A 56418-nucleotide genomic window follows, 5' to 3' on the forward strand; every position below is an offset into this window, starting at 1 on the left:
CCAGCTGGCCCACCCGCCCGCGCGCCCCCCGCGGCCGCCCCCCTCGTTCTTCCCCCCGGGGGGGGGGGGGGGGGGCCCGCCCCCCCCCCCCACGGATCACTTCTTGGCGACCAGTCCGTCGACGATCTTGTTGAAATCGTCTGTCCCGAACGACACGTACTCGCTGAGATTGGCGTAGTCCAACGACGCCATCACCGAGCGCTCGAGTTGCATGTTCATCAGGCGCTTGGTGCTCTCCACGGCCTGCTGCGGCAGTTCCAGGATCTTCTTGGCACATGCGACGGCCTCACTCACCGGATCGGCCACCACATGATTGGCCAGCCCCAGTTCCAGCGCGCGCTGCGCGGTGATCTTGGTGCCCGTCAGCGCGAACTCCTTGGCCTGCAGGAAGCTGATCTGCATCGGCCACACCAGCGGGCCGCCGTCGGCGGCGACCAGACCGATGCGCACATGCGGGTCGGCGAAGTGCGCGGTCTCGGCCATGTAGACGACGTCCGACATCGCGGCCAGGCTGCAGCCCAATCCCACGGCCGGACCGTTGACCGCCGCCACGATCGGGATGCGGCAGCGGATCATGCCCAGCACGATGTCGCGGCCGTGTTTGATGGTCTTGGTCCGCAGCGCCTCATCCCGGCGCAGTTCGTCGAGATAGTTGAAGTCACCGCCCGCCGAGAACGCACGACCAGCACCGGTGAGCACCGCGACGCGCGCCTGCGGATCCTCACTCAGTTCGTTCCACAGGTTGGCGAGGCCGACATGCAGGTTGTCGTTGACGGCGTTGAGCGCATCGGGCCGGTTGAGCGTGATGATGCGCAGAGGGCCCTCGGCCTTGACGTCGATCTCCTCTGGCATGCCGTACATGTCAAACTCCCAATCCGAGAATGCGCGAAGCGATGATGTTCTTCTGAATCTGCGACGTACCGCCCATGACGCTCTGGGCCCGGCTGTACATGTACGCGCCGAGCATCTCGTCATCCCCGGTCCCGGCGATGTCGAGGGCCGCGTGCCCGACCGACTGCTCGACCCAGGTCATCAGCAGTTTGTCGATCGAACCGTTGGGACCGTGCGAGAGGCCGTCGAGTTGTTCGGAGAGCCTGCGCCGCACGTGATGGGTCAGCATCTCAACCTCCACCGCCGCCCACACCAGTTCCTCCGACGGCGTCTCGGCGCGCTTGGCCAGCGACCGCACGATCTTGTCGTAGCGGGCCGCGAAGCCGAGCGTCGACGGCTCCCGCTCATGGCTGACGACCGTCATCGCCAGCGGCCAGCCCTCACCGGGCGCACCCACCATGTTCTCCACCGGAACCTTGGCACCGTCGAAGGTCACCTGCCCGAATTCCTTTGTGACGCCGCTGATCATCTGCAGCGGACGCTGTTCGATGCCGTCCTGATGCATGGAGCAGATGAACGCCGAGATGCCACGGTGCCGCTTGGCGTCGGGATCGGTGCGGGCCAACACCAGACACCAGTCGGCCTCGTCGGAGTAGCTGGTCCAGATCTTGTGGCCGTTGATCACCCAATGGTCGCCCTCGAGGGTCGCCGTGGTGGTCAGCGACGCGAGGTCCGAACCCGCACCCGGTTCGGAGAAGCCCTGGCACCACCGTTCGCTGCCGTCGATCATGCCGGGCAGAAAGCGCTGCTGCAGTTCCTCGCTGCCGTGATGGCCGAGACCCACCACCAGGTAGCCCAGGCTGGGCCGCGCCGGGGCTCCGGCGCGCGCCAACTCCTCGTCGAGGATGACGTCGTAGACCGGGGGAAGCTCGTGCCCACCGAACTTCTTCGGCCAGGACAGACCGAAGAATCCGGCCTGATACAGCGCGCGATGCCACTCCGCCGCCTTCGCCCAGTACTCGTCACCGGACGTCGGAAAATCCTTGGCGTGCACGCTCAACCACTCGCGCAGCCGTTGCCGGAACGCCGCCTCGTCGGCGGAATCACGAAAGTCCAAGGTCGATCTCCTCCCACTTGACGGGCCACAGTTCGGTCGAGGTCAACGCTCGACGCAGATAGACGTGGGCAAGGCATTCCCAGGTGTTGCCGATGCCGCCGTGCACCTGGATGGACGTCTCGCACACCGTACGAGCCGTGCGGGCGCAGTACAGTTTGGCCACCTTGGCGGCGCGCACCGCCTCGGCGGCGGGCAGTTCGTCGACCGCCCACGCCGCGTGGCGCAGGATGCTGACCGAACCCTCGACCAAAGTCAGGCTCTCGGCGAGCAGATGGGCCACGGCCTGATACGAGCCGATCGTATTGCCGTACTGTTCCCTGATTTTGGCGTACTCGACGGCCAGGTTCAGCGCGCCGCGGGACACCCCGACCAGATCCGCGGCGGTGACCACCAGGGCCAGCGCCTGCCACCGGGCCGCGGCCTCATCCGAGAGCTCGCCGACCGGTTCGGCCGCACCGAGTGCGACCCTGGCCCGGGTCAGGTCGGCCGACGGGGCCGACTCCCCGACCGGCGCCACCGCCACCGCGGTGCCGTCGAGTTGCACGGCGCGGGAACTGCCTCGGGCGTCGACGGCCTCGCCGCCGACCGCGACCGTCACCTCGACGGCGTCGATGCCGTCGAGGTGACGCGCCGCATCGTCGGCGAGCACCGGACCGAGGAACGGTGCGTCGACGAGTCCGCGGCCGAACTCCTCGGCCACCAAGGCGACTTCGACGCCGGAGGCCTCGTCGGAGCGCAGCGACCGCCATCCTGTGACGGCGATCTGCTTGTCCAGTCTCGCGATTCGAGCCTCGTCGTCGAGTTCGGCGACCGATCCGGGACCGAGGTCGTCGGCCAGCTTCGCGGCCGCATCACGCAGCTGTTGTTGTTCAGTGGTCAGACGTACATCCATGGCGCTCCTTCAGCACGCGACGCAGCACCTTGCCCGACGGCAGGCGCGGGATCTCGGGGACGAAAACAATCTCGGCGGGTCGTTTGTAGGACGCCAGCGACTCAGCCACGAGCGCAGTCAGCTCCGCCGCGGGGACCTCGCGGTGCACGGCGACCGCAGCGACGACGGCCTCACCGTCGGCCTCATGCGACACCCCGAACACCGCACAGTCGGCCACCGCGGGGTGGCCGTGCAGGACGGCCTCGACCTCGGCGGGCGCGACCTGGAAGCCGCGGACCTTGATCATCTCCTTGGCACGGTCGGTGATCCGCAGGTGGCCGTCGTCGTCGAGGAAGCCGACGTCACCGGTGCGGTACCAACCGTCCGCGACGACGGTGGCGGTGTCCTCGGCCGGCAGATATCCGGCCATCATCGAATTCGACTGGGCCTGAATCTCTCCGGGCATTCCGGTGGGCAGGGGCTCTCCGGTCTCGAGAGAGACCACGCGCAACCGCACGCCGGGGGCGGGGCGCCCCACGGTGTCAAGCGGACCGCCGGCGAGTTCGTTGCAGGTCAGGACGGGCAGCTCACTGGCGCCGTACGCCGTCGTCCACCCCACGCCGGTGCGGCGGGTGACGGTCTCGGCCACGCTGACCGTCACCGGGGTGGCGCACCACATGATGTAGCGCAGTGAGGACAGGTCGAAGGACTCCAGCTCGGGGTGCGCGGCGATGGCCAGCGCGATCGGGGCGACGGCCATCTCGACGGTGATGCGGTCGGTCTCGATGTGCCGCAGCATGGTGTCGATGTCGAAGCGGCGGTGCAGGCGCAGCCAGCCCCCGGATTCGAGCACCGTGGCGATGTTCAGCAGCCCCAGGATGTGGGAGGGGGGCGTGACGATCTGCATGCGGTCGGACTCGGTCAACCGCAGCACGGTGCGCCAATCGGAGATCGCGGCCGCGAAGGAACCGTGTGTGTGTCGCACGGCCTTGGGCAGACCCGTGGTGCCCGAACTGAAGACCAGGACCGCCTCGGCGTCCGGGTCGGGGGTGACCGCGGGCGGTGGCGGCGCGGCGGCGCGCTCCTCGTCGAGACTCGTCATCGGCATCAAGGCGGAGAGAGCGGCCTGGTCGCCGATCGCGTGGGCGGGTGCCGTGAGCGCCAGCGCATGCGCGACTTCGGCCTGCTTCCAGGCGGGACTGATCAGGACGACGGAGGCGCCGAGCCTCCAGATCGCGTACAGCGCCGCGACGAACTCCGGGCGGTTCGAGGACATGAGTGCGACGCGCTGCCCGCGCCGCACGCCGCGCTGCGCGAGGACAGCACCGAACGACGAGATCTCGGCCTCGAGTTCCGACCGGCGGTAGTCGCGCTCCTCGAACGCGAGAACGACCGGGTCAGACATCGGTCCTCCTCGGCGAGGGTGTCGGGGCATCGCATTGACCCCGGTGGGCGGACTGCGGAGCCGCGCGGGCGCGTGGCAGACTGGAGAAGATCCTATCTCAGGATGAGAACATTATTCTCATTGGGGTAGAATACACATACCAGTTCCCGCTACCCAGAGGATGGGGTGATGGCAGTACCGATGTCCAGCGACACCGAAGTGGCCCCGTCACAGAGCAGCGACGCTCCACCGAGTGTGACGATCCTGCTCGACGGCAAGACCGCGACCACGTCCGCCCGGCCGGACGAGACCATCCTGGAGACGGCCCGCCGCGCCGGATTGACACCACCGTTCTCCTGCGAGGCCGGCAACTGCGGCACCTGCATGGCCAAGCTCACCGAAGGCACGGCGTCGATGCGCGTGAATGACGCGCTCGACGATGACGAGGTCGAAGAGGGTTACGTGCTGACCTGTCAGGCCACGCCCGATGGGCCCGTCGTCGTCGACTACGACTGCTGAGCGCGTCTCCCCTTCACCACCGAAACCGACATTTGGGTGCGAAAAACCCGGTTTTTCACGCCCAAATGTCCATTTTGGCGTGAAAGAACCCGGGCGCCACAGCGCTACGACCCGTACTCCCCCAGCACCGGCGGCGGGCGATAGTCGGGCTGATACCCCTCGACGCGGACCGAGCTGGCCACGAGCCGGTACTCCCCCGCGGACACGACCATCTCCGGCAGGTCATCGAGCGCCTCGGGAAGAGTGCGCACGGCCGCGGCGGGAATCCCCAGCGGTTTGAGCCGGGCCTCCCAGTTCCTGGCCGTGTCACCCGCCAGCGCGGCGGTGACGACGGCGAGCACCTCATCACGCCGCGCCGAGCGTTCGGCCATGGTGTCGAATCCCGTCAGACCCGCTTCCGCGCTGAATCTGCTCCAGAACCCGTCGTGCGTGATGAACAACGCCAGATATCCCTCCGCGGTGGGGAACAACTGGGCCGGCACGTAGAACGAGTGCGCGCCGTTCGGGCGGCGCTGCGGGTGCACACCCCGGTTGAGGTAGGCCGCGGCGTGATAGTTCAACTGGGACAGCAGCACATCGCGCAGCGAGACGTCGATCTGACCACCGCGCCCCGACACGATCTGTGCCAGCAGGCCCAGCGCCGCGGTCAGACCCGTGGAGTTGTCCGCCGACGAATAGCCCGGCAGTGTCGGTGGCCCGTCCGGATCCCCGGTGAGCGCGGCGATGCCGGTCGCGGCCTGCACGATGTAGTCGAATGCCGGGTCGTCACCGCCGTTGAGGCCGAATCCGGTCAACGCGACGCAGACGATCTTCGGGTTGAACTTCTGCAGCGCCTCATACGTCAGCCCCAGCTTGTGGATGGCCGACGGCTTCAGATTCACCAGCAGCGCATGGGATTCCGCGACGAGTTCGGCGAGTCTGCGCTGCCCGGCGTCGGTGCCCAACTCCAGGCAGATGCTGCGCTTGCCACGGTTGAGACTGGCGAAGTAGTCGTCGCTGACCTGACGCGAGATGTCGCCGGTCGGCGGTTCGATCTTGATCACCTCGGCGCCGAGGTCGGCCAGCATCATGGTCGCGTAGGGACCGGCGAGCATCGTGCCGACTTCCAGGACGCGGATGCCGGCGAGGGGCCCTGCGCTCATCGCACCGCTTTGGCGAGTTCGGCAATCACCTCGCGCGTGCGGTACTTCGATGCCACGAGTTCGTCACGGGTGTCCCCGATCGGGAGCAGGCGCACCGAAAGGTCGGTCACGCCGGCGTCGGCGAACGATTGGAATCGCCGCAGAATTGATTCGGCATCGCCGGCCGCGCAGAGGTCGCCGACAGTGCGCGCGTCCCCGCGATCCAGAAGCTTCTGGTAGTTCGGCGACGTCTCCGCCTCGGCGAGGATGCGGTTGGCCCGCTCCTTGGCGGCGTCGATCTCGGAGTTCGCACACAGGCAGACCGGGATGCCCGCGACGATGCGCGGCTCGGGCCGGCCGGCGTTCTCGGCGGCCTTGGTGATGCGCGGGGCGATGTGATCGCCGATCGCGCGTTCATCGGCCATCCAGAGCACGGTGCCGTCGGCGAGTTCGCCGGCGATCTGCAGCATCACAGGCCCCAACGCGGCGATCAGCACCGGTAGGCGAGGCTCGGCGCCCAAGGCGGTGGGGTTGTGCACCGTGAACGTGTCGTTCTCGACGTCGACGGGCCCCGGCCCGCTCAGCGCGGCGTTGAGCACCTCGAGATAGTCGCGGGTGTAGGCCGCGGGCTTCTCATAGGGCAGCCCGAGCATGTCCCGGATGATCCAGTGGTGCGACGGCCCGACACCGAGCGCGAGTCGACCACCGCTGCCCGCGTGCACCGAAAGCGCCTGGCGGGCAAGCGCGATTGGGTGCTGCGCCTGCAGCGGAACGACCGCGGTCCCGAGTTCGATGCGGGTGGTGCGGCCACCCATCAGCGACACCATGGTCAGGCAGTCGAAGTCGTCGGGCACCTGCGGCATCCACGCGGTGTCCAAGCCGGCCGACTCGGCCCATTCGATGTCGGACAGGAACTTGGTGACCTTGCGGGTCATGTCGCCCCGTTCGGCACCGATCATCACGCCGAGGCGCATCAGCTCGCCTCTCCTTCCGCAGCCACGGTCTGACCGGTCAGGGCGCGGACGTCACGCACCAGGACATCCAGTGGAGTCCCGGTCGGAAACACCGCTGCGGCACCCGCATCGAGCACCTTCTGCACGTCACCCTGCGGGATCGTGCCGCCGACCACGACGGCGATGTCGCCGGCGTCGGCGGCCCGCAGTGCCTCGACGGTGCGGGCCGTGAGCGCCAGGTGCGCCCCCGAGAGGATCGAAAGGCCCACCACCGCAACATCTTCCTGCAGGGCGATGGACACGATGTCCTCGATGCGCTGCCGGATTCCGGTGTAGATCACCTCGAACCCCGCGTCACGCAGCGTGCGCGCGACGATCTTGGCCCCGCGGTCATGGCCGTCCAAACCCGGCTTGGCCACCAGGATGCGGGCCGGAGAATCTGCAGAAGTCATCTAGAACACCACCGGTTGTTGGAATTCGCCCCAGACCGCCTTGAGTGCCGAAACCATCTCACCCACAGTGCAGTAGGCGTTGGCACAGTCGATCAGGGCATGCATCAGGTTGTCGGTGCCCTCGGCGGCGCGGGACAGGGCGGCGAGCTTGGCCGCCACCTCGTCTGTGTCACGCTCGGCCTTGACCCGCGCCAACCGCTTGAGCTGCAGCTCGCGGCCTTCGGCGTCGAGTTCGTAGGTGTCGATGTCCGGGGGCGGCTCGTCGGAGACGAACTTGTTGACACCGACCACGGGCCGCTCGCCCGACTCGACCTCCTGGTGGATCTTGTAGGCCTCGTCGGCGATGAGGCCCTGCAGGTAGCCGTCCTCGATCGCCCGGACCATGCCGCCGTGGTTCTCCAGGTCGGCCATGATCTCGATGATTCTCTCTTCGGTGGCGTCGGTGAGCGCCTCCACGAAGTACGACCCGCCCAGGGGATCCGCCACCCGAGTCACGCCGGTCTCGTACGCCAGGATCTGCTGAGTCCGCAGCGCGAGCGTCGCGGACTCCTCACTGGGCAGAGCGAAGGGCTCGTCCCAGGCCGCGGTGAACATCGACTGGACGCCGCCGAGCACGGAGGCCAAGGACTCGTAGGCGACCCGCACGAGGTTGTTCTGCGCCTGTGGCGCGTACAACGACGCGCCACCGGAGACACAGCCGAACCGGAACATCGAGGCCTTGTCGGTCTTGGCGCCCCAGCGCTCCCGCACGATGGTGGCCCACCTGCGCCTGCCCGCACGGTATTTGGCGATCTCCTCGAAGAAGTCACCGTGCGTGTAGAAGAAGAATGAGATCTGCGGCGCGAACTGGTCGATCGTCATGCGGCCACGCTCGACGACGGTGTCGCAGTAGGTGACGCCGTCGGCCAGTGTGAACGCCATCTCCTGCACCGCATTGGCGCCGGCGTCCCGGAAGTGCGCACCCGCCACCGAGATCGCGTTGAACTTCGGCACCTCGGCAGCACAGAACTCGATGGTGTCGGCGATCAGACGCAGCGACGGCTCGGGTGGCCAGATCCAGGTGCCGCGGGACGCGTACTCCTTGAGGATGTCGTTCTGGATTGTGCCCGTGAGCTTCTCGCGCGGCACCCCGGCCTTCTCGGCGGCAGCGACGTAGAAGGCCAGCAGGATCGCCGCGGTGCCGTTGATCGTGAAGCTGGTGCTGATCCTGTCCAGGGGGATGCCGTCGAAGAGGATCTCGGCGTCGGCCAACGTGTCGACAGCAACCCCGACGCGGCCGACCTCTTCGCCGTACTCGGCGTCATCGGAGTCGTAACCGCACTGTGTGGGGAGATCCAACGCCACCGACAGACCGGTGCCGCCCTGCCCCAGCAGGTAGCGGTAGCGCTGATTGGACTCTTCGGCCGTGCCGAAGCCGGAGTACTGCCGGAATGTCCAGAGGCGACCCCGATACCCGGAGGCGAAGTTGCCCCGGGTGAACGGAAACTCCCCCGGGGCAGGCGGCGCCACCGGCGGGTCCGTCGGCCCATAGACCGGGTCCAGCGGGATCCCGGACGAGGTCGAAGTTGTGTAATCCATCGGTCTCCAAGTCGTGGAACAGCTACCGGATAACGTACTTGCAAAAAAAGAGAATGCCAATACCGTACGGTGGAAATGACCAAGGGAGAGACATGACTGACAGCACCGCCACCGGCGCCCTGCGGGGGCGCACACTCGTCGTATCCGGCGCCAGCCGGGGGATCGGCTTGGCCATCGCGGTGTCGGCCGCGCGACAGGGCGCCAACATCGTGCTGCTGGCCAAGACGGCCGAGCCCCATCCGAAGCTGCCGGGCACCATCTACACCGCGGCCGCCGACATCGAGGCCGCGGGCGGCAACGCGGTCCCGGTGATCGGCGACGTCCGCAGGGAGGACGACGTCGCGCGCCTGGTCGACACCGCCGTCGAACAGTTCGGCGGCGTCGACATCTGCGTCAACAACGCCAGCGCCATCTCCACCGACCCCACTGACGAACTGTCGGCCAAGAAGTTCGACCTGATGATGGACATCAACGTCCGGGGCACGTTCCTGTTGACCAAGGCCTGCCTCCCGCACCTGCGGAAGTCCCCGAACGCGCACGTGCTGACGATCGCCCCGCCGATGAACATGAGCCCGTACTGGCTGGGCGTGCACCCCTCCTACACGCTGTCCAAGTACGGCATGACGCTGTTGTCGCTGGGCTGGGCCGAGGAGTACCGCGAGGCGAAGATCGCCTCCAACTGCCTGTGGCCCGAGACCTACATCGCCACGGCAGCCGTCACGTCGCTGGCCGCGGGCACCGCGTTGGTCGAGTCCTCACGCAGCCCCGAGATCATGGGCGATGCCGCGGTGGCCATCGTGGCGCGCCCGTCCGACGAGGTCACCGGCCAGTGCTTCATCGACGCCGACGTCCTTCGCGACGCGGGCGTGACGGATCTGTCCCAGTACGGTGGCGGCGACAACCCGATCCCCGACCTGTTCCTGGACGCGGCCGAACCGAAGCGCTGACGGGACGGCCGAGCCCAGGAGGACGCCGCTCACTATGGACAAGCAGACCTATGACCGAGGCCGCGAAGTCCGCACCGCAGTACTCGGCCAGGAGTACGTGGACGCCGCGATGCAGAACGCCGACGAGTTCTCGGCGCCACTGCAGGACCTGCTCACCGAGTACTGCTGGGGTGCGGTGTGGGGCCGCGAAGGGTTGCCGCTCAAAGTCCGCAGCATGCTCAACCTCGCCATGATCGCGACGCTCAACCGCCCCCACGAACTGCGCACGCACCTGCGCGGGGCGCTCAACAACGGTGTGACCCGTGACGAGATCCGCGAGGTGTTCCTTCAGGTCGGGGTCTACGCGGGAGCTCCCGCAGCCGTCGACAGCTTCCGGATCGCACGCGAACTGTTCGCCGAACTGGACGCGACGTGAGCCTCACCCTCGGGTTCATCGGCCTCGGCCACATGGGCTCGCCCATGCTGCGCCGTCTGGTGGCCGCCGGACATCGATTGGTGGCGTTCGACGCGCGCGCCGAGGCCCTCGACGGGGCCGTGCGGGCTGGCGCCGATGCGGCCGCCGACGTCCGCGACGTCGCCGACCGTGCCGACGTGGTGCTCGCGAGCCTGCCGACCCCCCAGGCGTCCCTCGAGGTGTGCGACGGCATCCGGCACGGGACCCGCATCGGCCGCTTCGTCGACCTGTCCACGGTGGGCGCCACCACGGCCCAACAGGTCCACGAGCGCCTTCGGGGGCACGGCATCAGCACGCTGGACTGTCCGGTCAGCGGCGGTGTGCACGGTGCCGAGCAGGGCACTCTGGCGTTGATGGTGTCGGGACCGCGTGACGAATTCGACTCTCTGCGAACAGTTTTAGAGGTGTTGGGCAGACCCATCTTCGTCAGCGAGTCACCAGGTGCGGCCCAGACCATGAAACTGGTCAACAACATGCTCGCGGCGACGGCACTGGCGGCCACCGCGGAGGCGATGGTGATGGGAGTGCGCGCGGGTCTGGACGCAGGCGTGATGATCGACGTTCTCAACGCCGGGTCCGGCGGAACTCACGCCAGCCGCGACAAGTTCCCGCGTGCGGTGCTCCCCCGCACCTTCGACTACGGATTCGCGACCGGACTGATGGCCAAGGACGTCGGCCTCTACCTCGACGAGGCGAGGTCGTTGCGGACACCGACCGACATCGCGGCGGCGATCGGGAAATGTTGGCAGGACACGGTGGCCGCCGAGGGACCCGACTCGGATTTCACCGCCGTGATCAAACCGATGGAGACCGCCGCCGGCGTACTCGTCGACGGCCGACCGGTCGACTCAGACGCCGGTCACCCAGCACGCACCCCACCCATCTGACGGAAATGCCGATCGCGCTAGCCGAGAAGGATATTCTCAGACGGACTCATCGGGCGGGAGGCATGGAGACGACGGAGCAGATCCCCGCAGTCCCCGAGCAGACCCGCCAGACGCACCGCGGGTACGGCCCGGAGGTCACCCGAATCCTCGACGCCGCCGTGCGGGTGATGTCCCGTTCCACACCCCAGACGCTGCGCGTCTGCGACATCATCGCTGAGGCCGGCACCTGCAACAAGACGTTCTACCGTCATTTCAGTGGCAAGGACGATCTGGTCATGACCGCCATGGAGCGCGGCATCGGTGTGGTCACCGCCGCGATCGCCGACGAGATGTCTCGGCGCGGCGACCCCGTCGACCAGGTGGCCTGCTGGGTCGAGGGCCTGCTCGAGGAGATGACCGACCCGCATCGCTTCAGGATGTGCCGGGCCACCGTGGCGCAGCTGTCCGCCATCGCCGGCCGCAGGGCATCGGATGAGGAACTCATGGCGCCGCTGCGGGCGCTGCTCACGGAGCCACTGGCCGCCATGGGCCGCCGGGACCCCGGGCGCGACGGGGACGCGGTGTTCCACTGCACGATGGGCACGCTGCGGCGGCACCTGGGTTCGGGGCAGCGTCCACCGCAGGCGGACGTCGCCCACCTGGTGCAGTTCTGCCTGAGCGGCGTCGGGGTCGAGGCCAGTGGCGCTCAAAGCCGCTGACGCGACCGGGTTGGCGCTGCGCTACGCCGCGGGCGTCACGATCGCGCATGTGCTCGCCGTCATCGAGGTGCTGCTGGTGATGACCGCGTTGCGCCGCGAGACGCTCGGTGATGCCCACCCGCCGTTCAACCCCGACAACGACCCACTGATCGTCGCACTCGTCGTGGGTGCGGTCGTCGTCGTCGCGGTGGGCAGTGTCGCCATCGTGCTGCCGTCGCTGCGGTGGTACGTCACCGGCACCGAACCCACTCCACGACAACGCCGTTCGGCGCTGAGTGTCGCGCGCCGAGCCAGCCTGCTGCTGACCTTGACATGGGTGGGCAGCGGGCTGATCGTCGTGCTGGCCAACCTGGAATCGGGGTTCGCCGTTGCCGTGCTGGTGGGACCGGCGGTGTTCTTCGGCGCCACGGCGGCGGTGTGCACCGCACTGCTGCTGACGGTGCGCACCCTGCATCCCCTCAGCGCGGCCGCGGGGCCGTACGCGGTGCCGCGCGACACCGCACCCGGCGTGCTGGCCCGACTGCTGATGATGTGGGTGCTGTGCTGCGCACTGCCCAGCATCGGCATCGCGCTGCTGATCCTGATCCGCAGCCGGGGCTGGATCATCGACACGACGTCATCGGTGGAGATCCCGGTCCTGGTGCTCAGCGGAGTCGCGGTGCTGTGGGGACTGCGCGGCATGATTCTGGTCTCCCGCTCAATCTCGGATCCCCTGCGGGAGGTCATCGACGCCATGGCCGACGTCGAGCAGGGCAACATCAACCGGCGCGTCAACATCTACGAGCGCTCCGAGATCGGGCTGCTGCAGAGTCGTTTCAACCGCATGGTGGCGGGCCTGCGCGAACGCGACCGGATTCGCGACCTCTTCGGCAGGCACGTCGGCGACGATGTGGTCCGGGTGCTCGTCGATCGCGAGGTGTCGCTGTACCGCGACGTGCGGGAGGTGGCCGTGCTGTTCGTCGACCTCGCGGGCTCGACGCAGTTCGCCGCCAGGCAACCCCCAGAGGTGGTGGCCGACACCCTCAACGACTTCTTCCGCGCGATCGTGGACGCGGTGGACGCCAGCACCGGATTCATCAACAAGTTCCAGGGTGATGCCGCCCTGGTGGTGTTCGGGGCGCCCGTACACACCCCCACCCCGTGCGACGATGCCCTGGCCACCGCGCGCGAGCTGGCCGCGCAGCTCCCACACAGAGTCCACCTGGACTACGGGATCGGAGTGTCAGCCGGACGGGTGTTCGCCGGATTCGTCGGCGCGGAGAACCGCTTCGAGTACACCGTGATCGGCGACGCGGTCAACGAGGCGGCCCGCCTCGCCGACCGAGCCAAGAGCGACGCCACCCGGGTGCTGTGTTCGGGCACAATCCGAGACCACGCCGACAGCGATGAAGCCGCACGGTGGGCACCAATCGGCGCCGAGGTGCTGCGCGGACGCGGCGTCCCGACCGAGCTCTACCGCCCGCTCAAGCCCTGATCGCCCGGCGCGACAAAACCGTTCTTCCAGCTCGCCAACGCCGCGTTCACACCCGCCTGCACGGCCGTGCCGTTGCCCCAGCCGGCGTAGTAATGCAGTTGCAGCACAATCTCTTCCAACTCGTCTTCGGTGATCTCACCGTTGATGAGCGCGCCACGCACCTGCACCTCGATCAGGTCGGCGCGGCCCAGCATCGCCGTCGCACCCAACACCACCAGGCGGCGGTCTCGCAGCGACAGTCCCGGGCGGCTCCAGACCTCACCGAAGAGGTGGTCGATCGTCATTTCGAGCGCGGGCGACCGGTCCTCGGGCATCTGAGCGGCCAGGCCGGCGCCGTACACCTTGTCCATGGTCTGCAGTCCGACCTCGGTGCGGTCGGCCGGCGACGCGGCCTCCCGGACGCCGAGCGTCTCGGCGGCGTGCTCACGGGCCACATCGACCAACGGAACGTCAATCCCGTTGTCGGCGGCCAACTCCTGGGCCGCGCCGAGGTCCTTGGTCATCAGCCGCAGCACCTGCGGGCCAGCCTGCTCGACGATCTCGGGGTCGGTGCTGCGGTTGCGCAGCCACGTGAAGAGGGTCGCACCCTGCGGGTCGGCCTCCTCGACGACCTCGATGAGCGTCTCCGGATCCACCCCGGCGGCACGCGCCAGTTCGGCGGCCTCGTGCGCGACGCGCCAGGTGCCGTAGGTGAGGACGTTGCGCGCGATCTTGGTGGCCATGCCGGCACCCGACGGGCCGCAGTGCACGACCTTCTTGGCGAAATCAGCCAGCACCGGCATCGCCCGGCGCACGGTGTCGTCGTCACCCCCCACCATGGCCACCATCCCGTTGCTGGCCGCCTGGTCCCCGGGCGTGACGCCGCAGTCGAGCACCGCAACCCCGAACGGCCGGCACTCCTCGACGATGTCGAGCACCTCAGGTACCGCAAGAGTCGACAGCAGTGCGACGATCAGGCCCGGTCGGGCACCGGCGAGCACACCCTCGGTCCCGCGGAGCACCTCGCGCACCTGGGCGGCGTCGACCACCGCGATCAGGACGACATCGCTGACGGCCGCCACCTCGGCGGGTGTCGGCGCCACCAGGGCCAACCCCAGATCGTCGGCGGCCTCACCGCGGATGTCGTAGACCACCGGGATCCGTCCGCGTGCCTCGAGGCTGACCGCGACGCCGCCGCCGATCATCCCGAGGCCGATGACGCCGGCCCGCGGGCCGATCCCGGTACCGGACGACCCCTGGGCGGTCTCAGGGTCCGCACCGACTGCCGGTGCCACCAATTCGTCGGGACACGCCGTCATAGCGACCTCCATCACATAAACTAACAACGTTCAGTTATCTGAAGCTTAGCCCTGCTATCAACTCCGATGCAGGGCGCGGACCTGGTGATTCTCGGCACATCGGGAGGTGCAGTGTGCAACACACCGCAACCGGACGGTCAAAACCGAACCGGCCGCGCAGCCGTCGCGGAAAGGGGGAACAGCTGCGCGCCGAAATCCTGGCGGCTGTCAACGGCCTGCTGGACGAATGGGGCAGCGACGAGAAGCTGACCATGCGTGCCGTCGCCGAACAGGTCGGGGTCGCGGCCCCCAGCATCTACCTGCATTTCGCCGACAAGTCCGAGCTGGTGTGGGCCGCGCTGGCCGACAAGTACGCCCAACTCGCCGAGCTCATGCGGGCCGCCGCCGAGGCGGCCGACGGCGGTCCGCGTGATCGCCTGCGCGCCCAGGTCCACGCGTACTGCCGCTTCGCGCTCGATCATCCCGGCCACTATCGGCTGATGTATCAGGTCCATCAACCCGCACCGGCCACCGGGAAACCGGGCCACCACCCCGCGCGTCAGGTCTCGAGGCGCCTGCGGCGGGCGCTGACCGAGTGCGCCGAAGCGGGTCACCGACTGACCCTGCCCCTGCACCAGTGCGCGCACACGCTGTGGACCGGGCTCCACGGGATGGTCTCCATCCAGCAGACCATGGCGACCGTCGGAGGCACCCCCGACGGCATCTACGCGCTCGCCGACGGCCTGGTGGACGCGCTGGTGTCTGCCGCTCGCGGCGCCGGCGAGACCATCCCGGCCTCGACTGAGATCGACCGGATCATCGCCGCTTCCGTGGTGGACGACGAATAGCCGGTGTCGCAACCCCAGGAGATCGAAAGACCCGGCCCCTTGTCCAGGGACCGGGCCTTTCATGAATCAAGTCCGCGGGCCGGCCGGGTGGTTTCCCACCGGCGCGAGTGACTGAGCCTCACCGCCCCGCACGCTTTGTTCCCACCACCCCGCGACTTCAAACCATCGCTGCGGACTTCTGCACAGCCGTGCGGTTATGTTGTCCCCGGACAAGGCAACGGACGGCGGGCGGAAGATCCAACGACATGCGAGTTGACGGACGGGACATCACCGTCACGGGCAGCCTGCTGCAACCGCTGACGAAACGCACCAACGACATCATTCGGTTGGGGCTGGCCTCCGTGTTCCTGGCGGCGGTGATCACCAGTTCGCTGATCACCCGTTATGAGTGGGTCACGCTCGAGAAATCCATCTCGGAGATCGTCGGGGTACTCACGCCGACCCAGTCCAACCTGGTCTACCTCGCGTACGGCATCGCGATCCTGGCGCTGCCGTTCGCGATCCTGATCGGACTGCTGGCGGCCAGGCAGTGGAAACTGCTCGGGGCCTACGTCGCGGCGGGCCTGACGGCCGTGTTGGCGCTGTCGATCACCGGCAACGGCATCGCGGCCCCGAGTTGGCACTTCGACCTGTCCGACCGACTCGACACCGTGCTGTCGCAGTTTCTCGACGACCCGCGCTGGATCGCGATGCTGGCGGCCATGCTGACGGTGTCGGGAGCGGGACTGCCGGCGCGGTGGCGCCGGTGGTGGTGGACGCTGCTTCTGGCCTTCGTACCGATCCACCTGGTGGTCAGCGCGGTGGTGCCGGCGCGGTCGCTGCTCGGTCTTGCCGTGGGGTGGTTCGTCGGCGCCCTGGTGGTGCTCGTCGTCGGGACGCCGGCACTGGAGGTTCCGCTGGACGGAGCGGTGCGCGCGATGCGCCGGCGGGGATTCGCGCCCGATGCCCTGGCCGTCATGCGCCCCGCCGGAGCCGGCCCGCTGCTGCTGTCGGCGACCTGCACCGACACCGACTCGACCGCGGTCGTCGAACTGTACGGGCCCAACCAACGCAGCGGGGGCGCACTCAGGCAGTTCTGGCGCAAGCTGCGCCTGCGCGCCAGCGAGACGCCACCGCTGCAGACCTCGATGCGTCGCGCCGTCGAACATCGCGGCCTCGTGGCGATGGCCATCGGCGATCTGGGCCTGGCCAACACCAACATGCTGTCGCTGACGGCCCTGGAGCGTGGGTGGACCATGTACGCCCACACCCCGGCCCGCGGCGAGGCTCTGCACGACGTCGCCGAGGACACCCCCGTCGAGCAGATCTGGCAGGCACTCTCGGTCCTGCACCACCACCAGTTCTCCCACGGGGACCTGCGCAGCCGGGAGATCACGGTCGCCGACGGATCGGTGCTGTTCGGTGGCTTCGGCTACGCGGAGTTCGGCGCCACCGACGAACTTCTGCAGACCGACATCGCGCAGCTGCTGCTGACCACCACCGACCTCTATGGCGCTGGGCCCGCGGTGACGGCCGCGATCGAGACCTTCGGCAAGGACATCGTCCTGACCGCGTCGCGGCGGTTGACCAAGTCCGCCATGCCGGCCCGGATCCGTGACTGCGTCGACGACGCCGGGGTCGTGCTGGCGGCCGCGCGGGACGAGGTCAAGAAACAGACCGGCGCCGACCAGATACAGGCCGAGACCATCACCCGGTTCACCCGGACCCAGCTCATCCAGCTCGTGCTGCTCGTCGCGCTGGTCTACGTCGCCTATCCGTTCCTGAGCACCGCCCCCACGTTCCTCTCCGAACTGCGCAGCGCGAACTGGTGGTGGGCCCTGCTGGGCCTGACGGTCTCGGCGCTCACCTACGTCGGGGCCGCCGCCGCGCTGTGGGCGTGCGCCGACGGCCTCGTCAGCTTCCGCAACCTGACGATCATGCAGGTGGCCAACACCTTTGCGGCGACCACCACACCTGCCGGCGTCGGCGGCTTGGCGCTGTCGACACGATTCCTGCAGAAGGGGGGACTCGGCACGGTGCGCGCCACGACGGCCGTCGCGCTCCAGCAGTCCGTCCAGGTGATCGTGCACGTGCTGCTGCTCATCGTGTTCAGCGCGGCAGCGGGCGCATCCGCCAACCTGTCCCACTTCGTGCCGTCTGCGACCGTGCTGTACCTCATCGGCGGGGTGGCGCTCGGACTTCTGGGGGCATTCCTGTTCGTCCCGAAGCTGCGTCGCTGGCTGGGCACCGCGGTCCGGCCGAAGCTCAAGGAGGTCGCCACCGACCTCGTCGAGGTCGCCCGCGAACCCCGCCGGCTCGCCCTCATCGTGTTGGGTGCTGCGGGAACGACACTGGGTGCCGCGCTGGCGCTGTGGGCGAGCGTCGAGGCGTTCGGCGGCGATGTCTCCTTCGTCACCGTCACCGTCGTGACGATGATCGGCGGCACACTGGCTTCGGCGGCACCCACCCCCGGCGGAGTCGGCGCCGTGGAGGCCGCGCTCATCGGCGGTCTGGCGGCTTTCGGAGTGCCAGCGGCGATCGCGTTCCCGGCGGTGCTGCTCTACCGCGTGCTGACCTGCTGGCTGCCGGTGTTCGTCGGCTGGCCCATCATGCGGTGGTTGACCAACAACGACATGATCTGAGGGTCAGCTCGACGGCGGCTGGGCCGGGACCTCAGGATGCTCGGCGAGCCAATCACGTTCGGCGGCACGAACTCTACGGTGACTGAGGAACAACCACACACCGGCCCCCACCCCGAGGATGGCGGCGATCGCCACACAGACACTGCCCACCGTCGCGTGTCCGGCGGCGAAGGCGAAAAGACCCGCCACCAACGCCACGACCGCAATCGCACCGGAGATCAACCCGGGCGCGTTCGCGCCATTCTTGAATGTCTCACCCGCGTGCGGGCGGGTGGTGCGCACATGGTCGACGGGATCTGGATAACTTTCACCCATGATTCCTCCTCAGCGGTAGGGCGGATACGGCGCCGATTTCAGCTGGCGGGCCAGATGCGCGGCATTACGGGCCGCGGCGGCGGTGGCGGAGGCGACCGACTCGGGGACCTGCTCGAGTTCCCTGTAGTCCGTTGACTCCATCGCAGGCCCGTTCCAGTAGGTGCACCCCTGTGCGGGGATGCTGTACCCCACGTCGTTGAGCGCCTGGAACACATCGGCGACAACCTTGTGCGCACCGTCCTCGTTGCCCACGACACTGACAATCGCAACCTTTCCCGCCAACGCCGGGCGCCCCTCGTCGTCGGCGTTGGACAGTTCTGCGTCGAGACGTTCCAGCACCCGCTGGGCCACGCTGGACGGGTGCCCCAACCAGACCGGAGTACTGAGCACGAGGATGTCCGATTCCAGCACCTGGGAACGGATTTGGGGCCACTGATCGTCACCGCCCATATCGGTCTCCACCCCTGGTGAGATGGTGTAGTCCACGCATCGGATCGTCTGGCAGGCGACGTTGCGGGTCTCGAGCGTCTCAAAGACGTGCTCGGCAATGAGTTGACTGCTCGAGGCGTCTGGCCCGGGTTTCAACGTGCAGACCAGCGCGACGGCCCGCAGGGGTGGGGAATTGACCGGCATCGGAGTTGCCTACCCGTGGGGTCAGGCCACCAAACCGACCCCGCCCGCACGTCATGCACTCGTGTCATGATGGGCGTCGGCGACAGGCTTGGACTCCGCGGATCCGCGTTGGCGCAGGAAGATCGAGAATCCGACGATGGCGGCCACGGCGATGAACTCACTCTGCCAGTTCTGCATCGATTCGAACCAGAACTGCGACGTTGTCAGATACCGCCACACCGAGATCGCGGCCTGCCCATGGTCGAGCCGCTCCGCGTTGTACGCGGACGCACCGCCGACCGCGTGCAGGCCCCACGAGGCGAAGAACAACACGAAGAATGCTGAGGCGAGGGAGTTTTCGTAGGCGCTGAGCACCCAGCCACCCCGGCGCACCGGCCACGGCGTGGAGGGCGTCAGGCGTGCCGCGCGCGGGTCGGCGTCCTGCGGTGCATCGCGGCCCACCGGTTTGGACTCCGACGAACCCCTCTGGTACAGAAAGGCCGTGAGCACGACGTACATGCCCATCTGGAGGAACTCGGACTCCCAGTTCTCAAAGGTGGCCTCGACGAAATCGCCTGTGCGCACATAGTCGAATATCGATACGGAGGCACCGCCGTGCTGCTGCTGATGTTCGTCGTAGGTCGCGTGACCGGCGATCACCATGCCGCCGAAGAACACCGTGAACAGCAGCAGGCACGCGATCAGCAGACCATTGTCGTACAACCGCGTGGACAGGGGCCCACGCCGACGGCTCATTGTCGTCAGTGGTTACGAAGCTTGTCCACCAGCTTGCTCTTGGTCAGTCCCGAGTATCCGGACATGCCCAATTCTCTGGCTCGCTTCTTCAGTTCCGGCACAGTCCAGTCGTCGTAGGAACCGGCTTTGCCGCCCTTGCGGCCGACGGAGGACTTGCCGCGGGCCGCGGCGGCGTTCGAGATGCGCGCGGACTTCTCCTTCGAGTTGCCCTGCTTTCGCAGATCCTCGTACAACTTCTCGTTCTTGATCGATGCGTTCGGCATCGCCGTCACCTCCAGATCATCATCAGGTGCCTGTGAGAGTGGATGCCCAGCGGCAGGCCCGGCGAAACCGCCCTATGGCGACGCAGTGATGCCCGGCGTCGCCACGCGGCGCCGGGCATCACTGCAGACATCGCTGCAGACGTCAGGAGTCCTGTTCGGCGCGCTGCCGAGCCTCGTTGGTCTTGGCGGCCGCGCGTGCGCTCTCGGCCTCAGCCTCCTTCTGGGCGGCCTCGCGCTGTGCATCGGCCTTGTCCTGCTGGGCTTGGCCCTCACGCTGCAGGTCGTCGCGGCCGGCGACGGCCCCCACGACCTCCTTGGCCTTCCCCTTCACGCCCTCGACAACGCCCTTGACGGCTTCGGCGGGCCCGCTGTTCCGGTCTGCCATGGCATCTCCCTCATTCGGCCGGTTTCTCTCGCCCGCTGGCAGCGGGCGTCCCACGCAGGCTGCCCACCCGCGCCGAGGATCAAACCTGCCCAGTCACCCAGTGGCACTGCGGGACTGGGCGGGCGACGGGTCGGCCGGGTCCGATGGCGCGACCGACCCGTTCCGCCGTCAGGCTGGTCAGCCCGCCATGAACTCGGAGTAGGCCGACGCCAGCTCCGGCGGAAGAACCGTCACGTTGCACTGCCGCTGCGTCTCCCCGATCGGCGCGAGAATGCCACGCAGGTCGTGGTATTCGCCGGGGTTCGACGTGAAGTAGCTGCGCAGATTCTGCGAGGCCGCGGCGCGCGGTTGGTTGTATGCCGCCGTCACCGCCTGGTTGGCACCGGGATGGGCGTTCAGGTAAGCCTGTGCGGATCCGGTCACCGAACTCACGGTTCCCGCAATGCCGGCGGGACTGCAGTCGGGCGCAGCGACCGCTGCAGGAGCAGCGACGGTGGCGGCGACGGCTCCCCCGAGCACACAGCCTGCCGCGATGCCGACGACCCGGCGACGCGTGGTGACACCATGGGATTTCATCATCATCTCTTCTCTCACATGTGTTGCGGTACTTCTTGTCCCCCGTCCTGAAAACCAAAGTACGCAAGCGATTTCGGATGATTTCGATCCGCGATTTCGCGCAGAGCCGAAACGGCCGGACGTTACAGGGACAGGAGGTGACATGAGCCTCAATCAGCGTCAGATAGTTGAGAATCCGGCCAGATCCCGGCCGTCCCTTTAGAAAAGTCGTTGAGCTCTTAGATGATCGTGATCTCCGACGTCATGAAGCCGTCATCGATGCTGTCGGCTCTCTCACACCCACGAAGACGGTTTGGCGGCGCGCGGTCCGGGAACCCGACTCAGGGTGGGTCAAGCAATGGCCCGCTGAAATCCATCAGATACAAGCGTGAGAGGACGCTATGACTGAGAAGAACAGCGGTCCCGAAGAAGGCATCAAGGGCGTCGTCGAAGGCGTCAAGGGCAAGGCCAAGGAAGCCATCGGCACCGTCACAGGGCGCGATGACCTGACTGAAGAGGGCAAGGCCCAGCAGGACAAGGCCGACGCGCAGCGTGATGCCGCCCAGAAGGAGGCCGAGGCCGAGAGCGCACGCGGCGCCGCCGGCGTCGCCGAGCAACGGCAGAAGGCCAACCAGTAACAGACCAGAGCAGTGGGGCCCGATCTCTCGTGAGGTCGGCCCACACCTGCGTCTCCGGGCCCAGCGCAACGGAACCGAATCGGCTTCATAACGTCCTGGCTGCTTGCAGCGCAGACCCGGGACGGCTCCTCCACCCTGGTGACCACGGGTGCACACCCGTCCTTTCTTCGGTGTGAAGCGCGCGTTTCGGGGTACTCCCGACGCAACATCGCGCGCCGTCAAAGGGGGTTCTGGTGAGCCGAACATCGAAACTTCTCTACCTGCCGCTGTCATTGGCCACGAGTGTCGGCGGCGGCCTGCTCGCCGGCGCGCTGTTCACCCAGGTGTGGAAACGCATCGACGACACCCAGGAGCCTCCGCCTGACCCCAAGGATCTCAATCGCTCGGGAGCCAAGGCGCTGTCCGGCGCAGCGCTGCAGGGTTTGGTGTTCGGGCTGGTGAAGGCCGCCGTCGACCGTGCTGGTGCCCGGGGCTATCGGGCCGTCGCGAAGGAGTCTCCGGTCTGATGTCTCCGATGGTGAAAAGCGCCGTGAAGCCGCTGCTCAAGGCGGTGAGGTTCGTCCGCGCCGGCTATCCCGACGCTGCCCCGGTGCAGGGGCACATCGCCGCGTTGGCTCTTCTGCCGCAGGCGGGTCCGCGACGCTGACTGGGCTGGGACGATCCGTCCGGCCGGGGAATGCGGTCGCACGGATGGCCGATCCCGCGCGGGACGGCACGCCCCCTGAGAAGTGCGGGCGGAGGGACTCGAACCCCCACGCTCTTACGAGCACGGACACCTAAAGACCGCGCGGCTGCCAGTTACGCCACGCCCGCATTGGTGCCGATTCTAACGTCCTGTCCCCGAGCATCGAGATCGAACGTCTCTGAGCACTCCGCACGGGGACCGCGGGGCACCCCTGCCCGACGGGAGGGGTTCGCCGACCGAGAGCCCGCCGCTGGTTGCCTGGGTCACTCGGATTCCAGCTTGGGCGCTGTTGGGCGGTACCTTCGAGGGGTGTCCACTACACACCGTCGGAGATGGGCGTTGATCACGCTGGTGATCGTCGCGGCCGGTGGCTGTCTGGCGCTCGGCTGGTGGCAATGGACCCGCTACGAAGCAGCAGGCGGCACCTTCCAGAACCTGGGTTACGCGCTGCAGTGGCCGTTCTTCGCCGGCTTCTGCGTGTACGCCTACCGTAAGTTCGTCCGGCTCGAGGACGGCGAGGCCCCGGCTGCCAACCCGGATGAGCCCGCCGAGATCCCACCCGACCTGCTGCCGCAGCGCCCGAAGGCATCGACGAACGTCGATGACCCCGCCCTGCGGGAGTACAACGCCTACCTCGCCGAACTGGCCGACAAAGACAAACAGGACAGGACCACAGCATGACCACGCCCGACACGTCCGAGATTCCGGCCGGTGCCGCACCGATCGACGCCATCAGGAAGGCGTTGAAGGGCTATCGGATCATGGCCTGGGCGACGGGCATCTGGCTGATCGCCCTGACCTACGAGATGGTGGTCAAGTACATCGTCAAGGTCGAGGATCTCCCGGGCTGGATGGATCTGATCGCTCCGATCCACGGCTGGGTCTACTTCGTCTACCTGCTCTTCACCGCGAACCTCGCGGTGAAGGTGCGCTGGCCCATCGGCAAGACGATCGGCATCCTGCTGGCGGGGACGATCCCGCTGCTCGGCGTGATCGTCGAGCATTTCCAGACCAGGAAACTCAAGGAGCAGTTCAACCTCTGACGGTCGCCACCGGCTCGGGAGCGGGCTCGACCTCGGCCGGCCTGTCCGTCGGGATCAACAGCGTCAGCCCCGCGGCGACCACGGCCGCACCGGCCGCGATCAGCAGCGCAACCTGGATGCCCACCAGCGTCGGCGCCTGGTGTCCGGCGACCGTCACCGACATCCCCGCCAGCACGGCACCGATCACCGCGCTCGCGACCGACGTCCCGAACGAGCGCGCCAGCGAGTTGATGCCGTTGGCTGCCGCCGTCTCCGACATCGGCACCGCGGCGTTGATCAGGGCCGGCATGGACGCGAACGCAAACCCGACACCGACCGCGACCAGGAAGTTCAGGGTCATTATGCCCGGCGCTGTGGCCAGCAGCTTCAGGCCCATCAGATACGCCGCCGCGATGATCAGACACCCTGTCACCAGCGTGAACTTGTAGCCGCGCCGCGCCGCGACCCGTGCGGCCACCGGGGACGTCAGCATCATTGCCACACCGCCGGGCGCCAGCCACAGCCCGGTCTGGACCATGGACTGCCCCAGCCCGTAGCCCGTGCTGGGGGGCAGTTCCAGCACCTGCGGCGACACCAACGACATCGCGAACATCGCGAACGCGACGGCGATCGAGGCCAGGTTCGTGGTGAGCACCGGACGCCGAACGGTCGTGCGCAGGTCCACGATCGGCGACGACACCCGAAGTTGCCAGAACGCGAACACCCCGAACGTGACGGCCGAACAACCGAACAGGACCAACGTCATCACCGACGTCCAGCCCCAGATCCCCCCCTTGGAGATCGGCAGCAGCAGGGTCACCAGCGCCACCGCCAGCAGCACCGTGCCCACGGGGTCGAATCGATCGTTGGAGCGCGGCGGCAGGTGCGGGACGAGGAACACGAACGCCAGCAACGCCGCGATGCCCAGGCCGGTACCGAACCAGAACAGTGCGTGCCAGTCGAAGTTCTGGGCGATCAGCGCCGCCAGCGGCAAGCCCAGGGCTCCGCCGACTCCCAGCGACGCGCTCATCATTCCCATTGCGCTGCCCACTCTTTCGGGCGGCACACAGGAGCGCATCACACTGATGCCCAGCGGGATGATCGGAATGCCGAAGCCCTGCAGGCCGCGCCCGACGATCAGCGGCAGCAGCGACGTGGAGACTGCGGCCAGCAGGGAACCCAGCGTCAGGAGCACCGCGCAGCTGATGAGGACGGGCTTGGGGCCGTACATGTCGCCGAGTCGACCGAACACCGGGGTGGCCACCGCGGCGGTCAACAGCGTGGCCGTGATGGCCCACGACGCGTTCGACGCGCCGGTGTCCAACAGCTTGGGCAGCTCGGGGATGATCGGGATGAGAAGCGTCTGCATCAGCGAGACGCTGACGCCGGCCGCGCACAGCACCAGCACGAGAAGCCGGGAGTGGCTGGACGGGGCCTCGGGACGCGAGTTCACCTGCCGTCCGCCCATGACGGGCCAGCGTACACACTTAGCACAGCTACTCAAATTGGGGGACGGTCCCCGGGTGACTACACCAGAGCGCGCAGAGCCGGAACCAGCAGCGCCAGCGCCCGACCGCGGTGCGAGGCCGCATCCTTCTCGGCCGGCGTCAGTTCGGCCGCCGACCGCGTGGACCCCGTCGGCATGAAGATCGGGTCGTATCCGAAACCGCCGGCGCCGCGGGGCGCCTCGGCGATGGACCCCGGCCACTCCCCCCGCACGACATGCTCACCGTGTCCGCCGACCAGGGCGCAGGCCGACACGAAGGCCGCGCCCCGGCGAGCCTCGGGGACGTCACGCAGTTGCGCCAGAAGCAGGCGGTTGTTCGCGTCGTCGTCACCGTGGGTGCCCGACCAGCGCGCCGACAACACCCCCGGCATGCCGTTGAGCGCGTCCACGGTGAGACCGGAATCGTCTGCCACGCAGGGCAATCCCGTGGCGGCATAGCCGTCGCGCGCTTTGGCCAGCGCGTTCTCCTCGAAGGTCGCGCCGGTCTCGGGCGCCTCGTCGTACGGCTCGACGTCGGCCAGTGACACGAGTTCGAGACCGACGACACCCGCAGCGTCGAGCACGCGGCGCAGTTCGGCCAGCTTCTTGGCGTTGCGGCTGGCGACCAGAACCGTGGTCAGCTGCCGAAGGCTTTCTTGGGCGCCGGTCCGTCGGGAAGCCCACCGGGATAGGGGGCTTCAAGGGCGGCGGTCTGGATCGCGAACAACTGCTCGCAGGACGCCAAGGCGGCGTCGAGCATCTTGTCCAGCGTCGAGCGCGGGAAGGTGGCACCCTCGCCCGTGCCCTGAATCTCCACGAGGGTCCCGGTGTCGGTCGCGACGACGTTCATGTCGACCTCGGCGCGCGAATCCTCTTCGTAGGGCAGGTCTACGCGCACTCGGCCGTCGACCACACCCACGCTGACGGCCGCGATGGCACAGGACAGCGGCCGTGGATCTGAGAGCTTGCCCAACGCCCCGAGGTAGGTCACGGCGTCGGCGAGCGCCACGTAGGCGCCGGTGATGGCGGCCGTGCGGGTGCCGCCGTCGGCCTGCAGCACATCGCAGTCGATCGCGATGGTGTTCTCCCCCAGCGCGCGAAGGTCGATGCAGGCGCGCAGTGAGCGTCCGACCAGGCGGCTGATCTCCTGCGTGCGGCCGCCGACCCGGCCCTTGACCGATTCCCGGTCGGACCGGCTGTGGGTGGCGGCGGGAAGCATGGCGTACTCGGCGGTCAGCCATCCGAGTCCAGAGCCCTTCCGCCAACGCGGCACACCCTCGGTCACCGAGGCCGTGCACATGACGCGGGTCTGGCCGAACTCCACCAGCACCGAACCGGCTGGATGCGAGGTGAAGCCGCGGGTGATGGTTACCGGTCGGAGCTCGTCATCGGCACGACCGTCTTCGCGAAGAGACACGTGGTTAACCCTAGCGGGGCGAGGCACGAGCCCCGCTGAGGAGCCCCGCGATAGGGCCAAGGCGGGCCGAGGCACGAGCCGCCGATCAGGAGGAGCGGCGGACCTCGAACGTCTCTCCGCAGACCACGGCGCGCACCGGTCCGTCGAATTCGGCTTTCGCCTCGCGGATCACGTCCTCACGCGATGTCCACGGCGGAATGTGCGTCAACAGGAGCTCACGCACGTTGGCCTTGGCCGCGACCTGCCCGGCCTCGGCGCCGGACAGATGCACGTGCGGAGGCCGGTTGTCCGGGTCATGCGTCCACGACGCCTCGCACAGGAACACATCCGCATCGCGCGCCAACTCGACCACCGAGTCACACACGCCGGTGTCGCCGCTGTAGACCAGGACCGCGCCGGACGGATCAGTGAACCGCATCCCGTAGGACTCGGTCGGATGCGACACCAGGCGCGGCAGTACCTCCAGTGCGCCGAAGCGTTCGCTGCGGCCGTCGATCCAGTGCCGAATGTCGAAGATGTCGTTGAAGTCGTCGAGTTCGCCACCCTGCGGGGAGCTCGCCGCGGCCAGCCGCGACCAGGTGTCGCTGGGCCCGAACATCAGCGCCTTACCCTCGGGTGGATTCGGGTGGTACCGCCGCCAGACGAACAGGCCCGGAAGATCGAGGCAATGATCGGCATGCAGGTGGCTGAGCAGCACACTCACAGCACCGGGGTCGGCGTAGCGCTGGAGTTCACCAAGGACGCCGCCGCCGAAGTCGATCACCAACGGCGGTGTGTCCGGCGCGTTGAGGAGATACCCCGACGCCGGCGAATCGGGGCCACCTACGCTCCCCGAGCACCCCAGCACCGTGATCCGCACAGCCATTAGCTTGCCATGCCCGGTTCGGGTTGGACGAAAACATCACCACTTTGCGCGAGGAGGATCATGGCGCGGTCCCGGCGTGACGCCGCACTCTCGCGACTCCCGTGATGACGGGCCCGAGGAAGCGCGCCGCCAGGGCCGTGAACGCCTCCGGATCCCCCGTCGCCTCGAACACGTGCGTGGCCCCGGTGTGGGCCCCGTCGGGGTGCGGGTGCAGCAGATCTCGTTCGGTGAGCACCCGGAGCAGGTCCTTGGCGGTCTCCTCGGCGCTCGACACCAGCGTGACGTGGTCACCCATCGCCAGCTGGATCAGTCCGGACAGCAGCGGGTAGTGGGTGCAGCCCAGCACCAGCGTGTCCACCCCGGCGCGCTGCAGCGGCTCCAGGTACGCCTCGGCCAACCCGAGCACCTGACGTCCGCTGGTGACCCCGCGCTCGACGAAGTCGACGAACCGCGGGCAGGCGACCGCCGCGATCTCGGTGTCCCGCGCCGCCGCGAACGCGTCCTGATAGGCCCGCGAGGTGATGGTCGCCTGCGTGCCGATCACGCCGATGCGACCGTTGCGCGTCGCCGCGACTGCGCGCCGTACGGCCGGCAGGATGACCTCGACGACGGGGACGTCGTAGCGTTCGCGCGCGTCGCGCAGGCACGCCGACGACGCCGTGTTGCAGGCGATCACCAATGCCTTGACACCGCGGTCGACCAGATCGTCCATGATGGTCAGCGCATGCGAACGGATCTGGGCCAGAGGCAGCGGACCGTAGGGGCCGTTGCCGGTGTCCCCGACGTAGATCATGTTCTCGTCGGGCAGTTGATCGATGATCGCTCGGGCGACCGTCAGCCCACCCACACCGGAGTCGAACACGCCGACCGGACCCGAGCGGTCCACGGACGGGCCCGTCATGACGTCAGGTACGGCGGTTGTGCCCCAGGGAGCCTGCGTTGCTGGCGGGCGCGGCGCTCGGGGCCGGACAGCAGATACGCCGCGAGGACGCCTGCGACCGCGCCACAGAGGTGCCCCTGCCACGAGACGCCATTGCAGCGGTCCAACTCCGGGATGGCCCCCCAGAGAATGCCACCGTAGAAGATCAGGACCACCACGCCGACGACGATCTCCCAGGCCTTGCGGGTGAACCAGCCGAAGACCATCAGAAACGCCAACCATCCGAAGATCAGCCCCGATGCGCCGATGTGGTTGGTGGCGATGCCGCCGCACGCACCCAGATTGCCGATCACCCAGGTGCCGAATCCGCCGAGGATCCAGATGATCGCCGTCGCGTAGATGAACCTGCCCATGCCGGCCAGCGTCATCAGGAAGCCCAGCACGAGGGCCGGGACCGTGTTGGCCATCAGATGCGCCCAGTTGGCGTGCAGCAGCGGGGCGAAGATGATGCCCCACAACCCGTCGGTCTCCATGGGCCGAATGCCGTTGGCGTCGAGACGGTGGCCGAAGAGCTGGTCGATGAGTTCGATCGCGTAGAGCAGCGCCACGAAGGCGAGGATGGTCGCGCCTCCGACCTTCCACGCCGGCTTCTTCTCCGGCTTCTGCGGCGCCGGGAAGCCTGTGGTGCTGTTCATGACCTGATGCTCGCTCCTCAGTCGGCGATTCGCGCCGAATCGTCGCCTCGGCTCATGCCCACAGCTGGCCTTCCAGCGCGTCTTCGGCGTCATCCAGGCTACCGGCGTACGCACCGGTCGACAGATACTTCCATCCGGCGTCGGCGACGACGAACGCGATGTCGGCGCGCTCACCGGCTTTGAGGGCCTTGGCGCCCATCCCGAGTGCCGCGTGCAGGATGGCCCCGGTCGAGATCCCGGCGAAGATGCCCTCCTGCTTCACCAGCTCGCGGGTGCGGCGGACCGCGTCGAAGGAACCGACCGAGTACCGCGTGGTCAGCACCTCGGGGTCGTACAGTTCGGGCACGAATCCCTCATCGATGTTGCGCAGCGCGTACACGCCCTCGCCGTAGCGGGGCTCGGCGGCGACGATCTGCACGCCCGGGACGTGCTCCCGCAGGAACCGACCGGTGCCCATGAGGGTGCCCGTCGTACCGAGGCCCGCGACGAAGTGCGTGATCTCCGGCAGATCGGCCAGGATCTCCGGGCCGGTGCCGTAGTAGTGCGCGTCGGAGTTCGCCGGGTTGCCGTACTGGTAGAGCATCACCCAGTCGGGGTGCTCGGCGGCGAGTTCCTTGGCCTTGGCGACGGCGGTGTTCGACCCGCCTTCGGCCGGGCTGAAGATGATCTGGGCGCCGTAGAGTTCGAGCACCTGGGTGCGCTCGACCGAGGTGTTCTCCGGCATCACGCAGATCAGCCGGTAGCCCTTGAGCTGGGACGCCATGGCCAGCGAGATTCCCGTGTTGCCGCTGGTGGGCTCGAGGATCGTGTCGCCGGGCTTGATCAGGCCGTCACGCTCCGCCTGTTCGATCATCCGCAGCGCCGGACGGTCCTTGATCGAGCCCGTGGGGTTGCGGTCCTCCAGCTTCGCCCACAACCGCACGTGCGGGCCGTCGGCTCCGTCGTCCCAGCGGGGCGAGAGTCGTTGCAGTCCCACGAGCGGTGTGTGCCCCAGGGCCTCCAACAGCGAGTTGTAGCGGGTCAAGCTCAGCCTCCGGCGACTGCGGGAAGAATGGTCACCGAGTCACCGTCGGAGACCTGGGTGTCCAGACCGCCGGAGAAGCGGACGTCCTCGTCGTTGACGTAGATGTTGACGAAGCGGTGCAGCTTGCCCGCGTCGATCAGCCGCTCCGAGATGCCGGCGTAGTTGGATTCCAGGTTGGAGATCACCTCGGCCAGGGTGGCTCCCTCGGCCGTGACGCGCTTCTCGCCACCGGTGTGCGGGCGCAGGATGGTGGGTATCGAAACGGTGACACTCATGATCTCTTCGACTCTCTCTGTTGTTGCTCTGATGGAAATCTCACCGGCGATTCGGTTCAGTACTGCGCCACAATTTTGACGGGTTCCTCGGTGACGACGCCGTCCAGGATGCGGTAACTGCGGAGTTCATGCTGTTCGGGGTCACGCGTGGACACCAGCACGTAGTGGGCGTCGGGTTCGGACGCATACAGGATGTCGGTGCGGCTGGGATAGGCCTCGGTCGCGGTGTGCGAGTGGTAGATGACCACCGGAACCTCGTCGGCGTCGTCCATGGCGCGCCACACCTTCAACTGCTCGCCGGAGTCGAAGCGGTAGAACGTCGGCGACCGTTCGGCGTTGACCATCGGGATGAATCGTTCGGGACGGTCGGAGCCGTCCGGCCCGGCGAGTACGCCACAGGCCTCGTCGGGATGGTCGGCCCTCGCGTGCGCGACCATCGCGTCAACCAGGTCAGCACGAATAACCAGCACGTCTGTTCACTCACTTTCTGCGGCGCCGACGAACGCAGTCGGCAACATGTCACGGTAGGCCGGTATTCCGGCGATCGACTCGGCGGCCAGCACACCGGCCAGGACTGCGCTGGCCAGGACGTCGGCGGCGGCCGCCCCGAGCGTGGCCACCAGCTTGGTCTCAGGTGACATCGACGCCGGGATGTCGGCGTCGGGGGGCACCTCCACCGCGCCGGTGGCCAGGGTGAAGACCGTGTCCCCGTCGATGGGGGTGTGGGCGGGACGGATGGTGTGGGCCAGCCCGTCGTGGGCGGCGACGGCGAGGCGCTGGCATGCGGCTGGGCTCAGGACGGCGTCGGTCGCGACCACCGCGATGGTGGTGTTCAAGGGGCTGTTCTCCCTGTCGAGCGTGGTCAGTGCCTCGACCTCGCATGCCAGCGGGGGCTGCAGCCCCAGTGACTTGATCAGGTGCGCCATCCACGGCAGTCCGGTGGCCGGATCGATGACGTTGCCCGCGCTGTTCACCGCGACGATCGCGCCGACCGTCACGCCGTTGTCGAGGGTGGTGGACGCGGTACCCAGACCGCCCTTGAGAACCCCGGCGCGCGCCCCGGCGCCGGCGCCGACGGTGCCCATGGCCACCTCCGTTCCCGCGGCGGCAGCGGCCCGGTAGCCGAACTCAGCGTCGGGGCGGCAGCCCCAGCCGCCGACAGGCAGGTCGAAGATCACGGCGGCCGGGACGATCGGCACCAGGCCGCCGGGCATCGCGACCCCGCGCCCGTTCTCCTCGAGCCACCTCATCACTCCGTCGGCGACGGCCAGTCCGTAGGCGCTGCCGCCGGTGAGCACCACGGCGTCGACGTAGCGGACGCTGTTGGCCGGGTCCAGCAGATCGGTCTCGCGAGTGCCCGGGGCGCCGCCGCGGACGTCGACTGCGCCGATCGTGCCCGGCGGTGCGATCACCACGGTGCTGCCGGCGGCCCACCCCGATCCGAGAGTGGCGTCCGGGTCGATCCGGTGATGCTGGCCGACCAGGATCCCAGCCACGTCAGTGATTGAACCCGTCATCGCCACCTCTGTCCCATCAGCGCAAGCACCAGGTACTCCTGGAGCACCGTCAACCATTGATACACATCGAGATGTCCCGCCATCGGGTGATCCGACGGCAGCCGATCGGGGCCGTCGGGACCGATCTGGAGCATGACGCCGAGCGACAGGCGCACATCGTTGACCGCGGCGATCCAGGATCCCGCCTGTTCCTCGGTGAGCTCAAAACGGCCGCCGTCCGCCGGACATGAATCCAGAAGTTGTTGCGCCGCTTCGCGTTTAGCGTCGATGATCTCGGGTTCGTGAAGGCTGCGCAGGGCCGCGTTGAGGCTTTCGGCGACCGCCGAGCCGGCGGGATGCTCACGCTGCTGACGGAAGAAGTCGGGCAGCAGGCGAGCCATCGTGGCGTCGTCGGGCGGTGTGGCGTTGCCCGTGCGCATGCCGGTGATCTGTTCGAGTTCGTCGGCGGGTGAGGACGCCGCCCGGTCGTCGAGCATGCCCACCACCGACGAGACCAGATTGCGCAGCAGCGCGGCCTCGTGAGGAGCCAGCGTTGACCGGAACCGCGGGCCCTGATCAGTCTCCACCCGCTTCCACTTGCGCACGCGCTCCCTGGGACCTTTCTTCTACGCCGCGGTCAGCGGTCCTGCTGCATGGTGGCCCACAGACCGGCGGCATGCAGCTTGGTGACGTCGACCTCCATGGACTCCCGCGTGCCCGAAGACACCACCGCCTTGCCCTCGTGATGCACCTGCAGCATCAACTCGGTGGCCTTGGGCTCGGAGTAGCCGAACAGCTTCTGGAAGATATAGGTGACGTAGTTCATCAGGTTGACCGGGTCATCCCAGACGATGGTCACCCACGGTCGTTCAGTCGACTCGACGGTGTCGACCTGCTGTTGCCCAGCCGCCCCCGGCTTGGTCGGTGCTGACGCAGCCATGCGAGACAGGATACCGCCGCGGTATCCGCGGCCCGAATCCGCCGAGAGGAGCGACCGCGCCGCGCCGTCGGCGGGCACCGAGCCGACTCGACTAACGTAGCTCGGTGTGACGGTGGCGCTGCTGACCGACAAGTACGAGCTGACGATGCTGTCCGCGGCGCTGCGCGACGGCACCGCGTGGCGTCAGGCCACCTTCGAACTGTTCGCCCGCCGGCTGCCCGATGGTCGGCGTTTCGGTGTTGTCGCGGGCACCGGGCGGCTGCTGGAAGCACTGCCCCACTTCAGATTCGATGACACCGCACTGGCCGCCGTCGCCGACTTCTGCGACGCGACCACGTTGGACTTCCTGCGCGACTTCTCATTCCGGGGTGACATCGACGGCTACGCCGAGGGCGATCTGTACTTCCCCCACTCGCCGGTGCTCACGGTGCGCGGCACGTTCGCCGAGTGCGTGCTGCTGGAGACGTTGGCCCTGTCGATCTTCAACCATGACACCGCGATCGCCTCGGCGGCGGCCCGCATGGTCAGCGCCGCGCAGAAGCGAACGCTGATCGAGATGGGTTCGCGTCGCACGCACGAGCAGGCCGCGGTGGCCGCGGCCCGCGCGGCCTACATCGCGGGCTTCGCGGGCACCTCCAACCTTGAGGCCAGTCGCAGGTTCGGTGTCCCCGCGCTCGGCACCAGCGCGCACGCCTTCACCATGCTCTACACCGGTGCGGACGGACCCGACGAACCGGCGGCCTTCCGCGCCCAGGTCGGCGCCCTCGGCGTGGGCACCACGCTGCTGGTCGACACCTACGACGTGACCACCGGCATCGCCAACGCCGTGGCCGCCGCGGGTACGGCGTTGGGCGCGGTGCGCATCGACTCGGGCGACCTCGGGGTGCTGGCCCGGCAGGCCCGCCGCCAACTGGACGACCTCGGCGCCACCGGCACGCGCATCGTGGTGTCCGGCGACCTCGACGAGTACGCGATCGCGGCGCTGCGGGCCGAACCCGTCGACATCTACGGCGTGGGCACCGCGCTGGTCACCGGGTCCGGCGCGCCGACCGCCAACATGGTTTACAAGCTGGTCGAGGTCGACGGCCGGCCCGTGCGAAAACGCAGCAGCCAGAAGGAGTCCCAGGGCGGCACCAAACAGGCCGTGCGACTCTGCAAACCGACGGGCACCATCACCGAGGAGGTGGTGTTCCCGGCGGGGCAGCGCCCCGCCGGAACCGAGTCCGGGCGCCTGCTGACGATTCCCCTGGTCCGGGAGGGTCGCGCCGTCGTCGACGCGGACCTCGAGACCGCCCGAGCACTGGTCGCCGCCGGTCTGACCAGCATCCCGTGGGAGGGACTGAAGCTGTCTCACGGCGAACCAGCGATCCCCACCCGCACGGTCGCCCCATGACTCGGTGTGCATGACCAGCCGAGTCGATCAGGCCCGAGTCGTGGAGTTGTTGAGCACTGCTGTGGCAGCGCTCGGCGGCAGCGAACGCGAAGGCCAGGTCCAGATGGCCAAGGCGGTCGCACACGCCTTCGCCACCGGTGAGCACCTGGCGGTCCAGGCCGGGACCGGGACCGGCAAATCGCTGGCCTATCTGGTCCCCTCGATCGCGGTCGCAGTCCGCGACGCCGAGGCCGGACCCGTGGTGGTGTCCACCGCGACGATCGCCCTGCAGCGGCAGTTGGTGGACCGGGACCTGCCCCGCCTGGCCGACGCGCTGAGCGCGGCACTGCCCCGCAAGCCGCGGTTCGCGCTGCTGAAGGGACGCGGAAACTACCTGTGCCTCAACAAGATCCACAACGGCGCCGCGGGAGAGGCTGAGGAGGGCGCACCGCAGGAGGAGTTGTTCGAGCCGTTCGCCGCCTCAGCGTTGGGCCGCGAGGTGCAGCGTCTCACCGCCTGGTCGTCGGAGACGACGTCCGGTGACCGCGACGAACTCAAACCCGGGGTGAGCGAGCGGGCATGGTCGCAGGTCAGCGTCTCGGCCCGCGAATGCATCGGAGTGGCGCGCTGCCCATTCGGCACCGACTGTTTCTCCGAGCGCGCGCGGGCGATCGCGGGGACGGCGGATGTCGTCGTCACCAACCACGCACTGCTGTCCATCGACGCGATCGCCGACGCCTCGGTGCTGCCCGAGCATGATCTGCTCGTGATCGACGAGGCGCACGAACTCGTCGACCGGGTCACGTCGGTGGCCACCGGAGAACTGACGTCGGCGGTGCTGACCGCAGCGCAGCGCCGCAGTAGTCGGCTCATCGGCCCGGAACTGTCGACCCGGTTGGAAGCCGCGGCGTCGACGTTCGTCTCGGCGATCCACGACGCCGAACCGGGCCGCATCGACCATCTCGACGAGGAGCTGGCGACGTATCTGACGGCGCTGCGCGACGCCGCGCACAACGCGCGGGCCGACATCAACCCGACCCCCGGCGACCCGCAGGCGGCCGCCGCCCGCGCCGAGGCCGTCACCGCGTTGTCCGACATCCACGACACCGCCGCCCGAATCCTGGAGTCGTTCGGGCCGCCGCTGACCGAGCGCTACGACGTGGTCTGGCTCGACCACGAGGACAACCGCGGGTCGGTGCGCCCAGTGCTGCGGGTGGCCCCGCTGTCGGTGGCCGGGCTCCTGCGGACCCGCCTGTTCGCCACCACGACCACGGTGCTCACGTCGGCGACGCTGACGGTCGGCGGCAACTTCGAGGCGATGGCCGGGGCCTGGGGGCTGACCGCGCGCCGAAACGACCCGGCCGAGGGTGAACAGCCCGCGCCCGCGGCGCCCGCGCCCAAGTGGCGCGGCATCGACGTCGGCTCGCCGTTCGAGCACCAGAAGTCGGGCATCCTCTACATCGCCAAGACCCTTCCGCCACCCGGACGCGACGGCACGGGCTCGACCGAACAGCTCACCGAGATCGAAGAACTCATCACCGCCGCCGGGGGCCGGACGCTCGGGCTGTTCTCCTCGATGCGGGCCGCCCGAGCGGCCGCCGAGGCCATGCGCGAGCGGCTCGACACGCCGGTGCTGTGCCAGGGCGAGGAGTCGACGGCGACGCTGATCGAGCAGTTCGCTTCAGACCACGCGACGTCCCTGTTCGGCACCCTGTCGCTGTGGCAGGGCGTCGACGTTCCGGGCCCGTCGCTGTCCCTGGTGCTCATCGACCGGATCCCGTTCCCGCGTCCCGACGACCCGCTGCTGACCGCGCGTCAGCGATCCGTGTCGGCGCGGGGCGGCAACGGCTTCATGGCCGTCTCGGCCAGTCACGCCGCGCTGCTGCTCGCGCAGGGCGCGGGACGCCTGCTGCGGCGCGCTGATGATCGCGGTGTGGTCGCCGTCTTGGACTCCCGGATGGCCACCGCGCGATACGCCGGCTATCTGCGCGCATCGCTGCCGCCGTTCTGGGCGACCACCGATCCGCAGCAGGTCCGCAAGGCCCTCACCAGACTGCGCGCCGCGATCGACGGCGAGTGAGGCCTGCGACCACTAGTCTGGCCGCAGTCGGGGCGTCGCTGCGCCATGGATCGGGGAGGTTGCCGACGGTGCTGCGGGTACTTGCGACGGGCGTGGCGGTGACCGCCACCGCCACACTGCTGGCCTCGTGTTCGACGGTGGTGCAGGGCAGTGCGGTCTCGGTGTACGCCGATCCGTTCAAGGTGGCCGGGATGCAGGCCGTGGACGGGCCCACGGGACTGCGCAGCGGCATCAGCCTCAACGGGCGGAATGTCGAGGAGTCCGACGGCGGCAAGATCGACCAGATCGCGGCGCAGTCGGTCACCGATATCGAGCAGTACTGGGACACCGCGTTCAGCGAGACGTTCCCCGGTGCGTTCAAGCCCGTCAGCGCACTGGTGTCGTGGGACTCGCGCGGCTACGCCATGAACTTCTGTGGTGACTTCACCGCGGGACTCGTGAACGCCGCGTTCTGCCCCGTCGACAACACCATCGGGTGGGACCGCGGTGAACTGTTCCCCGCGCTGCGGCGCGCCCATGGCGATATGGCCATCACCATGGTGTTGGCCCACGAGTACGGGCATTCGGTGCAGAAGCAGGCTCGGCTGAACAAGCGCAACGTCTCCACGCTGGTCGCCGAACAGCAGGCGGACTGCTTCTCAGGCGCCTACATGCGCTGGGTGGCCGAGGACAACTCCGACCGCTTCACCCTCAGTACGGGCGACGGCCTGAACAATCTGCTGGTCAGCATGATCTCGTTCCGCGATCCCCTGCTGACCGAGGAGGACCGGTCCTTCGGTGCCGCCCAGGACGAACACGGCTCGGCGTTCGAACGGATCTCGGCCTTCCAGTTCGGCTTCACCGACGGGCCGTCCGCATGCGCGTCGATCGACGCCAAGGAGGTCGCGCAGCGGCGCGGCGACCTGCCGGTCGCTCTGGCGGGCGGCGAGACCGGCGAGTGGGCGGTCTCGGAGGAGTCTGTGACGGCGTTCATCGACGCGATGAACGCCAAGTTCTCACCGCAGAACCCGCCGACGCTGACCTTCGACGCCGACCGGGCGTCGGCCTGCCAGGACGCCCGTCCGAGCCCGCCGGTCTCCTACTGTCCCAGCACCAACACCATCGCCGTCGACCTGCCGGGGCTTCAGGAGATGGGTTCACCGCGCGACCAGGACGATCAGTCGGCGATGCTCTCCGGCGACAACTCGGCCTACTCGGTCTTGATGTCCCGGTACGTGCTGGCACTGCAGAACGAGCGCGGTCTGGAGCTCGACAGTGCCGAAGCCGGTCTGCGGACGGCGTGCCTGACCGGTGTGGCCACCACGATGCTCACCGAACGGGTCAACACGCCCGCGGGCAACACGATCGCGCTCACCGCGGGTGATGTCGACGAGGCGGTGGCCGGCCTGCTGATCAACGGTTTGGCGGCCAGCGATGTCAATGGCGAGACCGTACCGGCAGGGTTCTCGCGGATCGACGCGTTCCGCGCCGGCGTGCTCGGCGATCAGGAGCGCTGCCTGCGCCGCTTCCCGTAGGTCTCACACCTTCTTGGTGGTGCCGTAGTAGGCCTGGATGGCGTCGGAGACGTCGGTCGACCGGGTCAGCACCGCGTAGGAACGGATGAAGGACTCCCCCACACAGCCGTCGATCTTGATGTGGAATCCGTTGATCGACACCCACGGTTCTGAACCGCGGTACTCCTTCTTGGTGACCGGGACGATGTTGACGATGCCGGGCTTGAGGCCGATCGCGATGCCACCGCTGACCGGCGTCGACAGTACTGGGGCCACGCCGTCGATGCCGATGCCGTTGCTGTCGATGCCGAGCAGGCCGATCGACGGGGTGACGCCGACGCTGCCGGTCAACGAGACGCCGTTGGACGTGCTCATGTCGATGCCGCAGCCGATCTGATAGCCGACTTCGAGGACTCCTTCGGGGGTTTCGCCACCACCGTCGGGCCCGACGGCCGACCCGTTGAACACCCCGCGCACCTCGTAGTCGCGCGACGACAGCGCCGTCGTCAGCGGTGCGACCGGCCTGATGAACTCGTCCTTGGCGCCCACGGTCAGGGTCCAACCATCGGGCGCGGTCGACGTGGCTGGCGGGTTGGAGACGACGGCGCCGTCGTCCACGGCCGCGGCGGGTTCGATCACCGTCCCGGGATCGGCCGCCCCTGCTTCGGCGGCGACAGGATCGGCCGCCGCGGATTCTGCGGCGACGGGTTCGGCGGCCGGTTCCAGTGCGGGCTCCGGGTCAGCGCCGGCGGACGGCATGCTGACGGTGAGCAACAGGACGCCGGCCGCGGCCGCCGCGGCTCGATGAACGCGGATCACAATTCGCCTCTCCCCGAGCGTCGAACCCAGTCACACCGCGTCGCGCAACGTGACCGTCGACACCCCTTTTCGGGGAACTTACCTCGCCGCCACACCGTGCCGGAAAGAAGGTTGGTCGAGTCAGACGGGCAGCCGCTGGACGAAGCCACACTCGAGCGCGACCCACACCGCCCCGTCGGGGCCGACGGCCAACCCGTGCGGCTCGCTGCCCGGGGGCAGGTCGAACGTCGTGATCTCGCCTTCGGCAGTGACCCGCGCCAGCTGATCTCCGGCCCACAGGCTCACCCACACCCCGCCGGAGGGGTCCGCCAACACCGCATGTGGTCGCCCCGGCAGGGGCATCTCCTGCATCGCGTCGTCGACGGGGATTCGGCCCAGCTTGTCGGCACGGATCTCGGTGAACCAGACCGCGTCGTCGTGCGTCGCGGCTATGCCGACAGGCCCGGCGTTGGGGGTCGGCACCTCTCGGACGGTGTAGTCGCCGCGCGGGTCCAGGCGACCGATGGCGTTCCCCGTGTTCAGGGTGAACCACAGCGCGTTGTCCGGCCCGCAGCAGATCATCGACGGCGAGCCGCGCACCACAAGTTCCGTGGAGACCTCACCGGTGGGCGTGATCCTTCCGATACCGCCCTGGGTCGTCTCGGTGAACCACACGCAGCCGTCGGGGCCGTTGACCAGACCGTAGGGGGTGCTGCCTTCGCTCAGCGGGAAGGAGCTCTGCGTGCCGTCGACGCTGATCCGGCCGATGTGCCCATCCCCGTTTCGGGTGAACCACATCGCCCCGTCCGCACCGGCGACGATCTGGGACGGCTTCGCCTCGGGCGCCACCGGGAACACCGTCGCGGCACCGTCGGCGGCGACCGCGGCGATCTCGCCGCTGTGCGCGAGGGTGACCCACATGCGGCCGTCGGGTCCGGCCGCCAACGCATACGGTCCACCCCGGAGGGGGACGGTCAGGGCACTGCTCACGCCAGCCGCACCAGACCCAACTCGGCGCCCGAGGCCAGCAGCGGGTGGTGCGGAAGCACCCGGACGGTGTAGCCCACCGAGCCGGCCACCGGCAGCGGCGCCGTGGTCGAGAAGACCGCGCTTCCGTCGTCGGTGGTGCCGGTGTGCGTCATGGGTGCGGTCTCCGGGTCGATCAGCAGATCAGTGCCGTCGACCCGGCCCAGCACGGCCTGCACCTGGACCTCCTCGGGCCGCAGGCCGGCCAACTGCACCGTCGCGGTCAGGGTGAGCTCCGAACCGAGGACCGGGGTGTCCGGCAGTCCCGAGCTGTCAACCTCGGTGATGGTCACCTTCGGCCAGGCCGCCCACACCTTGGCGCGGTAGGCGGCCAGATCCCGTGCCGGTTCGAACGAGGTGCCCACGGTGCGCCGAAATGACTGCGCCGCGGGCGCGTAGTACTGCTCTGTGTAGTCCCGCACCATGCGCGAGGCCAGCACCTTCGGGCCCAGCACCTGCTGGGTGTGGCGGACCATCTCCACCCAGCGGATCGGCACGCCGTCGGCGTCGCGGTCGTAGAACCGGGGCGTCACCGCGCTGCTGAGCAGGTCGTAGAGTGCGGCGGCCTCCAGGTCGTCGCGCCGTGCCTCGTCGGCGACTCCGTCGGCGGTCGGGATCTCCCAACCGTTCTCGCCGTCGTACCACTCGTCCCACCAACCGTCTCGGATGGACAGGTTGAGGCCCCCGTTGAGCGCGCTTTTCATGCCCGAGGTTCCGCAGGCCTCGAGCGGGCGCAGCGGGTTGTTCAGCCAGACGTCGCAGCCCCAGTAGAGCAGCCGCGCCATCGACATGTCGTAATCGGGCAGGAAGGCGATCCGGTGCCGCACCTCAGGCCGGTCGGCGAACCGCACCACCTGCTGGATCAACGACTTACCGCCGTCATCGGCGGGATGCGACTTGCCCGCGACGATCAGTTGGACGGGACGGTCCTCGTCGAGCAGCAGCGCTTCAAGCCGCTTCGGGTCACGCAGCATGAGGGTGAGCCGCTTGTAGGTCGGGACGCGGCGGGCGAACCCGATGGTCAGCACATCCTCGCTGAACGCCGTTGCGATCCAGCCGAGTTCGGCCTCGGTTGCGCCTCGCTCCAGCCAGGATCGGCGCAACCGGTCGCGCACGTCCGCGATCAACTGGGCCCGCAGCTGCGAACGGATGCGCCACAACCTCTCGGCGTCGACCTCCTGCAGTCGCAGCCAGGTGGCCGGGTCGCGAAGCTCGTTCAACGAGTCACCCAAGACCTCGCGCGCCAACTCGATCCACGGCGGCGCGACCCAGGTGGGCGCGTGCACGCCGTTGGTGACCGACCCGATCGGCACCTCCGCCGCGTCGAAGCCCGGCCACAGTTCGTTGAACATCTCGCGACTGACCTCGCCGTGCAGCAGCGAGACACCGTTGGCGCGCTGCGCGAGCCGAAGCCCCATGTGGGCCATGTTGAACTTGCCCGGGTCGTCCTCGGCACCGAACTCGATCACCCGCTCCAGCGGGACTCCGGGCAGCAGCGGATTGGGCCGGCCATCGGCGAAGTACCGCCGCACCATGTCGGTCGGGAACCGGTCGATGCCCGCGGGCACCGGAGTGTGGGTGGTGAACACCGTGCTCGAACGCACCACCGTCAGCGCGGTCTCGAAGTCCAGACCCGAACTGGCGATGTACTCGCGGATCCGTTCGACACCGAGGAATCCGGCGTGACCCTCGTTCATGTGGAACACCTCGGGCGCCGGGCGGTTCTCGATCTCGGTGAACGCGCGGATCGCCCGGACTCCCCCGACACCGGCCAGGATCTCCTGCCTGATGCGGTGCTCCTGGTCGCCGCCGTACAGGCGGTCGGTGACGGCACGCATGTCGTGCTCGTTCTCGGGGATGTCGGAGTCCAGCAGCAGCAGCGGCACACGGCCGACCTGAGCGACCCAGATCCGGGCGCGCAGTTGCGCACCCTCGGGCATCGTGAGGTCCACCAGGGCCGGGCTCCCGTCGGCGTGGGCCAGCAGGCGCAGCGGCAGGCCCTGCGGATCCAGCGCCGGATAGTTCTCGTGCTGCCACCCGTCGGCGGTCAGCGACTGGCGGAAGTAGCCGGACCGGTAGAGCAGGCCGACAGCGATGAGCGGCAGCCCCAGGTCGGAGGCGGACTTGAGGTGATCGCCGGCCAGGATGCCCAACCCGCCCGAGTAGTTGGGCAGCACGGTCGCAACGCCGAACTCCATCGAGAAGTACGCGATGCCCGTGGGCATCTGTCCCTCGGGCTGCTGCTGGTACCACAGTGGCTGGGTCAGGTACTCCCGCAGGTCGGCGGCCACCACGTCGAGCCGGTCGAGGAAGTCCCGGTCGACCGCGAGCTCGTCGAGGCGCTGGGGGCTGACCGCGCCGAGCAGGGCCACGGGGTCACCGCCGGTGCGCTGCCACAGGGCCTCATCGATCGAGGCGAACAGATCCTGCGTCTGCCTGTCCCACGACCAGCGCAGGTTGACCGAAAGCTGCTCGAGCGCTGCGAGCCGCTCCGGCAGATGGACACGGACTGTGAACCTGCGGAGTGCTTTCACACGTTCAGAGCTTACTGACGTCGGGCGGCCGTGCGGTCCGCTGCGCTCAGCTTGCCGCTCCACCGCCGTCGATCACCACTACGGTGTGAAGTGAGGCGGAAGTGGATATCACCAACAGGACACGACCACCAGAACGCCGAAACTAAAAGGAGCGCTCGAGTGCCCGGTCGCATCGAGATCGACGATGTCGCCCCCGCAGTATCCGGTGGCAGGTTTCCCGCAAAGGCGGTCGTCGGTGAAGTCGTCCCGATCAGCGCCACGGTGTGGCGCGAGGGCCACGACGCGGTGGCGGCGACGCTGGTGCTGCGCTACCACGGAACGACCTACCCCAAGCTGGTCACCGGCCCCGCGGCACCGGCCGACGCCCCCGAGCCACCCGGTCCCGCCGCCGCGGCAGCACCCGCGCGCCGCAAGCCCGTGCAGTTGCCGATGGGTCCGGGCCGCACCCCCGATGTGTTCCACGGTCAGTTCGTGCCCGATGCGGTCGGTCTCTGGACGTTCCGGGTGGACGGGTGGGGCGACCCGATCACGACGTGGCGGCACGCCGTCGTCGCCAAACTGGAGGCCGGTCAGGGCGAGACCGAACTGTCGAATGACCTGCTCGTCGGTGCCCAACTGCTGGAGCGCGCTGCGGGGGGCGTGCCGCGGCAGAACCGATATCCACTGATCGAGGCGGCCGCGGCGCTCCGTCAACCGGGCGACCCGACCGAACGTGCCGCCCCCGCACTGTCCGACGAGGTCACCGCGCTGCTGGCCCGCCATCCCCTGCGTGAGTTGGTGACCCGCGGCGAGCCGTTCGGGATCTGGGTCGACCGCCCCGCGGCGCGCTTCGCATCGTGGTACGAGATGTTCCCGCGCTCGACCGGCGGCTGGAACGCCGACGGCGAACCGCGGCACGGCACCTTCACCACCGCCACCAAGGCACTGCCCCGGATCGCCAAGATGGGTTTCGACGTGGTGTATCTGCCGCCCATCCATCCGATCGGCCGAGTGCACCGCAAGGGCCGCAACAACACCGTCACCGCAGCCCCCGGCGATGTCGGCTCGCCCTGGGCGATCGGCAGCGCCGAAGGCGGCCACGACGCCGTCCACCCGGATTTGGGCACCATCGACGACTTTGATGACTTCGTTTCAGCCACAAAGGATCTCGGTATGGAGGTGGCACTGGATCTTGCGCTCCAGTGCGCGCCCGACCACCCGTGGGCCAAGGACCACCGCCAGTGGTTCACCGAACTTCCCGACGGCACCATCGCTTACGCGGAGAATCCGCCCAAGAAGTACCAGGACATCTATCCGCTGAACTTCGACAATGATCCCGCGGGCCTGTACTACGAGGTGCTGCGCGTGGTGAAGCACTGGATCTCACACGGCGTCAAGGTGTTTCGCGTCGACAACCCACACACCAAACCGCCGAACTTCTGGGCCTGGCTGATCGCCGAGGTCAAACGGATCGATCCCGACGTGCTGTTCCTGTCCGAGGCGTTCACCCGACCGGCCCGCCTCTACGGCCTGGCCCGACTCGGCTTCACCCAGTCGTACAGCTACTTCACGTGGCGCACGGCGAAGTGGGAGATCACCGAGTTCGGCCAGGAGATCGCCGAGCATGCCGACGAGGCCCGCCTCAACCTGTTCGTCAACACTCCCGACATCCTGCACGCGAGCCTGCAGCACGGCGGACCGGGGATGTTCGCCATCCGCGCCGTGCTGGCCTCGACGCTGAGTCCGCTCTGGGGCGTCTACTCCGGCTTCGAGTTGTTTGAGCATCAGTCAGTCCGGGAAGGCAGCGAGGAGTACCTGGACTCCGAGAAGTACGAACTGCGACCGCGGGATTTCGAGGGTGCCCTGGCGCGGGGAGAGTCGCTGGAGCCGTTCATCACGCGGCTCAACGAGATTCGGCGGCTGCATCCCGCACTGCAGGACATGCGCACCATCAGGTTCCATCACATCGACAACGACGCGCTGCTGGCCTACAGCAAGTTCGATCCGATCACCGGCGACTGTGTGCTGGTGGTGGTGACGCTCAACCCGTTCGGCGCCGAGGAGGCCACCCTGTGGCTGGACATGGCGGCGCTGGGCAAGCACGACTACGACCGGTTCTGGGTGCGCGACGAGATCACCGGAGAGGAATACCAATGGGGCCAGGCGAACTACATTCGCATCGATCCGGCCCGCGCCGTGGCGCACATCGTGAACATGCCGCTGATCCCGGCCGACAGCCGCGCTGTGCTGCTGCGCCGGGAATGAGAGGAGTCTTCCGGTGACTGGCACCGAGATCATCAGCAAGCACCTCGCCCCAGACCCATCCGACCTGCATCGCCTGGTCGCGGGTACGCACCACGATCCACATTCGGTGCTCGGCGCGCACGAGTACGACACACACACCGTGATCCGTGCGTACCGTCCGCATGCCTCCAAGGTCACCGCACTGATCGGTGGTGAGCGACACCCGTTGCAGCACATCGACTCCGGGCTGTTCGCGGTGGCGCTGCCGTTCACGAATCTGATCGACTACCGACTGGAGGTCGGTTACCCGACAGAAGACGGAGGCGAGTACGGCCCGACGAGCGCCGACGCCTACCGCTTCCTGCCCACGCTGGGCGAGGTGGACCTCCATCTGTTCGCCGAGGGCCGCCACGAGCGCCTGTGGGAGGTGCTCGGCGCCCATCCAAGGTCCTTCACCACGGCCGACGGCGTGGTCGAGGGCGTGTCGTTCGCCGTGTGGGCTCCGAATGCCAAGGGCGTCAGCCTGATCGGGGATTTCAACCATTGGAGCGGCACGGACGCGCCGATGCGCGTACTGGGCTCCACTGGCGTGTGGGAGCTGTTCTGGCCGGACTTCCCCCGAGACGGGCTCTACAAATTCCGCGTCCACGGCGCGGATGGCAGCGTGGTGGACCGTGCCGATCCGGTGGCGTTCGCCACCGAGGTGCCTCCGCAGACGGCCTCACGTGTGTTCGCCAGCGAGTATGTGTGGTCCGACGACGAGTGGATGCGGCAGCGACCGCAGCGCAACCCGGTGTTCGAGCCCATGAGCACCTACGAGGTTCACCTGGGCTCTTGGCGGCCCGGCCTGTCGTATCGCGAACTGGCCGACCAGTTGACGGACTACGTGGTGGCCCAGGGCTTCACGCACGTCGAGATGCTGCCCGTGGCCGAGCACCCGTTCGGCGGCTCGTGGGGTTATCAGGTCACGTCGTACTACGCACCCAGTTCACGGTTCGGCAGTCCCGACGATTTCCGGCATCTGGTGGACCGACTGCATCAGGCCGGCATCGGCGTGATCGTCGACTGGGTGCCCGCCCACTTCCCCAAGGACGCGTGGGCTCTGGGCCGGTTCGACGGAACTCCGCTCTACGAACACGCCGACCCCAGGCGTGGTGAACAACTCGACTGGGGCACCTACGTCTTCGACTTCGGCCGCCCTGAGGTGCGAAACTTCCTGGTGGCCAACGCTTTGTACTGGTTGCAGGAGTACCACATCGACGGCCTGCGGGTCGACGCCGTGGCCTCGATGCTCTACCTCGACTACTCACGCCCCGAGGGCGGCTGGACGCCGAACATCTACGGCGGCCGGGAGAACCTCGAAGCGGTCCAGTTCCTGCAGGAGATGAACGCCACGGTGCACCGCACCGCCCCCGGCATCGTCACCATCGCCGAGGAGTCCACCTCCTGGCCGGGCGTCACCCGGCCGACCAACCTCGGCGGGCTCGGGTTCTCCATGAAATGGAACATGGGCTGGATGAACGACACGCTGGACTACATGAAGCGTGACCCGATCCACCGCAGCTACCACCACCACGAGATGACGTTCTCGATGCTGTACGCGTTCAGCGAGAATTACGTGCTGCCGATCAGCCACGACGAGGTCGTGCACGGCAAGGGCACGCTGTGGGGCCGGATGCCGGGCAACGACCACGTCAAAGCCGCGGGGTTGCGCAGCCTGCTGGCCTACCAGTGGGCCCACCCGGGCAAGCAGCTGCTGTTCATGGGCCAGGAGTTCGGGCAGCGCGCCGAGTGGTCCGAGGAACGCGGGCTGGACTGGTTTCAACTCGACGAGAACAGTTTCTCGTCCGGCATCCAGCGCATGGTGCGCGATCTCAACGCGATCTACCTTCAGACGCCGGCGCTGTGGAGTCAGGACACCAAACCCGAGGGCTACTCCTGGATCGACGCCAATGACTCCGGCAACAACGTGCTGAGCTTCCTGCGCTTCGCGAGCGACGGTTCGGTGCTGGCGTGCGTGTTCAACTTCGCCGGGTCCGAGCACAGCAGTTATCGGGTCGGGTTGCCGCACACGGGCCGCTGGCGGGAGGTGCTCAACACCGACGCGACGATCTATGACGGTGCGGGCGCGGGCAATCTCGGCGGAGTCGAGGCCACCCCGGATCCCTGGCACGGCCGCCCCGCGTCAGCCGCGCTGGTGCTGCCGCCGACCTCGGCGATCTGGTTGGCGCCCGAGTGACGGGCGTCTGAGGGGCACCCGGGTGACCCCTCAGGTGCCTCCGGGCCACCCGGACTCGGGTTGGCTGGCCATCCGCACGTAGGTGGACGCCGCCTCGGCGCGATTGGTGGCATGCAGTTTCCGCAGGACCCGCTTGACGTGGGATTTGACCGTCCCGATCGAGATGACGAGTTCGACGGCGATCTGCTGATTGGTTCGTCCTGCGGCCATCAGCCGCAGAACCTCCACCTCGCGTCGCGTCAGCACGGTATGGATCCCCGACTGGGGCTCGGCCAGGAGCCGGGCCGCTGGGCTCTGCTCCACCGGCTCCACCTTGCGCAGGTCCAGGTCGGCGTCCTGGAGGGCTTTGGCCGCCTCTTCCGCGGAAGCCAGCGCGCGCCGCACCTCGGCCTGCTGACGCCGCATCCGTTCCAACAGCACCGTGCGCTCAAATGCGTAGCCGAATCCTTCGGCGAAAGCCCACACGATGTCCCGGTCGATCTCATCGACGGTCTGGCCGGAGTACAGCCGGTCGGCGTGCAGAAACCCGATCACCTGGCCGGTCGGCATCACCGGCGCGGCCACGTACGAATGGGTCAGTGAGAAGTCCACGATGGGTCGGTTGACCCGCGGATCATTGCGGGCATCGCGCACGATGGCGGGCGCGCGCCGGCGGATCATCTCGGTTTCGAGCAGCATGTGATCGAGCGGGGGCGCCACCGACTGGGCGAACGCGACCATCTTCTCCGCACCCGTTTCATCCTCGCCGAAATAGGCGGCCTCCATGACCATTCGGCCCTCGTGCACCCGGAACAACACCGCTCGATCGAAGCCGCAGGACTGGACCAGTTCGCGCGGCGCGCGGTCCACAATCGCGTCGACAGCACCGACTGCCCGCAGCTTGCTCAGCGCCTCCTGAACCCGGAGCAGGGCTACGGTGCGCCGCCGGGCATCGTCCTCGAGGAGTTCACGCTCCAACAGCGACAGGTCCAACACCGCCTCCAGCGCAGCCAGGGACTGCAGGTCCCCAAGCCCTTCGAGCACACCGCGTATCGCTGCGGCGTGGGCGTCCACGGCGTCGGCGACGGCCCGTCGCGGATCATCACCGGCCTCGACCGTGCCCTGGTCGCAGGCCTCGAGATAGCGGCGCTGCCCGGGGGTCGGTCGCGGCGCGCGGGAGTTCCAGCCGGGGTGGCCGCCGTCGGAAAGCGCCGTCGGGCCCGGGATGTCCGGCAGTCGATCAAAGGTGGTCATCGCTGACCGATCGTCCCACCGGAATTCCCGGGCCGGAGCCGAATCCACCCGGACGGGGGACCAAGTGTGCTCCGAGGGGGGATCGACCCACGCTCCGAGCGCCGACAGGCTGATCCACATGCCATCAACCACCCAATCCGCCCTGGCGATGCTGACGTCCCCCGAGGGAATCGCGAACCCGTATCCGCTGTACGACAGTCTGCGCGCCACTTCGCCCGTCGCGGGCTACCGGGATTGGCCTCCAGGCACGGTGCCGGGCGCAGATGAGCCGGTCACCGCATGGGCGCTGTTCCGGTACGAGCAGGTCTTCGCCGCAGCGCGCGACCACGAGACGTTCTCATCCCGCGACCCGATTCAAGAAGCCTCCAGCGCCCCGAGCCTGATGCTGGTCAACACCGACCCTCCGCACCACACCGCCGAGCGGAAGCTGATCGGCCAGGCCTTTTCACCGCGACGGGTGAAACGCCTCGAGGGTTGGCTGAGTGACTTGGTTCCCGAGCTGCTCATAGAACTGGACCGCACCGCGCACCGCGACATCGTCGATGTCATGCAGTTCGCCGCGGAGGTGCCTGCGCGGGCGATGGTGCGCCTCCTCGGCCTGCCGGAAGGCGACCACGTGCGGTTCAAGCGATGGGCCAATGCCTTCATGCTGTCATCCGACCTCGCACCGGAGGAGCGGATGGCCAGCAACCAGGAAATGGTCGAGGCCTTCACTGCCCGACTGGTGGAGCACACAGCTCAACTGGCGGCGTGCGCTCCCAGCGGGGGTGTCGACGACGCCGAGGATCTGATTTCGGCGTTGCTGCGCGCCGAGGTCGACGGTCAGCGCCTCAGCCCTGAGGAGATCGTGCGGTTCTGCGTGACGCTGGTGGTGGCCGGCACCGAGACGACGACCTATCTGATCGGCAATCTGTTGCACACGCTGGCACGCGAACCGCAGGTGACACACCGCATCAGGGCCGACCGGTCACTTCTGCCCGCGTTCATTGATGAGACCATGCGGCTCGACGGCCCGCCGCAGCGGCTGTTCCGGATCGCCACCCGCGATGTGGAGATGGACGGGGCCACCATCCGTCGCGGCGACTGGGTCGCACTGTTCTTCGGCGCGGCCAATCGCGACTCGTCCGTATTCGCCGACCCGGACCGGTTCGACCTCGATCGGGCGAACAGCCGACAACAACTCTCGTTGGGCCATGGCGTGCACTTCTGCCTGGGGGCGCCATTGGCGCGCCTCGAGGTGACCGCGGTGCTCAACGCGGTGTTGGACCGGTACACCACGATTGAGCTCACCGACGATCCCGGCGACAAGCAGACCGCCAGCCTGCTGACCCACGCCTACGTCCGACTGCCGTTGCGGATGGTCCGGTGAGCACCACCGTCGAACACACCAACATCGCCACGACACAGGCGATCTACGCCGCGGTGTTGGCCGGCGACCTCGACAGTGCGTTGGGTCTGCTTGACCCTCAGATCCGCATCACCTACTACGGGACCGATGCCATCCCGTACGCCGGGGACTACCGCGGCGTCGACGAGGCGGTGAAGTTCTTCACCGCTGTCGGTACATCAATCGAGATCGTGGACATGCAGGCGTGGAAGTTCATCGCACAGGGCGACGAACTGGCGGCCTGGGGACGACAACGCTTTCGCCGTCTCCAGACCGGTCAGGAATGGGAATCGGAGTTCGCGCACATCATCACGTTGCGGGACGGACGGTGGCTGCACTTCCGCGACTTCATGAACTCCGCGCTGACCCACCTGGCGTTCACGACGGATCAGTAAAGGGCGTTGGCCAGATTGCGCCGGCCCGCGACCACGTCCGGGTCTGCGGGGTCGAAGAGGTCGAACAGTTCGATGAGCCGCGTGCGCACTCGGGCGCGGTCGTCGCCGGCGGTCCTCTTCACCAGGGCGATCAGGCGGTCGAAACCCGCCGCGACGTCCTGGTTGAGCAGGTGCACATCGGCGGCCGCGAAGGCCGCGTCGATGTCGTTGGGATCCGCGTCGGCCACCGCGATGGCGTCGGCGGGATGCCCGGTGGCACGGGACAGGAAGTCGATCTGGCGCACCGCGCCCTTGGCCTCCTGATGCCCCGGATCGGCCGCCAGGATCGCCTCGTAGGCCGCCTTCGCGGCGTCGAAGTCGCCGGATTCGAGGTGTGCGCGCGCCTGCTCGAGCGCCGGGTCGACCTGTTCGGCGTCCTCGCCCGGTGCGCCGGCCAACTTGCCGGCGGTCGCATCGAGCAGGGAGTCGATCCACCGGCGCAGCTGCTCCGGCGGCTGCATGCCCTGGAAGTTGGCCAGCGGCTGGCCCGCGGCCAGCGCGACCACGGTCGGAATCGCCTGAACGCCGAACGCCTGCGCCACCCGCGGGGTGGTGTCGACGTTGACCGCGGCCAACGCCCACCTGCCGTTGTCCTGCTCCGCGAGCGCGGCCAGCACCTCGACGAGCTGCACCGAGGAGTCGCTTCGAGGCGACCACATGACCGCGACGACGGGGACCTGCCCCGAGCGGACGAGCACCTCGGCCTCGAAGTTGGCCTCGGTCACCTCGACCACCCCGGGCGGCGATGCGGCGCCTTCGCCGGTGCCGCCGGCGGGGGCCGGTGGCCGTTTGAGGCCGGACAGATCGACGGCGCCGGCCATGGAGGCGGCCATCGCGAGACCAGCAGGACCTGAAGAACGCGGTCGTGTCACGCAGACAAGTCTGTCACGTCGTCTCGGGAACCGGCCCGCCTGTCTGGGCGGCGACCGGCTGACCGGCCGCAGCCGCGCGCGATTCACCCAGCTTGGCCGTCCGATCGGCCCATATGACGAAGATCACGCTTCCCAGCGGCACAATGCTTCCCAGCAACGCCATCAGCCACGTCCAGAGGCTCCATTTGAACGCGATCCCCGCCAGCAGTGCCGCACCGAGGAAGGCGACGAAGACCGCCCCGTGGACGGGCCCGAAGATCTTCACGCCAATCTCGTTGCCGGCAGCCGAGAGGTGCTTGAAGTACATCCCGACCAGCAGGCCAACCCAGCTGATCGCCTCGGCCAAGGCGATCAGCCGGAAGCGTCCCGCGGTGCTGCGGAGGTCGAAGGAGCTTGTCGTCGCAGTTTCCACAGCAACCATTGTGCCGAACCCGGCGGCTGGCTACTACCGGCTGTAGTTGTCAGCCCGCGCGCAGGACCAGCGCATCGCCCTGGCCGCCGGCCCCGCACAGTGCGGCGACGCCGTAGCCGGAACCGCGCCGCTTGAGTTCGAGAGCGACGTGCAGCGTGATGCGTGCGCCCGACATACCGATCGGATGTCCGACTGCGATCGCGCCGCCGTTGACGTTGACCTTCGCCGGGTCGACACCCAGTTCCTTCGTCGAGGCCAGGGCGACGGCGGCGAACGCCTCGTTGATCTCGATGACGTCGAGTTGGTCGACAGTGATGCCCTCGCGCGCGATGGCCTTCTTGATCGCGTTCGCCGGCTGCGACTGCAGGGTGGAGTCCGGGCCCGCGACGACACCGTGGGCGCCGATCTCGCACAGCCAGTCCAGCCCCAGCTCGATGGCCTTCTCCTTGCTCATCACGACCACCGCACACGCGCCGTCGGAGATCTGCGAGGCCGACCCGGCCGTGATGGTGCCGTCCTTGCGGAACGCGGGCTTGAGGCCCGACAGCGACTCCGCGGTGGTGTTGGCGCGGATGCCCTCGTCCTCGGTGAACTCGATGGGGTCACCCTTGCGCTGCGGGATGACAACGGGCACGACCTCGTCGGCGAACACGCCGTCCTTCCACGCGGCGGCGGCCTTCTGGTGGCTGACCGCGGCGTACTCGTCCTGCTCGGCCCGGGTGAACTTGTCGACATCGTTGCGCTGCTCGGTGAGCGCACCCATCGGCTGATCGGTGAAGACGTCGTGCAGGCCGTCGTAGGCCAGGTGGTCCCTGACCACGACGTCGCCGTACTTGTACCCGTTGCGCGAGTCCAGCAGCAGGTGCGGCGCCTTGGTCATCGACTCCTGCCCGCCGGCCACCACGACGTCGAACTCACCGGCACGGATCAGCTGATCGGCCAGCGCGATGGCGTCGATGCCCGAGAGGCACATCTTGTTGATCGACAGGGCGGGCACATCCCACGGAATCCCGGCGCCGACGGCCGACTGACGGGCCGGCATCTGGCCGGCGCCCGCCGTCAGCACCTGGCCCATGATCACGTACTGCACCTGAGAGGGCTCCACACCGGCCTTCTCCAGAGCACCCTTGATCGCGATCGCACCAAGGTCAGACCCGGAGAAATCCTTCAACGATCCCGACAGCTTGCCGATCGGCGTGCGGGCTCCGGCAACGATGACTGACGTCGTCATGACTTCCTCCAAAACAGGATGCTCAGGCCACTGTGACCTGCGGCATAGGCGCGATTGATGTCATTAGGTTACCTTTGCGTTATGACCGCCGATCAGGTTGATGCCCGTCCTGCCCTCGCCAGCGCGCTGGTGACGGCGATCGATCACGTCGGCATCGCGGTTCCCGATCTCGAGGCCGCCAAGAAGTGGTACCACGACCACCTCGGCATGATCGTGCTGCACGAAGAGGTCAACGAGGAGCAGGGTGTGGTTGAGGCCATGCTCAGCGTGCGGGGCGCACCGGTCGGCAGCGCCCAGATCCAGCTGCTGGCACCCCTGAACGAGAAGTCGACCATCGCGAAGTTCATCGACACCCGGGGCCCGGGCCTGCAGCAGTTGGCGTACCGGACCAGCGACATCGACGCGCTGTCGGAGCGACTGCGCGAGCAGGGTGTACGCCTGCTCTACGAAGCCCCGCGGCGTGGCACCGCGGACTCGCGCATCAACTTCGTCCACCCCAAGGATGCCGGCGGCGTTCTGATCGAACTCGTCGAACCCTCCGCCGACGCGCACTGAACGCATCTCCCCCGGACGCTTGCCGCTGCGCAGCCTCCTCCACCGCGCACAGACTGATCCCCGTCAGGACCAGGTGCGCGTAGGGCCTCGGTTGGCCCGATTACTCCAGCACGGCGTGTGCCAGTGCCTGCGGTCGTCGACCGCGGACTCCCCCGGGCCGGCTCGCCACACGACCACATGCGCGGTGCCGGAACGGATTTCGTGGTCACATCCAGGGCAGCGATAGGTCTTGGTCGCCCGCGAACCGGGGATCGGCCGAACCTCGTAGTCGTATCCGTCGGCGCCCACCTCGACCCGGCGCTGATCGGGCGCCATGCCCAGTGGCCGATGCGGCAGCTGCCACTTGTTGGCGCGTCTGCGGGCCATCAGAACAGCCGGTACTCGTCGCTGTCCAGTCCGCGCATCTTGTCGTAATCCAGTGTCACGCATCGGATTCCACGGTCAGTGGCGAGCGTTCGGGCTTGCGGCTTGATCTGTTGGGCCGCGAAGACGCCGCTCACCGGAGCGATGAGGCTGTCGCGGTTGAGAAGTTCCAGGTAGCGGGTCAGCTGCTCGACGCCGTCGATCTCCCCTCGACGCTTGACCTCAACAGCCACCGAACGGCCCTGCTCGTCTCGGCACAGCAGATCCACCGGTCCGATGGCGGTCATGTACTCCCTGCGCACCAGCGTGTAGCCCACTCCCAGCAGTTCGACGTGCTCGGCCAGCAACACCTGCAGATGCGCCTCCACACCGTCTTTGACCAGGCCGGGGTCCACCCCCAGCTCGTGGACCGAATCGTGCTCGACGTCTTCCAGCGTGATCCGCAACTGCTCACCGGCCTTGTTCTCGACCACCCACACCGGCGTCGGACCTTCGGTGTCCTCAGTGGTCCAGCACGGCGGACTCATCCAGTTCAGCGGCTTGTAGGCACGGTCATCGGCGTGGATGCTCACCGAACCGTCCGCCTTGACCAACAGCAGTCTGCGCGCCGACGGGAGGTGAGCGGTCAGCCGACCGACGTAGTCCACGGTGCACTGGGCAATCACGAGACGCACCCGACCAACCTTAAGGGGTGGCCCGCCTTCAAGTGACCAGCGGTGCAACCGGGTTACTCTGAAAAACCAATGAAAGCCAACGCGACGCTGGCGCAGCGCCTGGGCCGACTCCTTGAGCGCGTCACGCAGACAAGCGGGCGGTTGCCCGAGACCTCGGAGTACGGGTCCTGGCTGCTCGGCCGCGTCAACGAGGGTCCGCAGAAGCGCCGGGTCCGGATCCAGTCGATCCTCACGGCGTTCATCCTGATCGCCAACGTCGTTGGGATGGCGGTGTCACTGCTGCTGGTCACGGTGGCCTTTCCCCAGCCCAGCGTGTTCGACGACGCCCCGCGGTGGCTCACCTTCGGCGTCGCCCCGGCGTATGTCGCCCTCGGCCTGGCGGTCGGCACCGTGTGGATCACCCACCGGACGGTCAACTCGTTGCGCTGGGCGATCGAGGAGCGCACACCCACGGTCGAGGATCAGCGTCTCACCTTCATGGCGCCCTGGCGGATCGCTGTCGCGCATCTGGCGCTGTGGGGCGTCGGCACGGTGCTGATGGCGGTGCTCTACGGCCTCTACGACGGCCTGTTCGTGCCTCGTTTCCTGTTCGCCGTGGGGATCTGTGGCGTCATGGTGGCGACGTTCGCCTACCTGTTCACCGAGTTCGCCCTGCGACCGGTCGCGGCGCAGGCCCTCGAAGCCGGCGATCCACCCCGACGTTTCGCGCCCGGAATCATGGGCCGCATCATGACGGTGTGGATGGTCGGCGCGGGCGTCCCAGTCATCGGCATCGGGCTGATCGCCCTCTTCGTGATGCTGCTGCGCAACCTCACCCAGACCCAGTTCGCGGTCGCGGTGCTCATCTCCGCCACGGTCACCCTGATCTTCGGCTTCGTGCTGATGTGGGTGGCGGCCTGGATCACCGCGACCCCCGTCCGCGTGGTGCGTGCGGCACTCAAGCGCGTCGAAGAGGGCGACCTGGACACCAATCTCGTGGTCTTCGACGGCACTGAGCTTGGTCAGCTGCAACGCGGGTTCAACGCCATGGTCGCGGGACTGCGGGAACGCGAGAGGGTTCGTGACCTGTTCGGCCGGCACGTCGGCCGCGAGGTGGCCGCGGCGGCCGAATCCGGTGACGTCAACCTCGGCGGCGAAGAACGCCATGCCGCAGTCATTTTCGTCGACATCATCGGCTCGACCAGGCTCGTCACGAGTCGCGCGGCGGCAGAGGTCGTGACACTGCTGAACCGCTTCTTCACGGTGGTGGTCGACGAGGTCAACGACCACGAGGGTCTCCTGAACAAATTCGAGGGCGACGGGTGCCTTGCGGTCTTCGGTGCCCCCAACGACCTCAGCTGCCCGGAGGACGCGGCGCTGTCCGCGGCCCGCAGCATTGCGGCCCGTCTTCAGGTGGAGGTCCCGGAGATCGAGGCCGGAATCGGGATCGCGGCGGGCACCGTGGTCGCCGGAAACGTCGGTGCCCACGAACGCTTCGAATACACCGTCATCGGCGAACCGGTCAACGAGGCCGCCCGGCTGTGCGAGCTGGCCAAGACGGTGCCGGGACACATCCTGGCGTCCTCCGACACCGTGCGTGGCGCCACTGAGACCGAAAGCGCCCGCTGGCAGTTCGGCGACACCGTGACACTGCGCGGACACAGCCAGCCGACCGTGCTGGCGCAACCGGCCTAACGCCCCCGGCGGTCGAGCACCGCCGCCAGCGCCTCCTCCACAGTCGCGTACGCCACCACATCCCTCGCGCTCCCGGCCGTGAGCACTCGGTGGTCGGGGTCCACCAGAGCTCCGTCTTTGCCCGCACCGCGCAGGGTGTCCCGCAGACCCGCGAGCATGCCGCGCGCGACGTCGTTGATGTCGTCGACCCGGGACACCTCCAGGATCGCGACGTCGACGTCCGCGCTGTCCTCCTCGACGGTGCGCAAGGCCTGCTCCGCGCCGGTGAACAACAGGTCACCGTGCAGTTCGTAGACCCGAACGCCTGCGGCCACATCACGCGTGGCGCGGATGATCGAACGGGACTCACGAGTGACCGAGAGAAAGTGCAGTCCCAGACGCGACGACAGACTGCGGCAGACCTCAACGCCTCGAACGCTGTTGCCTTTGTCGTCCAAACGTGGTGAGTAGACGCCGATTCCGAGCTGACCGGGCAGCACCGTCAGCAGTCCGCCGCCGACTCCGCTCTTGGCGGGCATCCCCACACTGCTCACCCAGTCCCCGGTCGCGTCGTACATCCCGCACGTCATCATCACCGCGAGGGTGCGCTGCACCACCGGTCCCGAGAGGACTCGCCGACCGGTCTCGGGATTCCTCCCGCCTCGGGCCAGGGTCGCGGCCATCCGGGCCAGGTCGGTGCTCGTGACCTTGATGGCGCACTGTCTGGTGTAAACGTCGAGCGCCTCGTCCGGGTCTCCGCCGAGAACGCCGAAACTCTGCAGCATGTACGCGATCGCACGGTTACGGCTGCCGGTGGCCTTCTCGGACCGGTAGACGTCCTCGTCCACGTCGAGCGGGCGGCCCGCGCACGCCGAGTAGAAGTCGAGGATGCAGTCGAACCTCTCCCGGGGATTCGCTCCGGGAACCAGGGACGCCGCGGCGATGGCCCCCGCATTGATCATGGCGTTCTTGGGCGCCTTCGTGCGGTCGTCCACACTGATCTCATTGAATGCCTCGCCGGACGGCTCCACACCGATGCGGGCATCGACCGCGTCGAACCCCGCGTGCTGGATGGCCAGTGCGTAGGTGAAGGGCTTCGAGATCGACTGGATGGTGAATTCGGTTGTCACGTCGCCGGATTCATAGGTGAACCCATCGGTCAGCTGGAGCGAGGCCGCGAAGCCGGACGGATCGACCTTCGTCAGTTCGGGAATGTAGTCGGCCAACCGCCCCGCCGTGTCGTCACGATGCCCGGCGAGGATCTCATCGAGGTAGCGCTGCACGAGTTCGGCCACAGCAGAAGTCTATTGGGGGTGCCTCAGTTTCGAGCCACACGGCCAATTCGACGCCTCGTTCGCCGCCGTCAAACGCTGCGCCGCGTCGTCAGCGCCTTGGCCGGGGCGTCCACCACTGGCCCCCTCCCCACAGACAGAGTGGTGGTTCTGCCCAACACCTGGCGACAGGTCTCATGCGGTCACGCACCGCACCCACCGGCCAG

59 protein-coding genes and 1 tRNA gene are annotated in these 56418 nt (G+C 68.1%); 22 read left to right on the forward strand and 38 right to left on the reverse strand.

The genetic code is table 11. The annotated features are described in order from the left end of the window. Positions 1-96: 96 nt before the first annotated feature. From A5727_RS15515 to A5727_RS15530, 4 genes are read right to left on the reverse strand one after another with little or no spacing between them, the layout of a single operon-like run. Complete coding sequence (locus A5727_RS15515) at positions 97-861, reverse strand: enoyl-CoA hydratase/isomerase family protein (RefSeq protein WP_068251004.1); 765 nt, start codon at positions 859-861, stop codon at positions 97-99. Position 862: 1 nt separating this feature from the next. Then, entirely contained in the window at positions 863-1948 is a 1086-nt protein-coding gene (locus A5727_RS15520; RefSeq protein WP_068251007.1) for an acyl-CoA dehydrogenase family protein, read from the reverse strand. Then, positions 1935-2840: an acyl-CoA dehydrogenase family protein gene (locus A5727_RS15525; RefSeq protein ID WP_068251012.1), complete on the reverse strand. Its 906-nt coding sequence runs from the start codon at positions 2838-2840 to the stop codon at positions 1935-1937. The genes A5727_RS15520 and A5727_RS15525 overlap by 14 nt, the downstream gene beginning before the upstream one ends. Beyond that, positions 2818-4224 carry a class I adenylate-forming enzyme family protein gene (locus A5727_RS15530; protein ID WP_068251015.1) on the reverse strand — a complete coding sequence of 469 codons (1407 nt, stop codon included), beginning with the start codon at positions 4222-4224 and terminating at the stop codon, positions 2818-2820. The genes A5727_RS15525 and A5727_RS15530 overlap by 23 nt, the downstream gene beginning before the upstream one ends. 168 nt (positions 4225-4392) lie before the next feature. Here A5727_RS15530 and A5727_RS15535 point away from each other — a divergent pair, with 168 nt between their 5' ends. After that, positions 4393-4722, forward strand: coding sequence for a 2Fe-2S iron-sulfur cluster-binding protein (locus A5727_RS15535; protein ID WP_231992086.1), 330 nt, complete (start codon positions 4393-4395; stop codon positions 4720-4722). A 104-nt stretch (positions 4723-4826) separates the two neighbouring features. Here A5727_RS15535 and A5727_RS15540 read toward each other — a convergent pair whose 3' ends face one another. Genes A5727_RS15540 through A5727_RS15555 form a run of 4 tightly spaced genes read right to left on the reverse strand, consistent with a single transcriptional unit; the run spans position 4827 to position 8826 of the window. After that, the gene (locus tag A5727_RS15540; RefSeq protein ID WP_068251021.1) at positions 4827-5864 is read right to left on the reverse strand and encodes a CaiB/BaiF CoA transferase family protein; all 1038 of its coding nucleotides are present in this window, start codon (positions 5862-5864) and stop codon (positions 4827-4829) included. After that, the gene (locus A5727_RS15545; protein WP_068251024.1) at positions 5861-6817 is read right to left on the reverse strand and encodes an LLM class F420-dependent oxidoreductase; all 957 of its coding nucleotides are present in this window, start codon (positions 6815-6817) and stop codon (positions 5861-5863) included. The genes A5727_RS15540 and A5727_RS15545 overlap by 4 nt, the downstream gene beginning before the upstream one ends. Then, complete coding sequence (locus tag A5727_RS15550) at positions 6817-7248, reverse strand: cobalamin B12-binding domain-containing protein (RefSeq protein WP_068251027.1); 432 nt, start codon at positions 7246-7248, stop codon at positions 6817-6819. The genes A5727_RS15545 and A5727_RS15550 overlap by 1 nt, the downstream gene beginning before the upstream one ends. Beyond that, complete coding sequence (locus A5727_RS15555) at positions 7249-8826, reverse strand: methylmalonyl-CoA mutase family protein (RefSeq protein WP_068251030.1); 1578 nt, start codon at positions 8824-8826, stop codon at positions 7249-7251. A gap of 92 nt (positions 8827-8918) precedes the next feature. On the opposite strand from A5727_RS15555, the gene A5727_RS15560 reads away from it, so the two are divergent. From A5727_RS15560 to A5727_RS15580, 5 genes are all read left to right on the forward strand, one after another. Beyond that, entirely contained in the window at positions 8919-9773 is an 855-nt protein-coding gene (locus A5727_RS15560; RefSeq protein ID WP_068251034.1) for an SDR family oxidoreductase, read from the forward strand. Between the two features lie 34 nt (positions 9774-9807). Beyond that, the gene (locus tag A5727_RS15565) at positions 9808-10188 is read left to right on the forward strand and encodes a carboxymuconolactone decarboxylase family protein (protein ID WP_068251037.1); all 381 of its coding nucleotides are present in this window, start codon (positions 9808-9810) and stop codon (positions 10186-10188) included. Beyond that, the gene (locus tag A5727_RS15570; RefSeq protein ID WP_068251039.1) at positions 10185-11114 is read left to right on the forward strand and encodes an NAD(P)-dependent oxidoreductase; all 930 of its coding nucleotides are present in this window, start codon (positions 10185-10187) and stop codon (positions 11112-11114) included. Before A5727_RS15565 ends, A5727_RS15570 begins: the two co-directional genes overlap by 4 nt. Before the next feature lie 62 nt (positions 11115-11176). Then, on the forward strand, positions 11177-11812 hold the full coding sequence (locus A5727_RS15575) for a TetR/AcrR family transcriptional regulator (RefSeq protein ID WP_082949833.1): 636 nt from the start codon (positions 11177-11179) through the stop codon (positions 11810-11812). Next, positions 11793-13286, forward strand: a complete 1494-nt coding sequence (locus tag A5727_RS15580) for an adenylate/guanylate cyclase domain-containing protein (RefSeq protein WP_231992087.1) — start codon at positions 11793-11795, stop codon at positions 13284-13286. The genes A5727_RS15575 and A5727_RS15580 overlap by 20 nt, the downstream gene beginning before the upstream one ends. Here the strand turns inward: A5727_RS15580 and A5727_RS15585 are convergent. After that, positions 13265-14584, reverse strand: a complete 1320-nt coding sequence (locus A5727_RS15585; RefSeq protein WP_082949834.1) for an NAD(P)-binding domain-containing protein — start codon at positions 14582-14584, stop codon at positions 13265-13267. The genes A5727_RS15580 and A5727_RS15585 overlap by 22 nt on opposite strands. A gap of 113 nt (positions 14585-14697) precedes the next feature. Here A5727_RS15585 and A5727_RS15590 point away from each other — a divergent pair, with 113 nt between their 5' ends. Both A5727_RS15590 and A5727_RS15595 read left to right on the forward strand, forming a co-directional pair. Next, entirely contained in the window at positions 14698-15411 is a 714-nt protein-coding gene (locus A5727_RS15590) for a TetR/AcrR family transcriptional regulator (RefSeq protein ID WP_068251041.1), read from the forward strand. A 245-nt stretch (positions 15412-15656) separates the two neighbouring features. Beyond that, positions 15657-18032, forward strand: a complete 2376-nt coding sequence (locus A5727_RS15595; RefSeq protein ID WP_068251044.1) for a flippase-like domain-containing protein — start codon at positions 15657-15659, stop codon at positions 18030-18032. Between the two features lie 3 nt (positions 18033-18035). Here the strand turns inward: A5727_RS15595 and usfY are convergent, their stop codons facing one another. The 6 genes from usfY to A5727_RS15625 all read right to left on the reverse strand — a co-directional run bounded on the left by usfY (position 18036) and on the right by A5727_RS15625 (position 20939). Next, entirely contained in the window at positions 18036-18347 is a 312-nt protein-coding gene (usfY, locus tag A5727_RS15600) for a protein UsfY (protein ID WP_068251046.1), read from the reverse strand. A 9-nt stretch (positions 18348-18356) separates the two neighbouring features. After that, a complete protein-coding gene (locus tag A5727_RS15605; RefSeq protein WP_068251051.1) occupies positions 18357-18980 on the reverse strand; it encodes a flavodoxin family protein in 624 nt (207 codons plus the stop codon). A 51-nt stretch (positions 18981-19031) separates the two neighbouring features. Further along, positions 19032-19715 (reverse strand): DUF6766 family protein, encoded by a 684-nt coding sequence (locus A5727_RS15610; protein WP_068251054.1) that lies wholly within the window; start codon positions 19713-19715, stop codon positions 19032-19034. A gap of 5 nt (positions 19716-19720) precedes the next feature. Then, the gene (locus A5727_RS15615; protein ID WP_068251057.1) at positions 19721-19978 is read right to left on the reverse strand and encodes a DUF7218 family protein; all 258 of its coding nucleotides are present in this window, start codon (positions 19976-19978) and stop codon (positions 19721-19723) included. 142 nt (positions 19979-20120) lie between these two features. After that, positions 20121-20363, reverse strand: a complete 243-nt coding sequence (gene mbp1, locus A5727_RS15620; RefSeq protein WP_068251059.1) for a microaggregate-binding protein 1 — start codon at positions 20361-20363, stop codon at positions 20121-20123. 177 nt (positions 20364-20540) lie between these two features. Then, positions 20541-20939, reverse strand: a complete 399-nt coding sequence (locus A5727_RS15625; RefSeq protein ID WP_068251176.1) for a heme-binding protein — start codon at positions 20937-20939, stop codon at positions 20541-20543. A 380-nt stretch (positions 20940-21319) separates the two neighbouring features. Here A5727_RS15625 and mbp1 (A5727_RS15630) point away from each other — a divergent pair, with 380 nt between their 5' ends. From mbp1 (A5727_RS15630) to A5727_RS27525, 3 genes are all read left to right on the forward strand, one after another. Further along, a complete protein-coding gene (gene mbp1, locus A5727_RS15630) occupies positions 21320-21556 on the forward strand; it encodes a microaggregate-binding protein 1 (protein ID WP_068251062.1) in 237 nt (78 codons plus the stop codon). A gap of 233 nt (positions 21557-21789) precedes the next feature. Next, complete coding sequence (locus A5727_RS15635; RefSeq protein ID WP_068251067.1) at positions 21790-22062, forward strand: DUF4235 domain-containing protein; 273 nt, start codon at positions 21790-21792, stop codon at positions 22060-22062. Continuing rightward, entirely contained in the window at positions 22062-22202 is a 141-nt protein-coding gene (locus tag A5727_RS27525) for a hypothetical protein (RefSeq protein ID WP_157521401.1), read from the forward strand. The genes A5727_RS15635 and A5727_RS27525 overlap by 1 nt, the downstream gene beginning before the upstream one ends. Positions 22203-22285: 83 nt before the next feature. Here A5727_RS27525 and A5727_RS15640 read toward each other — a convergent pair. Continuing rightward, positions 22286-22369, reverse strand: a tRNA-Leu gene (locus A5727_RS15640). Between the two features lie 181 nt (positions 22370-22550). Between A5727_RS15640 and A5727_RS15645 the strand changes: the two genes are divergently transcribed. Both A5727_RS15645 and A5727_RS15650 read left to right on the forward strand, forming a co-directional pair. Beyond that, entirely contained in the window at positions 22551-22922 is a 372-nt protein-coding gene (locus A5727_RS15645) for a hypothetical protein (RefSeq protein WP_068251070.1), read from the forward strand. Beyond that, positions 22919-23284, forward strand: coding sequence for a DUF3817 domain-containing protein (locus A5727_RS15650; protein ID WP_068251073.1), 366 nt, complete (start codon positions 22919-22921; stop codon positions 23282-23284). The genes A5727_RS15645 and A5727_RS15650 overlap by 4 nt, the downstream gene beginning before the upstream one ends. Here the strand turns inward: A5727_RS15650 and A5727_RS15655 are convergent. The 12 genes from A5727_RS15655 to clpS all read right to left on the reverse strand — a co-directional run bounded on the left by A5727_RS15655 (position 23274) and on the right by clpS (position 32341). Further along, positions 23274-24731: an MFS transporter gene (locus A5727_RS15655; RefSeq protein WP_068251076.1), complete on the reverse strand. Its 1458-nt coding sequence runs from the start codon at positions 24729-24731 to the stop codon at positions 23274-23276. The two genes, A5727_RS15650 and A5727_RS15655, sit on opposite strands and share 11 nt — an antisense overlap. A gap of 59 nt (positions 24732-24790) precedes the next feature. Further along, positions 24791-25390 (reverse strand): RdgB/HAM1 family non-canonical purine NTP pyrophosphatase, encoded by a 600-nt coding sequence (rdgB, locus tag A5727_RS15660; RefSeq protein ID WP_068251079.1) that lies wholly within the window; start codon positions 25388-25390, stop codon positions 24791-24793. Then, the gene (gene rph, locus A5727_RS15665) at positions 25387-26166 is read right to left on the reverse strand and encodes a ribonuclease PH (protein ID WP_068251082.1); all 780 of its coding nucleotides are present in this window, start codon (positions 26164-26166) and stop codon (positions 25387-25389) included. The genes rdgB and rph overlap by 4 nt, the downstream gene beginning before the upstream one ends. Before the next feature lie 85 nt (positions 26167-26251). Next, entirely contained in the window at positions 26252-27031 is a 780-nt protein-coding gene (locus tag A5727_RS15670) for a cyclic nucleotide-degrading phosphodiesterase (protein ID WP_068251085.1), read from the reverse strand. 58 nt (positions 27032-27089) lie between these two features. Then, positions 27090-27932: a glutamate racemase gene (murI, locus tag A5727_RS15675; protein WP_068251090.1), complete on the reverse strand. Its 843-nt coding sequence runs from the start codon at positions 27930-27932 to the stop codon at positions 27090-27092. After that, entirely contained in the window at positions 27929-28606 is a 678-nt protein-coding gene (locus A5727_RS15680) for a rhomboid family intramembrane serine protease (RefSeq protein ID WP_068251093.1), read from the reverse strand. The genes murI and A5727_RS15680 overlap by 4 nt, the downstream gene beginning before the upstream one ends. Before the next feature lie 52 nt (positions 28607-28658). After that, on the reverse strand, positions 28659-29630 hold the full coding sequence (locus A5727_RS15685) for a cysteine synthase (protein WP_068251096.1): 972 nt from the start codon (positions 29628-29630) through the stop codon (positions 28659-28661). Between the two features lie 2 nt (positions 29631-29632). After that, entirely contained in the window at positions 29633-29905 is a 273-nt protein-coding gene (locus A5727_RS15690; protein WP_068251102.1) for a MoaD/ThiS family protein, read from the reverse strand. A gap of 56 nt (positions 29906-29961) precedes the next feature. Further along, positions 29962-30375, reverse strand: a complete 414-nt coding sequence (locus A5727_RS15695; RefSeq protein ID WP_068251105.1) for a M67 family metallopeptidase — start codon at positions 30373-30375, stop codon at positions 29962-29964. A 6-nt stretch (positions 30376-30381) separates the two neighbouring features. Next, entirely contained in the window at positions 30382-31422 is a 1041-nt protein-coding gene (locus A5727_RS15700) for a P1 family peptidase (protein WP_068251179.1), read from the reverse strand. Beyond that, positions 31419-32006 (reverse strand): oxidative stress transcriptional regulator AosR, encoded by a 588-nt coding sequence (gene aosR, locus A5727_RS15705; RefSeq protein WP_068251108.1) that lies wholly within the window; start codon positions 32004-32006, stop codon positions 31419-31421. The genes A5727_RS15700 and aosR overlap by 4 nt, the downstream gene beginning before the upstream one ends. A 32-nt stretch (positions 32007-32038) precedes the next feature. Then, positions 32039-32341 carry an ATP-dependent Clp protease adapter ClpS gene (clpS, locus tag A5727_RS15710; protein ID WP_068251182.1) on the reverse strand — a complete coding sequence of 101 codons (303 nt, stop codon included), beginning with the start codon at positions 32339-32341 and terminating at the stop codon, positions 32039-32041. Between the two features lie 106 nt (positions 32342-32447). Here clpS and A5727_RS15715 point away from each other — a divergent pair, with 106 nt between their 5' ends. From A5727_RS15715 to A5727_RS15725, 3 genes are all read left to right on the forward strand, one after another. Further along, positions 32448-33734: a nicotinate phosphoribosyltransferase gene (locus A5727_RS15715; RefSeq protein WP_082949835.1), complete on the forward strand. Its 1287-nt coding sequence runs from the start codon at positions 32448-32450 to the stop codon at positions 33732-33734. Between the two features lie 10 nt (positions 33735-33744). Continuing rightward, a complete protein-coding gene (locus tag A5727_RS15720; protein ID WP_068251111.1) occupies positions 33745-35793 on the forward strand; it encodes an ATP-dependent DNA helicase in 2049 nt (682 codons plus the stop codon). Positions 35794-35861: 68 nt separating this feature from the next. Further along, the gene (locus tag A5727_RS15725) at positions 35862-37307 is read left to right on the forward strand and encodes a neutral zinc metallopeptidase (RefSeq protein WP_068251114.1); all 1446 of its coding nucleotides are present in this window, start codon (positions 35862-35864) and stop codon (positions 37305-37307) included. A 3-nt stretch (positions 37308-37310) separates the two neighbouring features. On the opposite strand, the gene A5727_RS15730 is transcribed toward A5727_RS15725, so the two are convergent. From A5727_RS15730 to glgP, 3 genes are all read right to left on the reverse strand, one after another. Next, a complete protein-coding gene (locus tag A5727_RS15730; RefSeq protein WP_068251187.1) occupies positions 37311-38102 on the reverse strand; it encodes an MspA family porin in 792 nt (263 codons plus the stop codon). A 123-nt stretch (positions 38103-38225) separates the two neighbouring features. Further along, a complete protein-coding gene (locus tag A5727_RS15735) occupies positions 38226-39074 on the reverse strand; it encodes a Vgb family protein (protein ID WP_068251117.1) in 849 nt (282 codons plus the stop codon). Beyond that, a complete protein-coding gene (glgP, locus tag A5727_RS15740; protein WP_068251120.1) occupies positions 39071-41644 on the reverse strand; it encodes an alpha-glucan family phosphorylase in 2574 nt (857 codons plus the stop codon). The genes A5727_RS15735 and glgP overlap by 4 nt, the downstream gene beginning before the upstream one ends. A gap of 159 nt (positions 41645-41803) precedes the next feature. Between glgP and A5727_RS15745 the strand changes: the two genes are divergently transcribed. After that, a complete protein-coding gene (locus tag A5727_RS15745) occupies positions 41804-43888 on the forward strand; it encodes an alpha-1,4-glucan--maltose-1-phosphate maltosyltransferase (RefSeq protein ID WP_068251123.1) in 2085 nt (694 codons plus the stop codon). 13 nt (positions 43889-43901) lie between these two features. Continuing rightward, positions 43902-46106: a 1,4-alpha-glucan branching protein GlgB gene (gene glgB / locus A5727_RS15750; protein ID WP_068251126.1), complete on the forward strand. Its 2205-nt coding sequence runs from the start codon at positions 43902-43904 to the stop codon at positions 46104-46106. A 30-nt stretch (positions 46107-46136) separates the two neighbouring features. On the opposite strand, the gene A5727_RS15755 is transcribed toward glgB, so the two are convergent. After that, on the reverse strand, positions 46137-47339 hold the full coding sequence (locus tag A5727_RS15755) for a LuxR C-terminal-related transcriptional regulator (RefSeq protein ID WP_068251189.1): 1203 nt from the start codon (positions 47337-47339) through the stop codon (positions 46137-46139). A 118-nt stretch (positions 47340-47457) separates the two neighbouring features. On the opposite strand from A5727_RS15755, the gene A5727_RS15760 reads away from it, so the two are divergent. Beyond that, positions 47458-48708, forward strand: a complete 1251-nt coding sequence (locus tag A5727_RS15760; protein WP_068251129.1) for a cytochrome P450 — start codon at positions 47458-47460, stop codon at positions 48706-48708. After that, positions 48705-49121 carry a nuclear transport factor 2 family protein gene (locus A5727_RS15765; RefSeq protein WP_082949836.1) on the forward strand — a complete coding sequence of 139 codons (417 nt, stop codon included), beginning with the start codon at positions 48705-48707 and terminating at the stop codon, positions 49119-49121. The genes A5727_RS15760 and A5727_RS15765 overlap by 4 nt, the downstream gene beginning before the upstream one ends. Here A5727_RS15765 and A5727_RS15770 read toward each other — a convergent pair. The 3 genes from A5727_RS15770 to A5727_RS15780 are packed head-to-tail and all read right to left on the reverse strand — an operon-like array spanning position 49115 to position 51675. Beyond that, the gene (locus A5727_RS15770; RefSeq protein ID WP_157521402.1) at positions 49115-50032 is read right to left on the reverse strand and encodes a tetratricopeptide repeat protein; all 918 of its coding nucleotides are present in this window, start codon (positions 50030-50032) and stop codon (positions 49115-49117) included. The two genes, A5727_RS15765 and A5727_RS15770, sit on opposite strands and share 7 nt — an antisense overlap. Positions 50033-50045: 13 nt before the next feature. Next, entirely contained in the window at positions 50046-50444 is a 399-nt protein-coding gene (locus A5727_RS15775; RefSeq protein WP_231992088.1) for a DUF3817 domain-containing protein, read from the reverse strand. A gap of 49 nt (positions 50445-50493) precedes the next feature. Further along, positions 50494-51675, reverse strand: coding sequence for an acetyl-CoA C-acetyltransferase (locus tag A5727_RS15780; RefSeq protein WP_068251135.1), 1182 nt, complete (start codon positions 51673-51675; stop codon positions 50494-50496). Between the two features lie 81 nt (positions 51676-51756). Between A5727_RS15780 and mce the strand changes: the two genes are divergently transcribed. Further along, positions 51757-52230, forward strand: coding sequence for a methylmalonyl-CoA epimerase (mce, locus tag A5727_RS15785; RefSeq protein WP_068251138.1), 474 nt, complete (start codon positions 51757-51759; stop codon positions 52228-52230). Between the two features lie 63 nt (positions 52231-52293). Here mce and A5727_RS15790 read toward each other — a convergent pair whose 3' ends face one another. Both A5727_RS15790 and nucS read right to left on the reverse strand, forming a co-directional pair. Further along, positions 52294-52596, reverse strand: coding sequence for an Rv1322 family protein (locus A5727_RS15790; protein ID WP_068251141.1), 303 nt, complete (start codon positions 52594-52596; stop codon positions 52294-52296). Next, positions 52596-53267 carry an endonuclease NucS gene (gene nucS, locus A5727_RS15795; RefSeq protein ID WP_068251142.1) on the reverse strand — a complete coding sequence of 224 codons (672 nt, stop codon included), beginning with the start codon at positions 53265-53267 and terminating at the stop codon, positions 52596-52598. Before nucS ends, A5727_RS15790 begins: the two co-directional genes overlap by 1 nt. 69 nt (positions 53268-53336) lie before the next feature. On the opposite strand from nucS, the gene A5727_RS15800 reads away from it, so the two are divergent. Then, a complete protein-coding gene (locus A5727_RS15800) occupies positions 53337-54941 on the forward strand; it encodes an adenylate/guanylate cyclase domain-containing protein (protein WP_068251144.1) in 1605 nt (534 codons plus the stop codon). Here A5727_RS15800 and glsA read toward each other — a convergent pair. Continuing rightward, positions 54938-56215, reverse strand: a complete 1278-nt coding sequence (gene glsA, locus A5727_RS15805) for a glutaminase A (protein WP_068251146.1) — start codon at positions 56213-56215, stop codon at positions 54938-54940. The two genes, A5727_RS15800 and glsA, sit on opposite strands and share 4 nt — an antisense overlap. Positions 56216-56418 lie beyond the last annotated feature (203 nt).

The sequence above is a fragment of the Mycobacterium sp. ACS4331 genome (assembly GCF_001667265.1).
Taxonomy (GTDB): domain Bacteria; phylum Actinomycetota; class Actinomycetes; order Mycobacteriales; family Mycobacteriaceae; genus Mycobacterium.

Coding starts and splice junctions, on each gene's coding strand:
- A5727_RS15525 (WP_068251012.1), bottom strand. CDS start 2,840: ATGGATGTACGTCTGACCACTGAACAACAACAGCTGCGTGATGCGGCC.
- A5727_RS15670 (WP_068251085.1), bottom strand. CDS start 27,031: ATGGCTGTGCGGATCACGGTGCTGGGGTGCTCGGGGAGCGTAGGTGGC.
- A5727_RS15535 (WP_231992086.1), top strand. CDS start 4,393: ATGGCAGTACCGATGTCCAGCGACACCGAAGTGGCCCCGTCACAGAGC.
- A5727_RS15800 (WP_068251144.1), top strand. CDS start 53,337: ATGAAAGCCAACGCGACGCTGGCGCAGCGCCTGGGCCGACTCCTTGAG.
- A5727_RS15565 (WP_068251037.1), top strand. CDS start 9,808: ATGGACAAGCAGACCTATGACCGAGGCCGCGAAGTCCGCACCGCAGTA.
- A5727_RS15545 (WP_068251024.1), bottom strand. CDS start 6,817: ATGCGCCTCGGCGTGATGATCGGTGCCGAACGGGGCGACATGACCCGC.
- A5727_RS15760 (WP_068251129.1), top strand. CDS start 47,458: ATGCCATCAACCACCCAATCCGCCCTGGCGATGCTGACGTCCCCCGAG.
- A5727_RS15575 (WP_082949833.1), top strand. CDS start 11,177: ATGGAGACGACGGAGCAGATCCCCGCAGTCCCCGAGCAGACCCGCCAG.
- A5727_RS15550 (WP_068251027.1), bottom strand. CDS start 7,248: ATGACTTCTGCAGATTCTCCGGCCCGCATCCTGGTGGCCAAGCCGGGT.
- A5727_RS15780 (WP_068251135.1), bottom strand. CDS start 51,675: ATGACGACGTCAGTCATCGTTGCCGGAGCCCGCACGCCGATCGGCAAG.
- A5727_RS15540 (WP_068251021.1), bottom strand. CDS start 5,864: ATGAGCGCAGGGCCCCTCGCCGGCATCCGCGTCCTGGAAGTCGGCACG.
- A5727_RS15605 (WP_068251051.1), bottom strand. CDS start 18,980: ATGCCGGTCAATTCCCCACCCCTGCGGGCCGTCGCGCTGGTCTGCACG.
- A5727_RS15560 (WP_068251034.1), top strand. CDS start 8,919: ATGACTGACAGCACCGCCACCGGCGCCCTGCGGGGGCGCACACTCGTC.
- A5727_RS15555 (WP_068251030.1), bottom strand. CDS start 8,826: ATGGATTACACAACTTCGACCTCGTCCGGGATCCCGCTGGACCCGGTC.
- mbp1 (WP_068251059.1), bottom strand. CDS start 20,363: ATGGCAGACCGGAACAGCGGGCCCGCCGAAGCCGTCAAGGGCGTTGTC.
- A5727_RS15755 (WP_068251189.1), bottom strand. CDS start 47,339: ATGACCACCTTTGATCGACTGCCGGACATCCCGGGCCCGACGGCGCTT.
- A5727_RS15680 (WP_068251093.1), bottom strand. CDS start 28,606: ATGAACAGCACCACAGGCTTCCCGGCGCCGCAGAAGCCGGAGAAGAAG.
- murI (WP_068251090.1), bottom strand. CDS start 27,932: ATGACGGGCCCGTCCGTGGACCGCTCGGGTCCGGTCGGCGTGTTCGAC.
- A5727_RS15790 (WP_068251141.1), bottom strand. CDS start 52,596: ATGGCCCGCAGACGCGCCAACAAGTGGCAGCTGCCGCATCGGCCACTG.
- mce (WP_068251138.1), top strand. CDS start 51,757: ATGACCGCCGATCAGGTTGATGCCCGTCCTGCCCTCGCCAGCGCGCTG.
- A5727_RS15610 (WP_068251054.1), bottom strand. CDS start 19,715: ATGAGCCGTCGGCGTGGGCCCCTGTCCACGCGGTTGTACGACAATGGT.
- A5727_RS15625 (WP_068251176.1), bottom strand. CDS start 20,939: ATGAAATCCCATGGTGTCACCACGCGTCGCCGGGTCGTCGGCATCGCG.
- A5727_RS27525 (WP_157521401.1), top strand. CDS start 22,062: ATGTCTCCGATGGTGAAAAGCGCCGTGAAGCCGCTGCTCAAGGCGGTG.
- A5727_RS15515 (WP_068251004.1), bottom strand. CDS start 861: ATGTACGGCATGCCAGAGGAGATCGACGTCAAGGCCGAGGGCCCTCTG.
- A5727_RS15650 (WP_068251073.1), top strand. CDS start 22,919: ATGACCACGCCCGACACGTCCGAGATTCCGGCCGGTGCCGCACCGATC.
- A5727_RS15595 (WP_068251044.1), top strand. CDS start 15,657: ATGCGAGTTGACGGACGGGACATCACCGTCACGGGCAGCCTGCTGCAA.
- clpS (WP_068251182.1), bottom strand. CDS start 32,341: ATGGCTGCGTCAGCACCGACCAAGCCGGGGGCGGCTGGGCAACAGCAG.
- A5727_RS15615 (WP_068251057.1), bottom strand. CDS start 19,978: ATGCCGAACGCATCGATCAAGAACGAGAAGTTGTACGAGGATCTGCGA.
- A5727_RS15585 (WP_082949834.1), bottom strand. CDS start 14,584: ATGACGGCGTGTCCCGACGAATTGGTGGCACCGGCAGTCGGTGCGGAC.
- A5727_RS15700 (WP_068251179.1), bottom strand. CDS start 31,422: ATGACGGGTTCAATCACTGACGTGGCTGGGATCCTGGTCGGCCAGCAT.
- A5727_RS15720 (WP_068251111.1), top strand. CDS start 33,745: ATGACCAGCCGAGTCGATCAGGCCCGAGTCGTGGAGTTGTTGAGCACT.
- usfY (WP_068251046.1), bottom strand. CDS start 18,347: ATGGGTGAAAGTTATCCAGATCCCGTCGACCATGTGCGCACCACCCGC.
- A5727_RS15690 (WP_068251102.1), bottom strand. CDS start 29,905: ATGAGTGTCACCGTTTCGATACCCACCATCCTGCGCCCGCACACCGGT.
- A5727_RS15530 (WP_068251015.1), bottom strand. CDS start 4,224: ATGTCTGACCCGGTCGTTCTCGCGTTCGAGGAGCGCGACTACCGCCGG.
- mbp1 (WP_068251062.1), top strand. CDS start 21,320: ATGACTGAGAAGAACAGCGGTCCCGAAGAAGGCATCAAGGGCGTCGTC.
- A5727_RS15655 (WP_068251076.1), bottom strand. CDS start 24,731: ATGGGCGGACGGCAGGTGAACTCGCGTCCCGAGGCCCCGTCCAGCCAC.